General features: G+C 49.5%; 63 protein-coding genes and 1 pseudogene (1 of these 64 cut by a window edge). 12 read left to right on the forward strand and 52 right to left on the reverse strand.

What is annotated here, in order from left to right:
- Positions 1–195: 195 nt before the first annotated feature.
- Positions 196–853, forward strand: a pseudogene (locus ABLV17_RS24635) (SOS response-associated peptidase).
- A gap of 433 nt (positions 854–1,286) precedes the next feature.
- Here ABLV17_RS24635 and ABLV17_RS24640 read toward each other — a convergent pair.
- Positions 1,287–1,514 carry a hypothetical protein gene (locus tag ABLV17_RS24640; protein WP_072051401.1) on the reverse strand — a complete coding sequence of 76 codons (228 nt, stop codon included), beginning with the start codon at positions 1,512–1,514 and terminating at the stop codon, positions 1,287–1,289.
- A 364-nt stretch (positions 1,515–1,878) separates the two neighbouring features.
- Complete coding sequence (locus ABLV17_RS24645; protein ID WP_023279058.1) at positions 1,879–2,097, reverse strand: cold shock domain-containing protein; 219 nt, start codon at positions 2,095–2,097, stop codon at positions 1,879–1,881.
- A 279-nt stretch (positions 2,098–2,376) separates the two neighbouring features.
- Between ABLV17_RS24645 and cspF the strand changes: the two genes are divergently transcribed.
- From cspF to ABLV17_RS24660, 3 genes are all read left to right on the forward strand, one after another.
- Positions 2,377–2,589, forward strand: a complete 213-nt coding sequence (gene cspF / locus ABLV17_RS24650; RefSeq protein WP_071787615.1) for a cold shock-like protein CspF — start codon at positions 2,377–2,379, stop codon at positions 2,587–2,589.
- Between the two features lie 81 nt (positions 2,590–2,670).
- Complete coding sequence (locus tag ABLV17_RS24655; protein ID WP_213191361.1) at positions 2,671–2,835, forward strand: YnfU family zinc-binding protein; 165 nt, start codon at positions 2,671–2,673, stop codon at positions 2,833–2,835.
- A 156-nt stretch (positions 2,836–2,991) separates the two neighbouring features.
- Positions 2,992–11,574 carry a glucoamylase family protein gene (locus tag ABLV17_RS24660; RefSeq protein ID WP_320482703.1) on the forward strand — a complete coding sequence of 2,861 codons (8,583 nt, stop codon included), beginning with the start codon at positions 2,992–2,994 and terminating at the stop codon, positions 11,572–11,574.
- A gap of 19 nt (positions 11,575–11,593) precedes the next feature.
- Here the strand turns inward: ABLV17_RS24660 and ABLV17_RS24665 are convergent, their stop codons facing one another.
- Positions 11,594–11,827: a hypothetical protein gene (locus ABLV17_RS24665; protein WP_004132711.1), complete on the reverse strand. Its 234-nt coding sequence runs from the start codon at positions 11,825–11,827 to the stop codon at positions 11,594–11,596.
- Positions 11,828–12,236: 409 nt separating this feature from the next.
- Here ABLV17_RS24665 and ABLV17_RS24670 point away from each other — a divergent pair, with 409 nt between their 5' ends.
- On the forward strand, positions 12,237–12,509 hold the full coding sequence (locus ABLV17_RS24670; RefSeq protein WP_348854745.1) for a hypothetical protein: 273 nt from the start codon (positions 12,237–12,239) through the stop codon (positions 12,507–12,509).
- Between the two features lie 200 nt (positions 12,510–12,709).
- Positions 12,710–13,618, forward strand: coding sequence for a kdo(2)-lipid IV(A) palmitoleoyltransferase (gene lpxP, locus ABLV17_RS24675; RefSeq protein ID WP_047053427.1), 909 nt, complete (start codon positions 12,710–12,712; stop codon positions 13,616–13,618).
- A 431-nt stretch (positions 13,619–14,049) separates the two neighbouring features.
- Here the strand turns inward: lpxP and ABLV17_RS24680 are convergent, their stop codons facing one another.
- Positions 14,050–14,622 (reverse strand): recombinase family protein, encoded by a 573-nt coding sequence (locus ABLV17_RS24680; RefSeq protein WP_224108436.1) that lies wholly within the window; start codon positions 14,620–14,622, stop codon positions 14,050–14,052.
- Positions 14,623–14,713: 91 nt separating this feature from the next.
- Between ABLV17_RS24680 and ABLV17_RS24685 the strand changes: the two genes are divergently transcribed.
- Complete coding sequence (locus tag ABLV17_RS24685; protein ID WP_337071908.1) at positions 14,714–17,005, forward strand: hypothetical protein; 2,292 nt, start codon at positions 14,714–14,716, stop codon at positions 17,003–17,005.
- Positions 17,005–17,901 carry a hypothetical protein gene (locus ABLV17_RS24690; protein ID WP_320482700.1) on the forward strand — a complete coding sequence of 299 codons (897 nt, stop codon included), beginning with the start codon at positions 17,005–17,007 and terminating at the stop codon, positions 17,899–17,901. Before ABLV17_RS24685 ends, ABLV17_RS24690 begins: the two co-directional genes overlap by 1 nt.
- A 112-nt stretch (positions 17,902–18,013) precedes the next feature.
- On the opposite strand, the gene ABLV17_RS24695 is transcribed toward ABLV17_RS24690, so the two are convergent.
- The 38 genes from ABLV17_RS24695 to ABLV17_RS24880 all read right to left on the reverse strand — a co-directional run bounded on the left by ABLV17_RS24695 (position 18,014) and on the right by ABLV17_RS24880 (position 46,117).
- Positions 18,014–18,712 (reverse strand): LamG-like jellyroll fold domain-containing protein, encoded by a 699-nt coding sequence (locus ABLV17_RS24695; protein ID WP_320482701.1) that lies wholly within the window; start codon positions 18,710–18,712, stop codon positions 18,014–18,016.
- Positions 18,709–19,065 carry a hypothetical protein gene (locus tag ABLV17_RS24700; protein ID WP_348854746.1) on the reverse strand — a complete coding sequence of 119 codons (357 nt, stop codon included), beginning with the start codon at positions 19,063–19,065 and terminating at the stop codon, positions 18,709–18,711. Before ABLV17_RS24700 ends, ABLV17_RS24695 begins: the two co-directional genes overlap by 4 nt.
- Positions 19,066–19,103: 38 nt before the next feature.
- Complete coding sequence (locus ABLV17_RS24705; RefSeq protein WP_348854747.1) at positions 19,104–20,474, reverse strand: GDSL-type esterase/lipase family protein; 1,371 nt, start codon at positions 20,472–20,474, stop codon at positions 19,104–19,106.
- A 76-nt stretch (positions 20,475–20,550) separates the two neighbouring features.
- Positions 20,551–23,598 (reverse strand): host specificity factor TipJ family phage tail protein, encoded by a 3,048-nt coding sequence (locus ABLV17_RS24710; RefSeq protein ID WP_337071909.1) that lies wholly within the window; start codon positions 23,596–23,598, stop codon positions 20,551–20,553.
- Entirely contained in the window at positions 23,595–23,975 is a 381-nt protein-coding gene (locus ABLV17_RS24715; protein ID WP_113373153.1) for a nitrite transporter, read from the reverse strand. Before ABLV17_RS24715 ends, ABLV17_RS24710 begins: the two co-directional genes overlap by 4 nt.
- 9 nt (positions 23,976–23,984) lie before the next feature.
- Complete coding sequence (locus ABLV17_RS24720; RefSeq protein ID WP_113373152.1) at positions 23,985–24,467, reverse strand: DUF1833 family protein; 483 nt, start codon at positions 24,465–24,467, stop codon at positions 23,985–23,987.
- On the reverse strand, positions 24,454–24,927 hold the full coding sequence (locus ABLV17_RS24725) for a hypothetical protein (protein WP_113373151.1): 474 nt from the start codon (positions 24,925–24,927) through the stop codon (positions 24,454–24,456). The genes ABLV17_RS24720 and ABLV17_RS24725 overlap by 14 nt, the downstream gene beginning before the upstream one ends.
- Position 24,928: 1 nt before the next feature.
- On the reverse strand, positions 24,929–27,631 hold the full coding sequence (locus tag ABLV17_RS24730) for a phage tail length tape measure family protein (protein ID WP_348854748.1): 2,703 nt from the start codon (positions 27,629–27,631) through the stop codon (positions 24,929–24,931).
- Between the two features lie 71 nt (positions 27,632–27,702).
- Entirely contained in the window at positions 27,703–28,134 is a 432-nt protein-coding gene (locus ABLV17_RS24735) for a zinc ribbon domain-containing protein (protein ID WP_337071911.1), read from the reverse strand.
- Between the two features lie 60 nt (positions 28,135–28,194).
- Complete coding sequence (locus tag ABLV17_RS24740) at positions 28,195–28,866, reverse strand: hypothetical protein (protein ID WP_113373695.1); 672 nt, start codon at positions 28,864–28,866, stop codon at positions 28,195–28,197.
- A 66-nt stretch (positions 28,867–28,932) separates the two neighbouring features.
- The gene (locus ABLV17_RS24745) at positions 28,933–29,199 is read right to left on the reverse strand and encodes a hypothetical protein (RefSeq protein WP_337071912.1); all 267 of its coding nucleotides are present in this window, start codon (positions 29,197–29,199) and stop codon (positions 28,933–28,935) included.
- A gap of 68 nt (positions 29,200–29,267) precedes the next feature.
- On the reverse strand, positions 29,268–29,750 hold the full coding sequence (locus tag ABLV17_RS24750; RefSeq protein ID WP_113373694.1) for a hypothetical protein: 483 nt from the start codon (positions 29,748–29,750) through the stop codon (positions 29,268–29,270).
- Between the two features lie 54 nt (positions 29,751–29,804).
- Positions 29,805–30,977, reverse strand: a complete 1,173-nt coding sequence (locus tag ABLV17_RS24755; protein WP_113373693.1) for an Ig domain-containing protein — start codon at positions 30,975–30,977, stop codon at positions 29,805–29,807.
- 23 nt (positions 30,978–31,000) lie between these two features.
- A complete protein-coding gene (locus tag ABLV17_RS24760) occupies positions 31,001–31,393 on the reverse strand; it encodes a phage tail terminator-like protein (RefSeq protein WP_113373692.1) in 393 nt (130 codons plus the stop codon).
- A complete protein-coding gene (locus tag ABLV17_RS24765) occupies positions 31,390–31,941 on the reverse strand; it encodes a hypothetical protein (protein ID WP_113373691.1) in 552 nt (183 codons plus the stop codon). The genes ABLV17_RS24760 and ABLV17_RS24765 overlap by 4 nt, the downstream gene beginning before the upstream one ends.
- 1 nt (position 31,942) lies before the next feature.
- Complete coding sequence (locus ABLV17_RS24770) at positions 31,943–32,326, reverse strand: glutamate 5-kinase (RefSeq protein WP_113373690.1); 384 nt, start codon at positions 32,324–32,326, stop codon at positions 31,943–31,945.
- A 1-nt stretch (position 32,327) separates the two neighbouring features.
- A complete protein-coding gene (locus ABLV17_RS24775; RefSeq protein ID WP_113373689.1) occupies positions 32,328–32,738 on the reverse strand; it encodes a protein singed in 411 nt (136 codons plus the stop codon).
- Positions 32,739–32,741: 3 nt separating this feature from the next.
- Positions 32,742–32,954, reverse strand: coding sequence for a hypothetical protein (locus ABLV17_RS24780; protein ID WP_113373688.1), 213 nt, complete (start codon positions 32,952–32,954; stop codon positions 32,742–32,744).
- A 40-nt stretch (positions 32,955–32,994) separates the two neighbouring features.
- Positions 32,995–34,131 carry a P22 phage major capsid protein family protein gene (locus tag ABLV17_RS24785; protein WP_113373687.1) on the reverse strand — a complete coding sequence of 379 codons (1,137 nt, stop codon included), beginning with the start codon at positions 34,129–34,131 and terminating at the stop codon, positions 32,995–32,997.
- An 87-nt stretch (positions 34,132–34,218) separates the two neighbouring features.
- Entirely contained in the window at positions 34,219–34,983 is a 765-nt protein-coding gene (locus ABLV17_RS24790; RefSeq protein ID WP_113373686.1) for a DUF6651 domain-containing protein, read from the reverse strand.
- A 106-nt stretch (positions 34,984–35,089) separates the two neighbouring features.
- Positions 35,090–36,202 carry a phage minor head protein gene (locus ABLV17_RS24795; protein WP_113373685.1) on the reverse strand — a complete coding sequence of 371 codons (1,113 nt, stop codon included), beginning with the start codon at positions 36,200–36,202 and terminating at the stop codon, positions 35,090–35,092.
- Positions 36,186–37,610, reverse strand: coding sequence for a DUF4055 domain-containing protein (locus tag ABLV17_RS24800; protein ID WP_113373684.1), 1,425 nt, complete (start codon positions 37,608–37,610; stop codon positions 36,186–36,188). The genes ABLV17_RS24795 and ABLV17_RS24800 overlap by 17 nt, the downstream gene beginning before the upstream one ends.
- A 3-nt stretch (positions 37,611–37,613) precedes the next feature.
- Entirely contained in the window at positions 37,614–38,918 is a 1,305-nt protein-coding gene (locus ABLV17_RS24805; protein ID WP_113373683.1) for a terminase family protein, read from the reverse strand.
- Complete coding sequence (locus tag ABLV17_RS24810; RefSeq protein WP_113373682.1) at positions 38,896–39,888, reverse strand: terminase small subunit; 993 nt, start codon at positions 39,886–39,888, stop codon at positions 38,896–38,898. Before ABLV17_RS24810 ends, ABLV17_RS24805 begins: the two co-directional genes overlap by 23 nt.
- A gap of 200 nt (positions 39,889–40,088) precedes the next feature.
- The gene (locus ABLV17_RS24815) at positions 40,089–40,334 is read right to left on the reverse strand and encodes a DUF2560 family protein (RefSeq protein ID WP_113373681.1); all 246 of its coding nucleotides are present in this window, start codon (positions 40,332–40,334) and stop codon (positions 40,089–40,091) included.
- A gap of 445 nt (positions 40,335–40,779) precedes the next feature.
- Positions 40,780–40,977: a hypothetical protein gene (locus ABLV17_RS24820; protein ID WP_162750169.1), complete on the reverse strand. Its 198-nt coding sequence runs from the start codon at positions 40,975–40,977 to the stop codon at positions 40,780–40,782.
- Between the two features lie 156 nt (positions 40,978–41,133).
- Entirely contained in the window at positions 41,134–41,328 is a 195-nt protein-coding gene (locus ABLV17_RS24825) for a hypothetical protein (RefSeq protein ID WP_047053461.1), read from the reverse strand.
- Positions 41,279–41,554, reverse strand: a complete 276-nt coding sequence (locus ABLV17_RS24830) for a hypothetical protein (protein ID WP_047053462.1) — start codon at positions 41,552–41,554, stop codon at positions 41,279–41,281. Before ABLV17_RS24830 ends, ABLV17_RS24825 begins: the two co-directional genes overlap by 50 nt.
- Positions 41,551–41,898: a hypothetical protein gene (locus tag ABLV17_RS24835; RefSeq protein ID WP_047077968.1), complete on the reverse strand. Its 348-nt coding sequence runs from the start codon at positions 41,896–41,898 to the stop codon at positions 41,551–41,553. The genes ABLV17_RS24830 and ABLV17_RS24835 overlap by 4 nt, the downstream gene beginning before the upstream one ends.
- A complete protein-coding gene (locus ABLV17_RS24840) occupies positions 41,895–42,437 on the reverse strand; it encodes a glycosyl hydrolase 108 family protein (RefSeq protein ID WP_058675829.1) in 543 nt (180 codons plus the stop codon). The genes ABLV17_RS24835 and ABLV17_RS24840 overlap by 4 nt, the downstream gene beginning before the upstream one ends.
- A complete protein-coding gene (locus ABLV17_RS24845) occupies positions 42,434–42,733 on the reverse strand; it encodes a phage holin family protein (protein ID WP_058675830.1) in 300 nt (99 codons plus the stop codon). Before ABLV17_RS24845 ends, ABLV17_RS24840 begins: the two co-directional genes overlap by 4 nt.
- A 180-nt stretch (positions 42,734–42,913) precedes the next feature.
- Entirely contained in the window at positions 42,914–43,336 is a 423-nt protein-coding gene (locus ABLV17_RS24850) for a hypothetical protein (RefSeq protein WP_224108409.1), read from the reverse strand.
- Between the two features lie 157 nt (positions 43,337–43,493).
- The gene (locus ABLV17_RS24855) at positions 43,494–44,315 is read right to left on the reverse strand and encodes an antitermination protein (protein ID WP_047053470.1); all 822 of its coding nucleotides are present in this window, start codon (positions 44,313–44,315) and stop codon (positions 43,494–43,496) included.
- Entirely contained in the window at positions 44,312–44,452 is a 141-nt protein-coding gene (locus tag ABLV17_RS24860; RefSeq protein ID WP_049056600.1) for a YlcG family protein, read from the reverse strand. The genes ABLV17_RS24855 and ABLV17_RS24860 overlap by 4 nt, the downstream gene beginning before the upstream one ends.
- Positions 44,449–45,030 carry a recombination protein NinG gene (locus ABLV17_RS24865; RefSeq protein ID WP_049056601.1) on the reverse strand — a complete coding sequence of 194 codons (582 nt, stop codon included), beginning with the start codon at positions 45,028–45,030 and terminating at the stop codon, positions 44,449–44,451. The genes ABLV17_RS24860 and ABLV17_RS24865 overlap by 4 nt, the downstream gene beginning before the upstream one ends.
- A 2-nt stretch (positions 45,031–45,032) precedes the next feature.
- Positions 45,033–45,233: a hypothetical protein gene (locus ABLV17_RS24870; RefSeq protein WP_049056602.1), complete on the reverse strand. Its 201-nt coding sequence runs from the start codon at positions 45,231–45,233 to the stop codon at positions 45,033–45,035.
- Between the two features lie 4 nt (positions 45,234–45,237).
- Positions 45,238–45,834, reverse strand: coding sequence for a DUF1367 family protein (locus ABLV17_RS24875; protein WP_224108408.1), 597 nt, complete (start codon positions 45,832–45,834; stop codon positions 45,238–45,240).
- A gap of 34 nt (positions 45,835–45,868) precedes the next feature.
- Entirely contained in the window at positions 45,869–46,117 is a 249-nt protein-coding gene (locus tag ABLV17_RS24880; RefSeq protein ID WP_072060198.1) for a hypothetical protein, read from the reverse strand.
- 322 nt (positions 46,118–46,439) lie between these two features.
- On the opposite strand from ABLV17_RS24880, the gene ABLV17_RS24885 reads away from it, so the two are divergent.
- Entirely contained in the window at positions 46,440–47,177 is a 738-nt protein-coding gene (locus ABLV17_RS24885; protein ID WP_080968052.1) for a colicin Z C-terminal domain-related protein, read from the forward strand.
- A 41-nt stretch (positions 47,178–47,218) separates the two neighbouring features.
- On the opposite strand, the gene ABLV17_RS24890 is transcribed toward ABLV17_RS24885, so the two are convergent.
- From ABLV17_RS24890 to ABLV17_RS24935, 10 genes are all read right to left on the reverse strand, one after another.
- Positions 47,219–47,602 carry a hypothetical protein gene (locus tag ABLV17_RS24890; RefSeq protein WP_048228855.1) on the reverse strand — a complete coding sequence of 128 codons (384 nt, stop codon included), beginning with the start codon at positions 47,600–47,602 and terminating at the stop codon, positions 47,219–47,221.
- 217 nt (positions 47,603–47,819) lie between these two features.
- The gene (locus tag ABLV17_RS24895) at positions 47,820–47,942 is read right to left on the reverse strand and encodes a hypothetical protein (RefSeq protein ID WP_263432338.1); all 123 of its coding nucleotides are present in this window, start codon (positions 47,940–47,942) and stop codon (positions 47,820–47,822) included.
- Positions 47,943–48,136: 194 nt separating this feature from the next.
- Positions 48,137–48,394: a hypothetical protein gene (locus ABLV17_RS24900; RefSeq protein WP_048228856.1), complete on the reverse strand. Its 258-nt coding sequence runs from the start codon at positions 48,392–48,394 to the stop codon at positions 48,137–48,139.
- On the reverse strand, positions 48,387–48,590 hold the full coding sequence (locus tag ABLV17_RS24905) for a hypothetical protein (RefSeq protein ID WP_020804603.1): 204 nt from the start codon (positions 48,588–48,590) through the stop codon (positions 48,387–48,389). Before ABLV17_RS24905 ends, ABLV17_RS24900 begins: the two co-directional genes overlap by 8 nt.
- Positions 48,587–49,372, reverse strand: a complete 786-nt coding sequence (locus tag ABLV17_RS24910; protein WP_048228857.1) for a hypothetical protein — start codon at positions 49,370–49,372, stop codon at positions 48,587–48,589. The genes ABLV17_RS24905 and ABLV17_RS24910 overlap by 4 nt, the downstream gene beginning before the upstream one ends.
- Complete coding sequence (locus ABLV17_RS24915; protein WP_048228858.1) at positions 49,365–49,700, reverse strand: DUF977 family protein; 336 nt, start codon at positions 49,698–49,700, stop codon at positions 49,365–49,367. The genes ABLV17_RS24910 and ABLV17_RS24915 overlap by 8 nt, the downstream gene beginning before the upstream one ends.
- Complete coding sequence (locus tag ABLV17_RS24920) at positions 49,693–50,436, reverse strand: replication protein P (RefSeq protein WP_224108407.1); 744 nt, start codon at positions 50,434–50,436, stop codon at positions 49,693–49,695. Before ABLV17_RS24920 ends, ABLV17_RS24915 begins: the two co-directional genes overlap by 8 nt.
- Positions 50,433–51,353: a replication protein gene (locus tag ABLV17_RS24925; RefSeq protein WP_048228860.1), complete on the reverse strand. Its 921-nt coding sequence runs from the start codon at positions 51,351–51,353 to the stop codon at positions 50,433–50,435. The genes ABLV17_RS24920 and ABLV17_RS24925 overlap by 4 nt, the downstream gene beginning before the upstream one ends.
- A gap of 348 nt (positions 51,354–51,701) precedes the next feature.
- Entirely contained in the window at positions 51,702–52,238 is a 537-nt protein-coding gene (locus ABLV17_RS24930; protein ID WP_113373668.1) for a toxin YdaT domain-containing protein, read from the reverse strand.
- A 2-nt stretch (positions 52,239–52,240) separates the two neighbouring features.
- Positions 52,241–52,468, reverse strand: a complete 228-nt coding sequence (locus ABLV17_RS24935) for a YdaS family helix-turn-helix protein (protein ID WP_224108406.1) — start codon at positions 52,466–52,468, stop codon at positions 52,241–52,243.
- A gap of 104 nt (positions 52,469–52,572) precedes the next feature.
- Here ABLV17_RS24935 and ABLV17_RS24940 point away from each other — a divergent pair, with 104 nt between their 5' ends.
- The 3 genes from ABLV17_RS24940 to ABLV17_RS24950 form a co-directional block, all read left to right on the forward strand.
- Positions 52,573–52,968, forward strand: a complete 396-nt coding sequence (locus tag ABLV17_RS24940; RefSeq protein WP_224108405.1) for a helix-turn-helix transcriptional regulator — start codon at positions 52,573–52,575, stop codon at positions 52,966–52,968.
- A gap of 189 nt (positions 52,969–53,157) precedes the next feature.
- Positions 53,158–54,765 (forward strand): SIR2 family protein, encoded by a 1,608-nt coding sequence (locus tag ABLV17_RS24945; RefSeq protein ID WP_224108404.1) that lies wholly within the window; start codon positions 53,158–53,160, stop codon positions 54,763–54,765.
- Positions 54,766–55,716: 951 nt separating this feature from the next.
- Positions 55,717–55,879: the 5' portion of a YebW family protein gene (locus ABLV17_RS24950; protein WP_004179600.1), read on the forward strand. It continues 29 nt past the right edge of the window; the window shows 163 of its 192 coding nt (coding positions 1–163); its start codon is at positions 55,717–55,719; its stop codon lies beyond the right edge, outside the window.

Raw genomic sequence — 55,879 nt, forward strand, 5'->3', positions numbered from 1 at the left:
CAAAGCAAAAACCTTTATCAATTAAAAACAATGAGTTAAATTTTAAAATTGTTCGATATTCCTGTCTTTAATACACAATTTTGTACACATTGTTTTTAACGTTAGCTCCGACAGTCATCAGTTTGATTGCTGTCGGAGTTCTCTTCCTACTCCTCCACACATTCTATACTTTCAGTCTGCAAACGGGAGGTAACCATGTGCGGACGCTTTGCTCAATCACAAACCCGTGAAGAGTACCTGGCTTATTTGGCTGAAGAAGCTGAGCGGGATATCGCTTATGACCCCGAACCAATCGGCCGGTACAACGTGTCGCCAGGTACAAAAGTTTTGCTCCTGAGCGAACGCGACGAACAACTGCATATCGATCCTGTCTTCTGGGGTTATGCACCCGGGTGGTGGGATAAGGCTCCACTGATTAACGCGCGTGTTGAAACTGTGGCCACCTGCAGGATGTTTAAGGCGCTATGGCAACATGGCCGGGCGATCTGCTTTACTGATGGGGGCTTCGGATGGAAGAAAGAAGGTGACAAGAAGCAACCCACTCTACTTTATCCATCGCGCCGATGGCCAGCCGATATTCATGGCTGCAATCGGAAGCACACCATTTGAACGTGGAGACGAAACAGAAGGCTTTCTGATCGTCACCGCAGCAACAGAAAAAGGTCTAATAGATATCCACGACCACCAGCCTCTGGTACTGTCGCCAGAAGCAGCAAGATAATGGATGAGACAGGACATTGGAGGGAAAGAGTCAGAGGAGTTAGCTGCGAATGGCACCGTGCCCGCAGACAAATTTATCTGGCATGCAGTGACGCGCGCCGTAAGAAATGTGAAAAATCAGGGGAATAATTGATTGAGGCAATCAAATGCACATAGCCAGACGTACGCCTAATGCCAAAAGCGGAAATAAATAATAATTTTTCGATAATAACTTACTGGGTCAGAAAACGGAATATCCGGTGAAAAAGCCCTTGTTGCATTGTCTGGATGTATCAATATGATGCCGGGTTCCTCCCGGTAAATATTTAGGTATCCCCCCATGACTCGCGGCTTCAGTCGTGCATGATGAACATTCCAGCAGCAAAGTCATCAGGTTAGAAAGATATCTGCATTTTGTCAGTACACAAAGAGTGACTTCCTTATATGAGAACGATTATTAAAAATGAACATGTAAAAAAAAGGCCTGCTATTAGCAAGCCACAAAGATTTTAACTCATTTTTTGTTCGCTTCTGATAAATAGGGTAAATACGCAATTCAATTTGAAGCAGAGAAGATAACGAAAATGCTATAAATATTTCCGGAACGCATCGAGTATTTCCTGTGACATTAACTGTCTGTCAGAGGCCACGTAAATAACATCATGATCACCGGTTAATGAAGGAAAGCCTGCAGACATAATCTGTAGATGTATTTCTTCACCGTTTGGGTATTCCTGTCTGATTGAGGATGTACCCTCCGGAACGGTCATGACTTTACAGGATTCGGTATTAAAGAAAACGAGTACTTTTATCATATGCCACCATAATTCTGTTAGTCTTTCCCGTCACTCTCTTCTATCAGTGATGTTAAATGCCGATGCCATTAAAATACAATCAGGGACGTGATGCTTTCGAAGGCAGTCTCGTCTCTTACGCACTTTATTATTTAACAAGCAGTTAGCTTCTGCTTTCAGGCTTTCAGGCTTTCAGGCTTTCAGGCTTTCAGGCTTTCAGGCTTTCAGGCAGCAGTCCTGCACTTCATCACATCGGTCAGCACACTCATAATTGCGAAAAACATGTTGACCTGATATTAAAAAAACAACCGACTTTCTCTGATTTAATTTATGGACCTGTCTACTCAGGAATAATCCTTCATCGTTGTCGCGGGCCCACAAATCTTCATTTATCGCAAAGTATTACGTTTGTAGCAGCAGGCCCTTTTTCACCACTCTGCATGGCGAACTCAACTTTCTGCCCTTCAAATAAGGTATTGAAATTCTCACCATGGAGTGCGGAAAAATGGACGAAGACATCCTTGCTTCCGTCAAGAGGTGAAATGAAACCAAAACCTTTATCTTCGTTAAACCATTTTACCAAACCTTTAATTCTTGTGGACATACTGACTCCCGTTATACATGATAGTATTAATAGTAAACGTATAGTATTAAAGGTATGACTCAAAAGGAGGGGATATCAGCGATAGCGCCTGGTAATGAGAACTGACCAGAAAATGTTTAACGTTCGTTTGTACATTGAACTAACAGGATTCATTAAGACACGGGAGATACTAATACGCAAATTATTTTTTAGCCATCCAGAAGTCCTGCAGGAAAATTAAGTGTGGCAATATACTATTTTGAATGTATAGTCTTTACGTTTTTTTAATAAGGAATCGACTTGTCCCATAAAATGACAGGCATTGTCAAAAGCTTTGACATTCTCAGTGGTAAAGGCCTCATCATCCCTTCAGATGGGCGAAAAGATGTTCTGCTTCACATTTCAGCCGTTAACTCCCGCGAATCAGAATTACTCATCCCAGGAAGCCGCATAGAATTCTGTCGGATCAATGGTCCCAGAGGGCCTGTGGCTGCGAACATTTACCTCTCCTGAATTTCAGGGTCACAAAATAAACAGATCAAAACTTAACCATATGTGATACGGTGAAGTTCATTCATTGAAAGGTTAATGGTTATGTCTATTATCAATTACGCAATGAAATTCTTCAGCGGTGCATCTACTGCCACTGTTGTCTGCACTGTTTGTGGTTTCAAATCAGTTCAACCGATGGCAAAAATCCGGCGCAATCAGGCCATGCTTTGCCCACGGTGTAAAGCCCTGTTTATCTCACGGCGCTAGTATCAACTGATCCGCCGTGGACAGAACCATCTTCTATACTTAAGTTAAATCCCAGCAGCTGTTAAATCCCTGATGCCTTACGCCCATCCTGAGAGAACGTTTCTGAACTGATTTCGCAACTGCTCCTGCGCGCTAATGTCGCATCAGAGCAATGCTATGAAAATGAACCCCAGAGCGTGGTTTAACCGCTCCCGTATTCCGGTGAATGCTGCCGAAAACGTAACGTTTTCGGCGAACGATCCTGCAAGCGAAAGCACTCCGCGGTCAGAACTCTTTTCGACTGCCCAGATGGAACGCTATGGTCAGAAGCTGGCGCGGACCCATAAAGTATCACCGGATAAACATCCCTATTATCTTCTGAAACGGCTTGGCGACAATGAGGCCGTTATCACCCAAAACTGCTATGAGCTTAATGCAGGTAAAAAGACCAGTATCATGCCCGCCGGGGAGTGGTTGCTGGACAATTATTATCTGATTGAGGAACAAATCCGTACCGTCCGCCAGCACTTGCCGAAAAGTTTTGGTAAAGGTCTCCCGTCGCTGATGTCGCCGCTGAATTGCCCAAGAATTTATCATATCGCATCAGAGGCCATTGCTCACGGTGATGGCCGCTGGGATGCCACCAGTCTGACCAGCTATCTCGCTGCCTATCAACAGGTGACGCCGCTGACGCTGGGTGAAGTCTGGGCATTACCGGGAATGCTTCGACTGGCGCTGATTGAAAATCTTCGTCGTATCAGTATGGAAGTGATAAAAGCGCAACAGGACAGAAACCTGGCAGATACGTGGATAACCAGGATTTTCGAATGTGCAGAGAGTGCGCCTGGTGATTTAATTATGGTGGTTGCCGATTTGGCGCGCTCCCGTCCTCCGTTATCCAGCGCGTTTGTCGCAGAACTGGTGCGGCGTCTGCAGGGTCACGGCAACGCGCTGTCGTTACCTCTTACCTGGGTTGATCAGTGCCTTCGGGAACAGGGAGTCACTACTGACATTCTCATAAATAACTTCAATCAACAGCTTGCCGCCAGCCAGCTGTCTGTCAGTAACAGCATCGCAGGTCTGCGATTACTGGGTGAAACGGACTGGGCTGATTTCGCCGAAACGATAAGCGTCGTCGAACAGGTATTAAGCAATGATCCTGCCGGTATCTATCCCCGGATGCACTTCAATACCCGGGATCATTACCGGCACATAGTTGAGGTCCTGGCCAGAGACAGTGGGCTCAGCGAGCCTGAGGTTGCTGACAGGGTGCTGGCGCTTTCAGAGGGAAAAGCCCCCAATACACCGGAACATCATGTTGGTTATTATCTCGCCGGCGAAGGTCGACAGGCACTGGATATACATCTCCTGGCAGACACCTCAAGACTCATACGCTTGCGGCACAGTTTCAACAGAATAACCCTGCTGTCATGGCTTGGTAGCCTGGCGTTGTTGACAACCGCAGCGACCGCGGCAATATTGCACGAAACTGCCATGCAGGGCGCAGGTTGGTTGTTAATCGCGGTGATATTACCTCTGGTTATCGCTTTAACTCAGTTAATGAGTGATTTACTCAGTGACGCAACCACCCGTTTTCGCGTTCCTCGCCCCTTGCCGGGGATGGATTTTTCAACCGGCATTCCCGCTGACAGTGCCACCATGATCGTCATCCCCTGCATGCTGACCAGCCACGAAAGTTTCAGCCAGCTCCTCTCCTGTCTTGAAGTCTGTTGGTTGGGGAATGAAAACGAAAATCTCAGGTTCGCGCTGCTCACTGATTTTGCAGATTCTGAAAATGAACCCTCGCCGGAAAGTCACGCGCTGCTCAGACAGGCTATCGCTGATACGCAGGTGCTGAATCGCCGCTACCCCTCCGGCCGACCACGTTTTTATCTGTTACATCGTCAGCCTGAATGGAACCCCTCGGAAGGAGCGTGGATGGGCTATGAACGCAAGCGGGGAAAACTGGCGTTACTGAACAGCTGGTTGCGCCATCCCGGAACGCAATTCGTCAGCGTTGCAGACATGCCTGCCCACCTTTTACCGGGTCACATAAAATACGTCATTACCCTGGACAGTGATACGGTGTTACCGCGCGATACGGCTCACAAACTGGTCGCGGCGATGGCCCATCCGTTGAATACGCCAGAGTATGATCCGGTACGCCAGAGGGTGGTCAAAGGATTTGGTATTTTACAACCCGGTCTTGCTGAGGAGATACCACGTAACGGTCAGGGGCGTTACGCCGCCCTGCGCAGCAGCATACCGGGTAATAACCCCTATTCTATGATGTCTTCGGATATCTATCAGGATCTCTTTGGGGAAGGGTCGTTCGTGGGCAAAGGGATTTACGATGTTGACATTTTTATGCAGGCCACTGCCAATACCTGCCCGGAAAATCTGGTTCTCAGCCATGATCTCCTCGAAGGGTGCTATGCGCGCTCGGGTCTGCTGAGTGAGGTGTTACTCTACGAACAGTACCCTAATAATTATCTGTCGGACGTTGCACGCCGTTCACGCTGGATCCGGGGTGACTGGCAACTGCTTAACTGGCTGAAACCACACGTCAGAAAAGCCGATGGAACCCGTACCCGGAATCCACTGACCGCGCTTTCTTACTGGAAATTACTCGACAATCTGCGTCGCAGCCTGGTCGCCCCCTCTTTAGTGGTATTGCTCTACTTCACCCTGCTTTGGGTTCCCAATCCGGTTTACTGGCTGTGCATACTGTCACTGATTTGGCTGTTGCCAGCCCTCCTCTGCATCACCCATGACCTTCTCAATAAACCTCTGCGCCGTCGCCTGAAGCCGCATCTGTTACTTGTAATGGCGGGCGCGCTGAAGCGTCTGTCAGGTATCGGTCTTAATTTTGCGATACTGCCACACGAAGCCGGATATTCGCTGAAAGCGATCGCCGTGACGCTATGGCGACTGGGGATAAGCAGGCGTCACCTCAGCCAGTGGGTCAGCCACAGCCAGGACAGCAATCAGGCCAGATCCACTGTTGCACGTTTTTATCAGGCGATGTGGCTGAATGTTGCCGGTGGCGTGACGCTGATAATTCTGACCGGAAAATTGGCCCCCCAGCTGCTGGGGATTGTGTTACCGATCGGTTTGGTATGGTGTGTGGCGCCGTTGCTGATGAGCTGGCTGAGTCGTCAGCCCGTGCGTAAGGTTTTTTCGCCAGGTCAGGAACAAAAACAGCTGTTACGCCAGACAAGCCGTGAAATCTGGGCATTTTTTGAAACCTTTGCCACAGAAAAAGAGAACTGGCTTCCGCCTGATAATTATCAGGAAATACCACAACCGACGGTGGCACACCGAACTTCTCCTACCAATATTGGTCTTTCACTAATGGCTAACCTGACGGCATGGGACTTTGGCTACCTGCCCGGCGGAGAGGTGCTCCGGCGCGTGTCGCTCACACTCGACACGCTGGATAAAATGGAGCACTACCGGGGCCATCTGTACAACTGGTATGACACCCGTACGCTGGCCCCCCTCAGTCCACGCTATATCTCCAGCGTCGACAGCGGCAACATGGCCGGGCATTTGTTGACGCTGCGTGCAGGGCTGTCCGCCATGCGTCATCAGCCTGTTTTAAGCAGCCAACAGATACTGGCAGGACTGAACGATACGCTGGATATTCTGGAAAAACAGTGGGGTAAGAACCCACCTGACAGCCTGAGACTGCTGCGCAAGCATTGCCTGAATGCGGTGTCGCTCTCTCCGCAGGCGTTTATCAGCGAACTGAAAAACATGCGCACCCAGTGCAACCATCTGACCATGTTATGCCATCAGGGGTCACCTCTTCAGATGCGCTGGGCAGGACATCTGGAGCATCAACTGGTTCAGCTTTGCCATGAGTGGTCTCTGTTGCTTGGCTGGTTACCTGTATCCTGGAATGAGCAGACGCTGCCGACGCTGAGCGAGCTTGCCCGTCCGACATTAACCGGTACAGAAACGCCTCCGGCGTCAGTGGCGGAGCAGGCCCGAATGCGACTCAATATTATCACCGAGCTGGAACAGCGGCTGGATGAGCATGCCCGGATGGATTTCGCCTTTCTGTACAGTGAAGCAACCAGTCTGCTCAGCGTCGGTTATAACTGTGACACGAATACGCCTGACAAGAGCCACTACGATCTCCTGCCGTCTGAAATCCGCCTGACCAGTTTTCTTGCCATTGCGACTAATCAGCTACCTCTTAAAAGCTGGTACGCACTGGGTCGATTGTTTACCACGATTGATAATGAAACGGCCCTGATGTCATGGAGCGGATCCATGTTTGAATATCTGATGCCGAATCTGGTGATGCCCACCTGGCCCGGCAGCCTGCTCGATGAAATGAGTCAGTCGGCGGTTATGCGCCAGATTCACTGGGGGAAAGAACGCGGGGTACCATGGGGTGTTTCAGAGTCTGGCTATCATGCTTTTGATGTTCAGCATAATTATCAGTATCAGGCATTTGGCGTACCGGGGCTCGGTCTACGCAGGGGACTTGCCGATGACATGGTTGTCGCTCCTTACGCCACGCTGCTGGCGCTGATGGTTTCCCCGCAGAAAGCTTGTGAGAACCTGTTCAGGCTGCAAAAAAATGGTGCATGCGGAGAATACGGTTTTTATGAAGCGCTGGACTATACCCCCTCACGTCTTGCAACCGGTCAGCTCTATGCGGTGGTACAGTCCTGGATGGCGCATCACCAGGGTATGGCATTTCAGGCGCTGGCTCATGTGCTGCTTGATGCCCCCATGACTGAACGCTTTATGTCCAGTACGGTATTCCGGTCAGCGAGTCTGCTGTTACAGGAGCGCGTGCCGGATGCGGTCGATCTGTACAGTCCGCGCCGTCATTTTGAATCTCATGAGGGCATGGTCAAACCCGTTCGCTATGAACCCCGTATTTTCTATAGCGTGGATACCCCCGCCCCGGATATTCAACTCCTGTCCAACGGCCATTATCATCTGATGTTGACCGCGGGCGGCGGCGGTTACAGTCGCTGGAATGATATTGCACTAACGCGCTGGCGCAGTGATACCACCCGTGATAACTGGGGAGCTTTCTGCTACATCCGCGATACCCAGACGGGAGATGTGTGGAGCAATACCTGGCAACCAACAGGCTACACCAGCGGACAAGACGAGGAAGTGTTGTTCACCGATGCGGGGGCAGAATTCAGACGCAGCTTAGGGGGACTCAGCGTCAAAACTCAGGTGGTGATCTCTCCGGAGGATGATGTTGAATTGCGACGGCTCACACTGATTCATCGTGGTCGCAAGCCTCGCTCTCTGGAGCTGACGACCTATGCTGAAGTGGTACTGGCACCTGATGCCAGCGATCTGGCACACCCGGCATTCAGCAATTTGTTTATTCAGACTGAGCTGGCTCCTGAGCGTGACGCTATTCTTTGCCACCGGCGCCCGCGCTCACCGGATGAACCGGGCCCTTGCCTGTTTCACATGATGGTGGTGCACGGCGATAACCGACATAACGTGTCGTTTGAAACGGACAGGGCAAGGTTTATTGGACGTGGCAGAAACCCTGCGAATGCACAGGCAATAGAGACGGGAGGGATGCTAGGCAACACGTCGGGCTCGGTGCTGGATCCGATACTGGCAATTCGCAACGCCATTATTCTGCAGCCGGGGCAGCCGGTTACGATTGATATCATTTATGGCATCAGCGAGACCCGTCAGCAGAGCCTGGCGTTGCTGGAGAAATATCGCGATTACCCTATCGCCGATCGCGTCTTTGAACTGGCCTGGTCTCACAGTCTGGTGGTATTGCGCCAGATGAACGCCAGTGAAGATGATGCCACGTTGTTCAATAGTCTCGCCAGCGCTGTGCTTTACCCTGTCCAGGAGCTGCGCGCCGAAGGCCAGGCGATCGGCCGCAACCGGCGTGGCCAGTCCGGACTGTGGGGCTGGGGAATTTCAGGGGATCTGCCGATAGTGCTGCTGAGTATAACCAGCGAGGAAGGTATCACCTCAGTGACCACACTGATTCAGGCACACCGTTACTGGAGACAGAAAGGGCTGGATGTTGATTTAGTTATCCTGAATAACAGCCCCGGCGGCTACCAGCAGGGATTACAAAATCAGATTATGGAGTTAATTTATGCCGGGTCTGAAGCCAGTCTGCTGGATAAAAAGGGCGGGCTTTTTGTCCGCAACGGTGAGCATCTCTCCGCTGAGGATAAGTTGCTTTTGATGAGCGTGGCCTGTCTTTATCTTGATGACCGCGCAGGGGGGATTAATGAGCAGCTTAACCAGCGTATTCATACCCTGAAATCGCCGGCAAGGGCATTCATTCCGCGTGCTGTGCGCGAGCGTAATCAACATACGGACTGGAGCCCTGATACCAGTCAGTTATGCCATTTCAATGGGTACGGTGGATTTTCTCAGGATGGGCGGGAGTATCAGATCGTCCTTCGGGAAAATGCGCTTACACCGGCTCCCTGGTCGAACATACTGGCAAATTCTCGTTTTGGCAGTGTGATCTCAGAGGCAGGGCAGGCCTATACCTGGTATGAGAATGCCCATGAATACCGGTTGACGCCGTGGGAGAACGATCCGGTGAGCGATCGCAGCGGCGAGGCATTTTACCTGCGCGATGAAGAGAGCGGGGAGTGCTGGTCGCCGACGGCTTTACCTGTTCGCGGACACGGTGATTACCTGACCCGCCATGGTTTTGGCTACAGCGTTTTTGCCCATCGTGAGAGTGGTATAGACAGCGAGTTGACGGTCCTGGTTGCTGAAGAAGATCCGGTTAAACTGGTGCTCCTGACGCTCAGTAACTCTTCGGGACGGACACGTCAACTTTCCGTCACAGGCTATGTAGAGTGGACGCTCGGAGAAACACGAACGCGCTCAGCCCCTCACATTGTGACACATGTGGCCAGAACGCCCGGCGGCTGCGGGATACTTGCGAATAACTTTTATGGTGATAATGGTGGCGGCCGAACTACATTTTTTGCCGTCAGCGGTAATGACTGTTCTCTGACAGGGGACCGCCGGGAGTTTATTGGCCGTAATGGTTCCCTTCACGCCCCTTCGGCTATGAAACTGCAAAAGCTTTCTGGTAAGACGGGGGCCGGTCTGGATCCCTGCGGAGCGGTGCAATCGGCGGTTACATTAATTGACGGGGACCAGAGGACGTTTATTTTTATCCTCGGCGCAGAGGAGAATGATGTTTGTGCTCAGGAGACGCTGGCCCGCTACATGAACGAGGATACGGTCCGCCAGGAGCTGAACCGGATTCATAATCACTGGCACAATGTTCTCGATAAAATCGTAGTTAACACCCCCGACACGTCCGTAAATTTACTGGTTAATGGCTGGCTGTTGTATCAGACAGTCGCCTGCCGTCTTATGGCCCGGAGTGGCTACTATCAGTCTGGCGGTGCATTTGGTTTTCGCGATCAGCTGCAGGATACGCTGGCTCTGAGCCACGCTGCTCCGGACCGGATGCGTGAACAGATAATACTCTGTGCATCACGGCAGTTTATCGAGGGGGATGTGCAGCACTGGTGGCACCCGCCACACGGCAACGGTGTGCGTACCCGCTGTTCCGATGACTATCTTTGGCTGCCGCTTGCTGTTTGCCACTATGTTGAAACGACGGGGGATATGGATGCACTGGAAATACGCATTCCTTATCTGGAGGGACGCTCGCTTCAGCCTGGTGAAGAGTCTGTCTATGACACGCCGGTCATCAGCGGCACCGAAGAGACACTCTGGTTACACTGCGTCAAAGCTATTCACTATGGACTTCGCTTCGGGGAGCATGGCCTGCCGCTGATGGGGGCTGGTGACTGGAATGACGGGATGAACCGGGTGGGTATCGAAGGCAAAGGTGAAAGCGTCTGGCTGGGCTTCTTCCTGTACGACATTTTGCAGCGGTTTGCAGCGCTGGCGGAGCGCAGGCTGGATGAAAGCGTCGCCGCGATGTGCCATTCACAGGCTCTGCGCCTGCAAAGCAATCTCGAAGCCCACGCCTGGGATGGGGAATGGTACCGGCGCGGGTATTTTGACGATGGTACTCCCCTGGGATCGAAAACCTCACAGGACTGCCGGATTGATGCGATTGCGCAGAGCTGGTCTGTATTGTCCGGCGCCGCGAGCCCGGGACGGTGCGCAAAGGCCCTGCAGGCGCTGGATAAGCACCTTGTGGATAACAAAGGCGGGCTGATCAAACTGTTAACGCCTCCTTTCGACGGACACGGTCCAAATCCGGGCTACATACAGGGGTACCTGCCCGGTGTGCGGGAAAACGGAGGGCAGTATACTCATGGCGCCATCTGGGCCGTGATGGCATTTGCCCGGATGGGGAATGCCAAACGTGCCTGGCAACTCTGGTCAATGCTCAACCCTGTAAATCATACTCTCAATGCGGGCTCTGTCGGGATTTATAAAGCTGAACCTTATGTCATGAGTGCTGATGTCTACAGCGTAGCTCCCCATACTGGTCGTGCAGGCTGGAGCTGGTACACCGGTTCTGCAGGCTGGGCCTGGCGTTTACTTACCGAGGAATTACTGGGGATAAAACGCACCGGCACTGACTTTAGTGTTCATGCCCTATTACCGGATGCGTGGCCGTCTTTTTCTATTGCTTATCAGTATGGTGAAAGCCACTATCAGATTAGTGTCTCACGCGGCGATGCAGAATATTCCGTGACGCTGGATGGTGTTCTCCTCCCTGATGACAGAATACTGCTGAAGGATGATGGACAAAACCATACGGTTGAGATCATTCAGAACTGACACTGATCCCGGAGGTGCATTAACGTCTGCCGTTAATGCGCTGATTATCCCTGAGAACATCAATCGCAGTCTGCATGGCGATTTTGTCATCCCGCCTTTTTTGTTTGTCCTGCATGACCTGAAGGTATTCCAGCAAGGTGCGGGTATTAATCGGTCTGCCCTGTTTACCCACAGCCAGCACGGCTTCACCAAGAATAATTTTCACAGGCGGTAGTTGTGCCGGATACCAGTCAAGGGTGTCTTCTGATTTCATCATAAATTTCTCACGGAAGGATAGTGTATCATAAATCAGACGTTCAATTTTCAATATCTTACATCCTGATTCAGACACAACTTAACATAACTTATGCCAGTTATTTTTATATCAAAGCGTATAATAATTACTGTATTCCTCAGAGAATCATTTATGTCTTATACAAAAGGGCTCAGATATTTTAAAGAAAGACCGGTTCATGTTGCCTGCCCGGTATGCGCACACAGAGCTGATCAGAAAGCAGGTAAGCTAAGAAAAGATGCGGTTCTTGAGTGCCCTGCCTGCGGACTGTTGTTCAGACCTTCAGAATGCTGGTGTATCGGCGGCTGATCAGCTTCTGCCACTTAACGTCAGTGATGTCGGAAAATGACAACGTTCCTCCTGTACTGCAGTTGTCGAGGGTATGATAATGAAATCTAAAAAATCTGTTTTTATTGAAGGACGTATCCTGTCGAACAGCTGTCACGGGCAGGCTGGCCAACCTTTCTGTATTCACCGGGTCAGGTTTAGTAATGGTAAATATGCCATTATCCGGGTGGCATCCGGGATATGTTTCAAACCAGGCGAAATTATTCAACGAAACGATTGTGAGTGGTTTTATAAACTTACCAAAATTCGCCTTCTTTCTTTTGAGTACCTTGATGATGATGAATCCAGAAGACAATCTCTTGAATATCAATGAAAAACCCATGAAGTTATAACAGCATAACTTTGCTGATTTACAATGTATCCCTGACTATTCAAAAACTGTTGCCAGTAATTGAAATTGTTTCTTCTGAATTTATACGAATTCAAACTGTCTAAAAGAATGAGTATCGCTAAAGACGAATTTTCTCAGCATTTCCCTTTTGCGTTATAACTCCATTAGCATTAAGGAAATTTATGTCACAGACTTTTACTTATAATTTACTCCATCCCCGCTACTGGCTTACCTGGACTGGTTTGGGTCTGCTGTGGCTTCTCGTTCAGCTTCCTTACCCGGTTTTACATATTCTGGGCTCTGGTCTTGGAAAAATATCCAGACCCTTTCTGAAACGTCGGGAAGGAATTGCGATTAGAAATATCGAACTCTGCTTTCCAGGAATGACACCGTTTGCCCGAAACCAGATGGTCAAGAAAAACTTTGTTTCTCTCGGACTGGGACTGATGGAAACAGGAATGGCCTGGTTCTGGAGTGATGCGAGAGTCAAAAAATGGTTTGATGTCGAAGGGCTTGAAAACCTGACCGGTGCGACCAGAGGGGTAATGGTTGTCGGGATTCATTTTATGTCCCTTGAGTTGTGTGGAAGAGTAATGGGTTTATGCCATCCTATGATGGCTACGTATCGCCCACACAATAATCTATTAATGGAATGGGTACAGACAAAAGGTCGTATGCGTTCAAATAAGGCGATGATTAATAGGCGTAATTTATCTGGTTTTGTTCATGCATTGAAAGCTGGTGAAGCCGTGTGGTTTGCACCAGATCAGGATTATGGGCCTAAGGGAAGCGTTTTTGCACCTTTTTTCTCGGTAAAAAAAGCAGCCTCAACGAACGGAACATATGCTCTGTCAAAACTCGCAGGTGCACAACTGATCACACTTAGCATGATTCGACGTAGCGATAAAAAAGGTTATCGCATGTATATCAGCAATCCGTTGTCAGGCTATCCAGGGGAAGACAAGGTCGCCGCAGCGGGTTATATGAATAAGATCATCGAGCATGAAATTCTCCGAGCCCCTGAGCAATACCTGTGGATGCATCGCAGATTCAAAACGCGTCCTGAAGGAGAAGCCTCTTTATATAAATGAACCATTCTACTTGTCATGTACCATGAATCTATCTTGCTGGCTACTTTGTAATAGCAGCAGGCTTTACCACGTTGAAATCCTTAAGTTTATAAGGATGAGGCAATGTTTTCCGGGGAAATATCTTAGTAGTCTTCAAACTATCTCCGATTATCCCTGCAATTCTTTACCAAGAGGTTCCCGAGTAAGTACTTGGTGGTTCCCAACTAACTCTTACATATAGCCATTGGCCGTTTACTTAACCAAAAAACGATTGCCAGAAATTTGTAAAGCTCACAACCTTCTACAGTTCCTGCTGTCTAATGAATGACAACACACACCTCAAGGAACTATATGACATTTTTAATCATCTCAGGCGTATCTGTAACCTTATTTGCCATGACTATACTTGGCCTGATTATCGTGTGGGGCGGTATCTCCAACATCCCTGACGATTACTGATTCTCAAAATTCCCTACGCCAGCTACAGGGAAATATTTGTAAATCGTCTTTACCCCAACCCCAATCACATCTGCGGCCTGCTGTCGGGTAGCTCCGTTTGCGAGCATTCGACGACAATGCTCCACAGCGTCGCTAGTCATTATCCGGCGACGTCCGCCAACTCTTCCCTGCTCCCTCGCCGCAGCTAAACCTGCGCGTGTGCGCTCGACGATCAATTCTCGCTCCATTTCAGCCAACGCACTCATGACATGAAAGAAGAAACGGCCGGCAGGCGTCGACGTGTCGATCGAGTCAGTCAGGCTGCGGAAATTCACTCCGCGCGCCTGCAGCTCCGATACCAGTGTGATCAGGTCGCGCACGCTGCGCCCGAGCCGATCCAGTTTCCAGACCACCAGCACATCACCCGGTTTGAGTCTGCGTAACGCACGCTTTAAACCAGGTCGCCGGGCATTTTTCCCGCTGGCCATATCTTCAAAAACCAGCTCACATTCTGCTCGAATCAGTGCGTTTTTCTGTAAATCGAGATTCTGATCCCCGGTAGACACCCTGGCGTAACCAATCAGCATCATATAACCCTTTGAAATAGCTGATTGTAAAAAGCTCAGGGCTTTCGCTCAAACCCTCGTTTGAGCGAAGCCTCTTTTTGGAGCAAAAAACATGGCCTTTAATCCGCCGCTGGGGAGTACCTCTCCCGCTGTGTTGCTCGATAACGCCACGCGCCTGGATAGGCTGGTCAACGGACAGCCGACGACCGTTCCCGACCGCGCCGGTGATCCGCTTTATTCGTGGCGGGGTATCCATCAGAACCTTATTCCGCTGAGCAAGCAGTATATGACGCTGGCTGATGCTCAGGCGGATATTGCCAATATCCCCGAAGGCTCAACCACGTATTACCGCAGCCCGGATGATAGCGCACTGGCTATCGAGGTTATCAACAGCGGAGGAGCACTAGCACCTACCGGGCGTAGGATGCCTTCACAGGCATTCGTTGCAGGTATCGATCAATTCACCGCAGAGCTTTCTGCACAAATCGCTTCTCTTAAGCTAAAAACAGCAATTCTGTCACAATACAGCTCAGATGAGTGGCAATGGATTTTAACCGGGTTACAGGGGCCATCGGCAACAGCGCTTGCACTGGATAACGATTTCGGGCTATGGCTCGCAGGTCTTAAATCATCATTGCAGGATTATGTTGAGCAGCTAATCCCCAAACAACAGGCAAATCTTTATCAGGGATTACAACATGTCATTGTGGCTCAAAACGGCGTTGATGGTCTTCTGACTATTAATGACAATGGTGATATACGTATTGTCGGCACTGATGATGTTCTTCAGGACAGGCTTAACGCGCTATGTTCCACTAACTTTTCCCGCACCATTATTGGCTTCCAGCATGTCGTTTTTGCAGCCGATTTAAAAACCGCCATTTTTGCAATAGATGATGATGGCGGGGTCCATATTCCCGGTATTGATGGCCCGTTACAGGACAATCTTGGCGAATCACTGGCGACCATCAAAACCGTGGGCGGTGTACCAGCAGCAGCATGGCGCGGAGAGGTGGTCTGGTCAGAATGTCCCGTACTGACTACGCAAAAACTGACGCCTTCCGGTTTCGTTTTCAGTTATCTACCTGGCGGAGAGGCAGTATCTGGTTCCGGGGTGATGTATGTACCGTCAATACGTGAAATGCCGCTTGATGCACCTGAAATTCAGGGAGGCGGTTCAAGTGGACAGTCTCTGAACATGGAAGCGGATCATGTCGGACAGAATATTGTTAATCGTAATCCCATTTATCGCGGGCGGTTATTGGCCGGGATGAACGGACGGCCTGAAGGTAAAAATATACAGGCGGTGAATGAGGATGACGTATCCACATTGAACGATATGAATTATCCATCGTACCGGCAGGGTAATATTTTACCTATGTACGATGTCCTGATGAATAAGGGGGTAGGAAATACCATATTTATTCATGCGCCTTTTGCAGCAGGTGGTCGTTCATTTAAACAAATCAGCAAAGGGACAATCCCATATCAGAACGGGCAGAAATTTGTGCAGATGGGTAAAGATGCCGCTGATGGTGTTGGTAAGCCGTATACATTCCGGTTTCTGACGTTTGAGCACGGTGAAACAGACTCCGATAATGGCGACAATCTTTTACCTGGTGATTACCTTACCAAAGCAAACACCTATTTCTCCGGTCTCCAGTCTGATTTCAAGGCTATTTCCGGACAGACGACTGATTTCGCTGTCATCATCGGTCAGGTGGGAAGCCGCTTTTATACAAGGTCACAGCCAGTGGATGAAGCCGGTAATGCCCAGGGTGACCCGGTAATCGTTCAGCCTTACTCTATCCCCGCGGTGGATCAGCTGACTTATGTCCGTCAGAATCCGAATACGGCAATCATGTACGGGCCAAAATACCCGCTTAACTGGCTATATAGCGACGGGTCACTCAGCCACATCAATGCAAAAGGCAAGGTGTTACAGGGTGAATATACCGCGCAGGCAATCTACTGGCATCTGTACGATACCGAAAAGAAAGGAACATGGACGGGATGTAAAGTCAGGGATATTACATTATCAGGAAACCTTTTAGAGCTTGCCTGTGATGTTCCCTTTCCGCCACTGATCATCGATACAGATTTTATTGCCAACTGTCCGAACTACGGGATAAGCCTGGAGAAAAACTCAGCCACGGTACAGGCTGTTTCTGTTATCAATGGGAACACAATTCACGTTGAACTGAACCAGCCTCCCGCACCTGATGACGTCCTGTTAATCGGATTTACCAATACCACACCACATACCAATGGAAATCTGTATCCGCTTACCTGTTTCAGGGATTCTTCACAGACCGTGTCACGTTGGGTGACGCTCAATGGCGCACCTTTCCCTCTGTATAACTGGTTATGTCTGGATCGTCTTCCCCTCACTGGAGAAATATAATGGTTGCTGCAATTAATACAGGTAAAGTCTATTCCGGCGCGCGAGCCGCTCTGGACCTTTCTTCCTCAATCCTTGATCCCGCAGTCCTTTTTCAAAACTATAAAGCACGCATAACTGCTGATGGTGGTCATATTCCTGACGAGGCTGGCTGTCTTGAGCGTTTTCGCTTTTTATTGCTGAATGGCATGTATGAGCGAACAGCCGTTTCTGTCACTCCCGCTTTTGGTATCAAAACCGATGGAAGTGGAAATGTGCAGACAATCTATAACCTGACCGGGGGAAATGGCGATCTTCTTGCGGTTGCTAATGGCGTACCGCCTGAACAGATGTTATACAACCCGACATCACGCTCGGTTAACGTTCGTATCTCCTCTGCCGGTGGGAACAGGCTACTGAGCCGCGGGGAAATCACGGTACAAAAATCATCAAGCTACCTTATCGCTGGATGTATTAGCGATACCAACAGAACGGATGGCAATGGTTTAACGCTTGGTTATGCTGTAAATGGTCTGGCAATGGCTTATATGCGGACAATGATAATCAACAATGAAACGACTGCAGAATCCTGGCGTTTTGGTACCCGTGATTCGGGATGGCCTGCAGGAAATGGCGGTGCTGTACTGGTTAATTCAAATCACTATGAGGATTACGTACCCGCAGCCGGGTTATTTAAAGTTGCTGCCGGCAAAGTTGAAGGTTACGAGAGAGGTAAACTTTCCATGACTGCCAGTTCCGTCACGGGATCGCTTGCGGACCTGAGAGGACGTCAGTTCCAGCTTGTTATAGGTATCGTAGGAAGCGGAAGTGTCGGATGTGAAGGAACGTTCAGGGATGTACTTCAACTGCATACGGCTTCTGAAGCTGATGGGGTACTGACGTCTAGAATTGGAATGTAAAGAAATTCGCTTTCATTTTATATTTCTGGATGCACTCAAGATGAAACCAACCCGGTAACCGTATGCAAGAGTTACCGGGTGGATTTAGCTCATGAGAGTATGTAGATCTGTTCTAGTTCACTACCACGCCTCGCATAGCCATGATAGTTTTCATTTTACTACGAACATCTGTTTGCTCTGCATCGGTCAGCACGCGATTATAGACAGCGAATATCCCCATTATGCCGGGAAGCCCCATGTTCTGTTCCGGGCTCTGGCCACCATTCAGGATCAACGGAAGTGTCGATTTCTTTCTAACTGTGATAGCAGAAGAACGTTTTTCTCCACTTGCGCGGGTGATAGACGCTTCTGTATTTGATACCGATACGGTGAAGCGTGTCCATCCACCTACTGCGCCACCGTGGCTCACCTGAACAGTCGACTCAACACTATTCCCCGTAGCCACCTGTAAAATGAGCGTGCCAGCGGCTTCAATTCGCAGCTGCAGACCACCAAACGGGGCGATACCAGGAAATAAGTTGGAGAACAGACGGCCCGACACGGTGGGCTGATTCATATTGATACACAGCGCAAACGTCATTTCATCGGATTCAATGATCCCCGTATTTGCACCGTGCGCACTGTCTGCGACGGTACGCATCCCCAGCTCAGTAAACTCATTGCCGGTAACCAGATCATACCCGTTGCCGCTTGAATCATACTGGTCATGCATCCCGTAAGTCGCGATGCTGGCGCTGTCATTCAGAATCATTTCAGGCTCGGCCAGTTCCAGATCGTCGGCATTTACCACGCCATCACATACAAGAATCATACTTCCTCCTGTTTTAATAATCCCATCTGGCCCACGCTGGTAATGGCTCCATTCGCTACAATGGTCAATTTCATTTCGGACATCCCCTCCGGGATCACCACGTCATAACTGAACGTTCTGAATCCGTCCGTCGAATGGTTCCAGGGGCGAATTCCGGCAATATTGGCTCCGTTGGCTTCGAGAAAGCAGGCGGTTGCCGCGTTTTCATCTACATCAAATTTCACTCTGAAACTGAATTTCCGGCGCTCACCGGGCGTAACCGGGATAGTCTGTGACACGCGCGCGCTGGTATTCCCGGCGCCAGTCACCACCAGAACGTTACCAACGACATCAGGATCAGTGGTTAATGACACGGTTCCGCTTTCAACAACCCATCCTGACGGCAGACCATTCACAATATCGAGAAAGAGTGGGTTGATAATGGCATTTGGTCCTCCTGACGTGACGGGTTGGAGATGGCCATCTGCGGATAAACCGGCATCATGAAAGGTGCCAGCGCTTCCTCCAGTGCTTTACCCATATGAAAAGCACCGAGTGGCGCAGGGTGTGATGGGTCAGGAGAGCCATCCTGAAGTTTGCCGTTATAGCCCGCCTTCCAGCCGTCGGTTTCAGGATCAACAGTGACTGACCGCATATCAACGAACGGAAATCCCTGCTCAATTGCATACGCGCGGGTAAAAGCGTTTATCGCGTTTTCTCTGGCTTTCAGCGCCGGATCGCTGTTGTTCTGTGCCGCCATGCTACACACCACCGGGATAATGCCATTCTTTCGAAACTGGGTGAGGATGTACCGAATATTGCTGGTGACTGTTGCAATGGTGAATTTAAAGTTCCCGGCACTATCTTTCTGAATAACATCGTTACGACCACCCAGGAAGGTAATGAATCTGGGCTTTGCTTCAATGGCTGGCTGTAAGTGGACGCGGATCATATCGGCAGTGGTATAGCCGCCGGTAGCCCACTGGCCAACATACTGCAGCTGCCCGTTGCTGAACAATGATGCCCATACCTGCCATGACCTGGCGTTATAAGCATTACCATCCAGCCCATTCGCCGTTAATGAATCCCCGAACCCGCCGAACGTGTTTTGCAAAAGCCCCTGGTGGGTTTCCAGCGGGATTCCTCGATACTCAAGCGTGGCGTTGCCGTCGTCGCGAACAGCCAGAACCCTGAATCCTCCAATGACCAGATTAAATAAATAGCCTGCTCTGGCCCGACGAATTGATGAGGTTCCGACGAGAAGAGATCGCAAGATATTCAGGTAATCAGCAAAGGATTTGCCTGGTAACTCTTTCTCACCATTTTCATTGATTGAGAATAACCGACGGCCTTGCCGGGTCAGAATATCCAATGGCCTTTTTTTACGACTCACGGTGTTTATTCCGCGCGTTCGCATATCTGTCGCGCGCGCAAAGTTATGGACCATATCAATGAATTCCTGAGAGGCCTGTTTCCGTCCAGTCGGTTGCAGGATGCCGTTAACGTTCATTATTTCATAGGCAAGATAATCGTTATCCTGGCTGCGTATGAACGTTGTGCTTCCCTGCATAATGTTTGCAATATCAGCCTGCGCAGCCTCAATTGTCATGTACTGACGGCTCAGTGGGATCAGGTTCTGATGGATACCCCGCCACGAATAAAGCGGATCACCGGCGCGGTCGGGAACGGTCGTCGGCTGTCCGTTGACCAGCCTATCCAGGCGCGTGGCGTTATCGAGCAACACAGCGGGAGAGGTACTCCCCAGCGGCGGATTAAAGGCCATGTTTTTTGCTCCAAAAAGAGGCTTCGCTCAAACGAGGGTTTGAGCGAAAGAAAGTTAATTGGGGAAATTTTTGGTTTTAAGAGATGTTGCCGGGATAGATGGCGTCGTCGTACTGGTAGAAAACGTCGCTGTATTGTCTTGTCGTTACCTGGCAGGTTCCGTCGGCCTGCGGGGCTATCTCCTCAAAAATGGCATCATAGACACTTCGCGTTGAGCTGCAGAACACCAGCCGCGGTGGCTCAATGCTCGGATCGTTCAGAAGAATTTCATCAAAAGCAGCCTGCCACGGAACGGACAACTGATAATCCCCGACAAAAGTGGCCACCAGCAGCCCGGAGGCAGAACCATCCTGGTAACGCAGAATTGCGCGCGGGTTTTCAAAGGACCAGTCCAGCGGCTCAGAGACGGTAAATACCGTCTGACCGCCAGATGTGGCCATATCCATAACCAGGCTACTTACCGTTTTATTCCCCGGAATATCGTCAGTCAGCAAAATGCGATCGCCATACTGATAGACCAGCGCATCCAGTTCTGTCGTCGTGTTATGCCCCAGCCGCTGATACAGGTATTTCATCAGGCGGCGCATGCCGATTTGATAGGCACGGTTCGGGTCAAGCACCCCATCGAGGGTATAACTCTCAATTTTCCTCGGTGTGGGGTTATCCGGAGTCCGGCATTGCACCGTTTCTTCTGACCACGTCGTGCCATTGATATAGGTGACATCCACACCATCGTAATCATCGGCAGACGGCGCCGAAAAGGTGGTCTGTAACTCTTCGGTCATTTCATGCGGGCTGATAATGCCGGACCAGTTTTTAATCCCTTCCCTGCCTACAGATGCGAGTCCGTCACTCAGCAAGAAATATGATTTCCCCGCCGTGGTGATCTTCTGCAGCATTTCCAGCGCGGAGACACTGTCGCCTGTCGCGAAGTCGAAATACTCATTTTTCGGTGTCCAGTAGGTTGCCTCAAGGGTGTTAATGGCTTCGGTATCCATCGCCAGGCCAAGAGAATTACCGACATGAAACAGCGCGCTGGAGATTCGCCGTGGTGCGCCGGTATCATAAATACGCGTGGCCACAACGTTTACGCGCCTGTCAGACTGCGCCGCCAGTTTGCCCCCGGTCTCGACCGTCACACCCATTAGCGTAACGCCGGCGTAAGAGGCAGGACGGTTAAGCAAACGGCCACGTAACGACTGCCAGTACATCGAGTCACGCGCATTATTGCTGCCCTGCTCGTTCTGGCGGCGCATCCGGACTTCAACCAGCGCAGGAGTGTTTAGCGTGATTCTGTGCGTATAACCCAGGGCATTAACGTTTTTGTTTTCATACTGGAATGATGCGGTCTGCCAGCCGCCGCCACTTCCATATGTCCGGTACTGAATATCCACCCCGGTATGACGGACGCGTTTTTTCCCTTTGTTATCAAATCCACATAACCCACTAGGGAAAGAAACGTTGACCTCAAAGGCATCAACCACCTCATTATCAGGACAAGCCAGGAATGGCCCCATCCACGTATTGCTGTCGTTAATCCCTGTCGCCTGGTAATCGATCATTGTCCTGGGTGAAAAGCCAGGCCAGGTTGCATCAATGGCACCATTCACCATACGCTGAACCGTTGCGGTCGTACCGTCTGCTGAGGCGATACGATATTCATTACCGCGGTGCGCAAGTGATAATCGCTGAGTTCCTTCAGGAACGCCGGAGAATGCCGCGCCGGTTCCGCTGCCATAAGCAAGGGTGACATTGGCGGTGATCGCCGGGCTGCCGCCGCTGGATGCGGTTCCATCTGTAAACGTCGGGTTATCCCCGAATACAGAAGCCGGGAGTGATGAGGCGGTAATACTGCCACCCAGCCACGGACTGGACTTCTCAACGATGCGAACAACCCCGCCATCATCCTGCGCGACCAGGTTAGACCCGGCGATCGCTTCATTGATTGCCGCCAGCAGGCCAGACATATTGCCGTAGTTGGCGATAAGCGAAACGGTATAAGTTGTCGCCTGCCAGGTCAGATTAAACGTCTGGCTGTTAGTCGAAAAATCATAGGTTGTTGGTGCTGCACTTGCACGCAAAGAAGCAGCCGCCCCCCCCACACCTGGAACAGCATCCTGTTTGGGCGTGAACGTAGCGATAAAGAGATCATATTCCGCCCCGTTAATTTCCAGCGTAACGGGCATGCCGGCATAGGGATTAATCTCAGTCAGCGTGTCACTGAACAGAACGCTGTAACCCGATGAAGAAGAGATCAGGTAATTGGTCGGCGCGATAATAGTCACCAGCGCCCCCTCCACCCAGGACTCGGGCAGTGAATTATCATCATCACCATCACTCAGCCCGGTGAACGAAACCGACGATCCTGAAACGGTCATGCTGTCGGCGGTAATATCGGATGAGTCCGGCGCCGTCTGCGCCATATCAAGGCCACTGCCGCTGGACGTTCCGCCCACCTCGGTGGAGTTAAACCAGTTTTCGCTGCGACGATCGCCAGCAACATTAGCCCCTGGCGGATAAAGCGTATAAGAAAATGAACCGCCAAGAGCCGAAACAGGCGTTGAGCCAATCCTGATATCGCCGTTTGTAAAAGCAACATTCCCGCGGCTCACACAAATCATCATTTCAACCGTCATTCTGGTTGGATCATCAGGGTTAAAACGACTTACCGCCTGAACAACATAATCCGGATAAACCCGCGCACGTCCGAACAATTCCCGAATAGGATCGCCAAGTTTTGCCGTGTTCGCTTTTGCCGGGTTTAAATCGAGCCCTAACCCATTTGAGGATGAATTTCCGCCGCCTTTGTCCATTGTGGACATCATATATACCGAGTAGGCAGCAGACGCCACAGCGACAGATATCGCCGCCCAGGCAGCTATTTCAGCGCCAGTGCCGTAGGGAGTTGGATATATTCTGACATCACTATCCGGCGTTAATGGGTAATAAGGCCATTTCTCTGGCGGAACTGGAGAGCCATTAATTTCAACCGTTACTGGATGCTGTTGCTCAAGAGAGTAATGTTCTACGTTGGTTTTCATCCATTCATGCAGAGTCGTTCGCGCATGCTGATGGGTTTCCAGCGGTTCGCCGGGGAGCCGGGAGGGATAAATGCGGATCGTCATCGCCAGAATTCCACCTTGATAAATCGCCGTTTAAATTTCCAGATCGGCATAAAAGAAACGTTTGATCCGGGGTTGCATTCGGCCACCTGCAGCAACCCATTCAGCTCAACGACAATCCCCACATGGGTGACCATTGTTCCAGAATAACACGCCACGCCAGCGCCGACGCATGGCTCACAACGCTCAAGCTTTAACATCAGTTTTCGGGCTTCTTTATCAAGGCCGCCGCCGTCTTTGGTCACACCTGCAAAGTCAGGCCATTCAGGTAGGCCAAGGTCACGGCGTATCTCATTCACAATGCCAAAACAGTCGAGTTTGGGAAAAGAGCGTCCGCCCTTCAGCCAGGTGACCGAAAGGTATTTATCAGGATTGAACATGGAGAAACCTCAATTCATGTAGCGAAGAGCGGGAAAATCATTAAGTGTGTAGCGATAGCGTGGCCAGGCCGTATCGAGAACGTTCATATAGCCAGCGGTAATTTGTGCCTGCAGCGCCGTCCATGAGCCCGATTTGATAGCGAGCGTATACGGCACTGAAGCCGGAGCATTAAGATCTGTTGAGACATATTGCCTATAGGTCATAGAGCCATCTTGTCTCGCTGCCAGGGCATCGCGAATCGCCGTACTCACCTCCCCTTTTATGTTGCTGACAGCGAACTGCAAATCCTGTGTACCGTCACTGTTTCTGGCCGGGATGGCGATATCGATAGCTGCGGCTGAAAAGGTTAAAACAGCGCCATTTTCGGTCGTCGCTGTAATATCGTCGTAGCCCTTGCAGAAATAATGCACCGTCGAACCGATATTGATTTGTAGCGTTTCAATGATGACTTCCGATCCGCTACTGGCATAAAGCCGGTTAAGCACCGTCATGCTTTGGCCACTCCCTGTTTAATGCGATATCAAGCAGTGAACTACCTGCGATCCACTCGGGGTAGTTACCCCACGGCGAAGGCAATAGTGGACGTTCCCATAACTCCAGCGTCGCCGAATACCGCCAGTAGATAGGAGCCACCAGCACTGGCCCCTGATAGATATCCGTAAAACGACATTTGTAGAATTTTATGCCTGCGGGGGTTTGCAACTTCATCATAAACCAGGCCGCACCATCAGAGAGCGCATCACGGTACCACGATTCAAACGTGAGCCCCTGAACATTGCTCTCCATAAACCAGGATACAGTCGCTTGCGTAGGAGTCGAGGTATACGCCCTGCGTTGTCGCGCGCGGCCAGTAGTGAGTTGAGTTCGTTTCAAAGGGCTGACTGGCTGGAACCCATAGCCTTCCTGCAGCGGCATTGGGAGATAGTCATGTGGGTAGAGGATATCTGCCATGTTATTCCTTATACCCCCTCACGTAGCGACTCTTTAAAGCGCGGCCAAAATCGCCCTGTGGCATCATGACCTCCTTCGTAAGCTCCCCTTTCAACTGTCTGGTAAGCTGTCTGTTATTCTGGTTGAGCGTAGAATTAAGTTGCTCAGGCGTGACCCCCTGAAGGTTAAACTCTTGGGTAATCGGCGCATGAACAGTGGTTCGCCGGCTGTTGTCGCTGCTAACGTTCTGAACGCCAGTCCCAAACCCCGAACGCCCCAATGTCGCATCAAGCGGCTTGCCGTTCCGTAACGCCTCAAGCTGCGACACGCCGATTCGATTTGTGGACTCCTGATCGAAGACATATTCCCCTTTATGGACAATACCTGCCGGCTGATACTTTCCGCCTGAGCCAGTATATCCACCAGAAGCAAAGCCGACGGCGGCAGCACTGGAGATGCTGGACGTTATTGTAGCCATGAGACCTGCAACAGTAGCCATCGCTGCTAAGTTGTATGGGAATGGCTGGCTTGAAAGCGCCTGCGCCATTGCCATTGGCAATTGAACAGCCGCCTGAGCAAGCGCAAAAGCTTTTTGCGTAACAAATGCCGCTTTATACATTACGGATTGCTCGCCGAACATCGCCCCCATCGAATCGGTGATACTGGAGAAAGAATTTTGCGCTGATTGCATCTGTGCGGCATAAACTGCGGTGCTTAGTGCTTGCTGGTTCTGTTGTCCTTGCTGTTGGAGAGCCAGCAATTGCTGCTGCTTCTGCTGCTCATTCAGTAAAGTATTTTGTGTGATCGCCTGCTGCTGCTGGTTCAGCCAGGTAGCATAATCAGTCTGGGCTTGCTTCAGCTTTTCGATAACCTCCAGCTGCGGATCAATTTGCAGCCCTATCATGTTCATTCCCTGTCCTGACAGGTCGCTATTGGTTGCTCCAGAGGTCAGCGTACCACCGGCCTTGTTCACACCTGATATAACGGAATCAGGCAGGACCGATTTACTAATCAGGTCACTTGCCTGCTTCCCAGCAGTCTCCGGCGTCAGTTTCTTCAGCTCAACCATCTTTTGAAGAATTTCTAGACGTTTTTGCAGCGTCCCATTTTGGCGCAATTCCTTTGGTGCAATTTGCTCCTGCATTTTCCTGTAATCATCCAGCGTCTTAACTGAATTCTGCAAAGCCTCCTGCTGCTTATAAGCCTGCAATATTTCGTCAGAACGGGAAAGAATCGACTTCTGGTCGGCGGTTAGCTGAGTTTTAGACTTGAGGTCTGCGATCTGCTGCTCGAACTTAACCCGTGCCTGCGTAGCGCTATTAAGTTTATCGCTGGCATCCAATTGTGACTGCATCGCGGCAGTCTGCTGATGTATCTGCTCAAGAAGCCGAGTCGCTGCGTCCTCTGTAAATGTTTTACCTTTTATCTCTTTCTTAGGTTTTTCATTTCCCTGTTGTTTGGCCTGATCCAATTCCTTTTCACGAACGGCAATGAGCGCATTAGCTTGTTCAATCGCCTCTTTGTTCCCTGAGAAAGCTATTTTTCTTGATTGCGCCCTCGCTTCCTTTAGCCTTGCTTCGGCGCCAGCGACTCTGTCAGCCGCCAAATACTCCTTATTAATCCAATCAACAGACTCTGCAACAGCTTTATTACCCTCAATAGTCAGGACATTCATCGTTGATTGTAGGTCAATGGCCTGTCCAATAAATCTCATCGTGGGGTCTATTGCGCCACCAAGAGCAACAGCCTGCTTACCTTTGTCTGCAGCTGTGTAATAGTTTTTTACCTTTATTGCCGCTGCCGTCCAGGAGTCGCCAATTTTCAGTATCTCTCGACGATGCATGTCAATATCAGCATTCAGAGCCGTAAAATTAGCTGAATCCTTATATTGAGAAATTTTTTGTCGTGCTTCATCGTAGCTATATCCGACATCAATTAATTTATTTACTGCCTCGCTGGCACCGTCATTGGTCGTAATAAACATATTGCGAACTTCTTCAATAGCCAGCCCCGTCTTATCGGATATCGCAACCATGTTAAGCGCAAGGCGTTCGGCAGCATCACCGTTAGCACCAAGCGATGTTGTAGCAATTTTCGTTGCTGCTTCAATCTCCAGCCGATTTTGGTAAACAGCATAAGTAAGGAGGCCAACTGCCCCCGCAGCTACGGTATATGGATTTACCAACCCCATTACGTAGGTGGATACACCTTTAATCGCAGGAATAATTCCACCGAACATATCTTTTAACTGCCCGCCCTGCTGCATAAGCACCATAAAAGGGGACTGGCCTGTAGAGAGTCCGACTACGATGTCCGTCATCTGAGCGGGGATCATGCGCATTGCAAAAGCTGTCTGGGCGGCAGACTGCCCAGTTTTTTTCAAGTCGTCACTAAAGCCGGTTAATTTGTTACGAGTCTCTTCGATTCGCTTTGAATAAAGCTCAAATGTATCTGTATCTACCATCCCTTCGGATTTGAATTTCACCAAATCCTGTTGTTGTTTGTCCAGCTTATTCAGGGCGGCATTCACCGGGTCAATACGATCGAGAAGTTCAGATAGAGCCTGCTTTTCTTCGTCCGTAGCCTTTGTCACCTTGCCAGCGCTCGTAGATGCACGGTCTCCAGCTTGGGTCATTTTAACCAATGCAGTTGCGAGATTATCGGCCTGCTTTTCTGCCCCAGAGCTGTCGATAATGATTGCGAGGCGTGAGGTTTGTTCTGTCATTTAGCGATCTCCGGGCAATAAAAAACCCCGCCGAAGCGAGGTTAGAGCTTTAAAACTGTTAGGCTTTTAATTCATTGACGGTAAAACATTATTGCGCCGATAATCGCCGCAAAGACCGCCAGCACAATCCCCGCGATTAACTTTACATTAACGTCAGCCAGCCTATCACTGTCCCCAGCATCGTCAGTGTTAACTATTGTCTTCAAAGGGGTTACATCACTCCCGCAATGCTTACACTTCACCGCCTCAGGATTTATTAATTCTGCGCAGTAAGGGCATTTAACTGAAGTTTCGGACCCTTTTAGCTTATCTCCCACCAGAGCGATGATGATACCTGCGATGGCTACGAACCCTCCAAATATCATGTAATTTTGGCGCGATGACATTAATCCAAGATTGTTAACCCTGTAACCACCGCTTGTCGCTACTGTCACATCCATGAACAACGCGGATACAGCAAAGATCAACCCTATTGCAATCGCTATATAACCAATAATCTTCACTTGCCTACCCCATTAGTTAAAAAGCCTCCCCCAAATGGGCATGAATAATCACAACAAAGATTATCTAAAGTTACTAATTACTTTGTATCGGATGCTCTGGTTGGTAGCTTCAAGAACTTCAATTTTGGCACCTTTATAACCTATAACTTTAGATTCAGATAAGTCATATTCAACATCGTTGTTGAAAGCTGGTCTAGCCATATCAGATGACGACTCACGGTAGCCTATGTTGATTTTGTTACCAACACGCCCGTTATACAGCAGTGTCTGCTGAAAATTATTAGAAGAACTAATGTTCAGGTTAGTTTTTTCAATAGGCATGTTGTCTTCACATGTTGATACTGAGAAGACGGTAATCACACAGAGTGTTTTGGTGCCATCTTTAACCATTAATGCCTGCCACATGTCAGCCAACGCAGCTTTCTGAACATTTGCTGAATCGGCCATGCCTGTAGGCATATAGAACTCGGATTTGCCATCCTGACCGACTTTTTTTAGATTCCCTGGCGTTACAGTATAAGCCCATGAAACCCTGGCAGGAGCAGTAACTTTTATCCCTTCATATTTTGCTAAAATTCCTTGAGATAACAGAGAGTCTCCAACATACGATGTGTTTACGGAACCTACTGGCGGTTCACTTAAACTTTGCGTTGTTGGTGCATAGTTGTACTTAGGCGAAGTACACCCCGTCAGTAAAACAGCCCCCAATGCCACTGCCAATATTTTATTCATTCCATGCTTCCTATGATTACAATCGGAAAAATCCTAACACATGGATGCAGACAGACAATGATATGACTATTTCACTTTTGCCTGTCTTTTCTGCTCCGCTGCCCACTCGTCACGCCACGCATCGTCGAGCGCCAGGATAGCGGCGTCAAACTCGGTGCGGTCAATCAGGATGGTTCGCGATGCCAGATATAGCTCAATATCATTCAGGGATAAAGGGAGCGGTACTCCGGCCATGCCAGCATATTTTCTGCTGCGCGATATCATGGCATAGGCATTGAGGATCTCCCCTGTTACTGGATCAATTTCTGGCTCAGGAATCGGCGGAAGGTTCAATTGCTCCCGGCGCCATTTTGCCTTATCTCCCCTTTCGCCCCCGAACTCCTTTAGCCACGTCTGCGCCTCTAGGGCTTTTTTACGGTTTCCTGAGTCTGCTGCTCCTTACCCTGAGCTATGTTCGCAGCCTCTGCCAGAATCAGCCAATACAACGAGGGATTCTGCTTCAGTAACGCGACGCCAAGTTCAGGCGTATACGCAACCGCCGTCTCAATACCATCCACCAGCTCACCTACTCCCTCCCAGTCTTTCAAAAGAAAGCGCGCGCAGTTATCGATGAGCAGATCATCAATTGAGTCAATTTCACCCACGCTGGCGAGATCGAACGCGTCGGTACCGACCTGATAGCTCGCGTCCATTTTGTCGATATGGCGCCGCACCAGCGCATTGCGTGAGCGGTATTGTGGATTCTCGCTGCTGGCCACCAGCAGGCGAAGTTTAAACAGTGCTTCTTCTTCAGGTGTGAATTTCTTTTTACGGCCATCAGGCTTTTTAAAAGGGAAGAACCAACGCTCGCCACTCAGATCAAGTCGAGACGAAATAATCAGCATACAGACTCCATAAAAAGCCCGAACCGCGATGTTCTGCGAAACGGGTCAGGGAAATTAAGGTGCGGTGACAGTGATTTCAGAGGTTGCCGTAAAGGTGCGAGCCTTCCCGGTGATCGTGGCGTTCCCGGCAGCATTGCGGGTCACTTTCGCCGTTTTTTGCCCGGTAGAAACTACACTGGCAATCGCAGGATCCGATGACGTCCACTGGACGATATCTGTTGAATCAGCAGGCGTAAGCGTGGCGGTTAATGTCACCGTAGAGCCGACTGCGCCATTTGAAGTGGCTGGCGCAACACTGATTGCCGTCGCCGGTACTTTTGGCGCGCGGGTAATGGTTGGCGGCGTATTGGCGGCCGTGATATCAAGCTGAACCTGTACGATGTCAGTATTCCCGGCGTCCGGCCAGTCGCCAGAAATTTGCACTTCAGGAAAACTGAAGGTATAAGCGCCTTCGGCGTTCTCCAGCGTGAAGGTAAACGGCACTGTTTCGCCGGTGAAGGTTTTTTTGTAGATCTCCCAGGCCGCCTTGGACCATGACAGAGTGATCTGACCAGACGGTGTAAAGGTCGTCGGAATGTTTGCGCCAGCAAATGCTGAGCCGGTACCGATACAGCGCTGAGTCTGCATGTTGTTATCAAACTGGATATTAAACGTATCCACACAGAAGCCGGCACCACCCGCCACCCCGTTCAGACTCAGGCCTGTCACTTCCTTAAACGAATAGCGCAGCGCGCCAGCACCATCCACCGGGTTAGTGAAATAGCTGGTATCGTCGGCTTTGGTTTCCCAGTCAAGCCCGGCGAATGTAATGGTCGAAGTGATGTCGCCATCATTCGGGATTTCAATCTGGAAAGTGGCAACCTGGCAACCGCGGGCAATCTGTGCGATCCCTACATCATCAGCGTATGAAGAAACTGAAAAAGTAATGCGGTTGTTGCCCATCGTCAGCACATTATCGAGCCAATCCGCTCCGAAACAGCTCGCCAGAAAATCATCATGCTGATTCCAGCGAAATTTGGTGCCGACATCACCGCCGACATCAATCGTGCCACGGGAAACGCCCTGTGCCATACGGTCACCGCCGATTTCATCGTTATCGTTGGTGTTCTGCGTTGGCATCAGCCCGAACGACGAACGGCGTAACAGGTTCCAGACACCAGCAGAGGGTGTCTCTCCCGGTGTGGTTTCGCGAATAAACGCGGTAACTACTTTTGCGCCTGAACTCACAGGTGCCTCCTGTTGATTGTGCGCTACAGAGCGCGATAAGGGATTTGAAGATTGAGCTGAGACCAGCCATCGGTTTCACCTGCCGGGATGGCGGATACGGCGAAATAACTCAGTGCTCCGTCGTCCTGAAACTCGAAGAGTTGCGTTAATTTGTCGGCGGCCTGAGTCAGCTGCAGAGTGCCTGAACCAACAGGGACGAAAAGCTGGATGATGAGAACCCCTGTTCGGTGGACAGTCGGCCCCGCTCCAATTTCGTTAGCACCTGCTTGTCCGGGTATGTCAGTAAGACGCGCCCAGATTTTTCGACCGCTGAGATCGAATACAGGACCGTTTGGGTAGTCCACCGCATCCTGGGCAATAGCGGTCTGCGTCGTCATTCGTCTGATGACAACGTTTCTTATTTCTGTGAGGGTCATTTGTAGGCCTGAATCACACCATTAAATGAGACGGCATAGACGCCTGTCGGCGCTTGCGTAGAGTGGCCATTCTCCAGCGGTACGGAGTAAGGGAGGTTTGACTGAATGTAAATCACCGAGTAGGCCGGCGCCTGATTGATGATATTTTTCCCGTTGAGGAATGTCATTGTTCCGCGCGGGTCAGGCTCGGATGGTATTGACTGATCCGGTTCGCCGATGCTGACAAAATGCGACGCCCGAAAGGTTCCTGCTCGATACTCAGCCGGACGCCTGATATCCATGCCATCGTTAACACGGACTTTCTTTCTGAGACGGCCAGTCTTTGTCAGGTTGGCAGAATCGGCATAAAGAGCTTCGTTCCATTCACCTACCGCTTTGTTGTACTGAACCGCGGTGGCGTTTATGGCCCATAACTCCGGGTTACCTACAGGCGATCGCTGGACGATTTCATTCAGCAACTGAATGGCGATGGTTCTTTGCCGTAACCTGACGTCGTCCTCCACCAGCCCGGCGAATGCCGCCGGGTCAATGTTCCAGCCCTTAGCCATATCACGCCCTCCGCAGTTGAATGGAGTACGCAGCGCCAGCAGAGTCTGCAGAAGCGGTAATGACCTCATAGCGCTGGAGTACGCCAGTAATCGGGTCAGGTGCCGTGATGATGTGCTCAACCGCTGGCTTGTCGGTGACCTCATTAACGAGGGCGGTGAGTTTCACATCACCATGAAGGATGTTAACACCATCGATGCGGCGGAGTTTATAGCGCGCCAGCACTCCGCGCCCCGAGTAAGTCACCTGCGCTTCAGTGCCGGTTTCCATCACCGGGTCCCAGGCACCCCGAACGGTGTATGCCCCAGTGAAATCCTTAACGGCATCCTGCAGGTCGGTATTAAATGCCGCGGCAACTTCAACCTGCAATTCGTCACGAATCCCCACATCACCCCCTTACCAGCCGCACCTGAGACTGACTAACGCCATATGGCTTTAGCATTGCAAGCGCCAGCTGCAGATCAGAATCAAGCAATGCCGAGCTGTTGGTAGCGAGTTCTGCGAAAGTCTTCGAAACGCTGACATCGTCGGCATCTACCGTCTTGCTGAGGAGCACGCCAGAATCAGTTTTCTGCTGATACAACCCACCATTTGCCGCCGCCAGCGCCGCATAGGCGCCTGCCTGTTTTACATCGTCAGGAATGATGGTTTCGTGAGTTGCCTTATCGCACGGCATTCTCAGGTTAAGCCCATTCATCCAGGTATTAGCCATCAGCACAGATTTGGTTTTTTTGCTTTCAACCGCCCAGGTGGCACCGAGAATCGAATTGACATCTTCAACAGTGATGAAAGTGATCATGCATCACTCCATTTCTTTCCAGCCGTGCGCCTTCCAGTTCTCCACTTCATCAAGGTGAACGTTGGCGGTATTAGGAGCGCCGGGGAATGCCGGGAAATCGGTAACCATCGCCACCAACTGCGATGTGGTCGATACAGATACGTTGTTATCCGCCTGCGTAAACGCAGTTTGCTCAGCAGCTCGTTGTGCGCGCTGCTCTTTTGTTAATCCGGCCATAAGCCCTCCACAAAAATAAAGGGGCCGAAGCCCCTATTTATCAGCCCAGCAACAACGCTGAGTGCGCCGACTTAACTGCTGCTACGCCCCAGGACAAACCGACTTCGTAACGCACCTGGCGATACTGGCGGTACAGAGCAACCTGATAAGTGATGCCTGACACCGGGTCAGTAACGTTCATGACGTCATCCGCAGTATCACCGCCCTGCGGCATTGCCGGGGTACGCGCAGCCAGCAGGAACGCGTTACGGTCGAATGCCATGTTTGCGGTATATCCACCTACGGTAGTAATCGCGGAGTTATCCGCCAGCGCCTGACGCAAGCCCGGTGCCGCCAGGGTAATAGTGGTAGCAGTAGCTGCAGCAACGAGGTATTTGTTGCTGTCACCGTCAAACGTCACAATATCACCTGCCGTGAAAGAACCCGTGCCGGTATCAATCGCGATCAGGATGTCACCCTCAGATTTTGCACCATTTACCAGATAATCAGCGGCAGCCGATGCTGCACGTTTTTTGACGTGTGCAGATTCGTGGATGTTGAATCCCTCCAGACGGCCCACGATACCTTCACGCAGCAGCGCATCGGTACCAGACTCGTTCACCTTGAACAGAACTGACTGTTTACCACGGAGGTTAGCAATCGCAGAGGAACCAAGGACCATCTGCAAATCGGTAGTCGGGGAGCCGTTATCGGACAATACCTGGCGCGCATTTGCCGCATCTGACAGATCGCCCGCAATCCCGAATGGAGCAGTACCAGCCGTACCGACAGCGCGGGAGGAAGCGAAATACAAAGCCGCGAGATCTGCATCCATCTCATTAGCCAGCGCTCGAAAAGCCTGCTTAAACTGATCAGCAAGGATGGTGTTGTATGTCCCTGCAGGCCCCAGCGCCAGTTGTTCCTCACCGTTCCATTTGACCGGGGCCATTTTGGATTTGGTGATTTTGACATCAACGCTGCCGATCGTCTGGTCACCGTCATTAGGCGCAGTAGCCCCCGGGGTAATATCAACAGTGGTTGCCGGTGGCGCAACCGGCGCAGTAACAGTCTGGTCCTTCGCCGCCGCATCAGCTTTCGCATTGCGCGATACAGCCGGGATAAAACCGACCTGTTCGCGAGATACGGTATCCAGAGCCGTGAAGATAGTCGGGATCAACCCGGTAAGCGTATTAGCCATGTGTATGGATTCCTTGGAGATTAAAATATAGGGTTGGTTGAGCTATCCAGCTCCGGCACCAGCAGCCATCCGGCGGCTGGCAAAGAATTAATCGACGATGGTGATACCGTCTTTGAGAGTTGATTGCTGATCTGTCGGGCTCAAACTGGTAAACGCATCGCGTTTCATCGTTTTCTGCCCGAGTGAATGCTGAGACTGCCGTGAGCCGCCTCCCTGGTTGCCGCTGGCCTTCAGAATGTGGTCTTTCTGTGGGTACTGCTCCACCAGGAACTCCAGCGCCTCATCAAAGGCCGCCAGTTCGCCCGGTTTAGAGCGGGAATAAATTTTGTTGCCTGAACCGTCATAGGCAACGACTTTGCCATCCTCGACTTTGAAGGACTGACCGAACCGCGCCTGAAGCATATCTGCCGGGATTGCTACTTTATCTGCGATGAATTTCGACCCAGAGAAACGGCCGCCGATCATTTCCTGATAAAGCTGGCCTTCAAGGGTCGTCGCACGCTGGGTAGCTTCATCAAGCTGCGCCTGGAAGGATTTGGTGATATCCGCTTTAACCTGATCAACAGCACCTGCGTCGATCAGTTTTTTCTGGTCGATTTTAGTCATCATCTCCAGCGCTTCGAGCGCCTTCGCCGGATCACCGATTTTGGCAAACTTGGCCAGACCGGCTTCAGCTGCTTCTTTGGCTTCACGATGAGATTTCGCCTCGCCATTCAGAGAGGAGATTTTCCCAACGGCCTGCACAGCATCAAAACCAACTTCCTGGCCGTCATCGTGAACGTAGACGGGTAAACCGCTGGCATCAACTTCTGCATAACTTTTGCCGTTAACTTCGACTGTTTTCAGTTTCATGTGGTTACCTTTTTGGGGTCATCCGACCGTTTCACCGCTCACCATCCGGATCACGGCAATAAAAAAAGGCCGCCCGGAGGCAGCCTGATTGAAGACTTAAAAAGCTTTAAAGTCTGGCGTTGCTGAACGCCTGAGCATCCAGGTTACGCAGTTGTTCCAGAGTCAGCCATTCGCCCTTGTCGTTGTAGAAGTCATCGGGCGACATGCCGCCGTCACGAATCAGCCGGGCCCGAGTTACGCCAACGATCTGGGACTGGCGCGTGAACGACTGGCGCGAGAACCAGCCCTGATAATCGGTACCCGAAGGCACCTGCCCGTCCATGCTGGCACGTGAGCTATCGGATATTTGCCCTACAGCAATACCGAGCTCATCAGACGATTTCAGGATGTAGGTTTCGACGCTGCGACAGCAGAAATGGATTTTCCCGGGGCCCTGCAGATACGGCATCTTATGGCCGATCGGCTTGTTATCAAGTGTGTACTTGAGGCGGTCGCGAATCCGACAGTCTTTTGATGTACGGTTATCCAAAGTGGATAACCACTGCTTACCCTTCAAAATGTCATCGTTCGCGTCTGCAAAGCTTTTCCTGGCAGTCGAAGCAAGATGCCCTACAGCCGTTTTTGCAATACTGCCAGCATTGGAGCGGCTCATCTGCAACGCGCCATCCTGATAGCCACGGTTAGCATGACCCCGGACCTTTCTGGCGATTTGCTCATGGGTATCGCCCAGGAGAAAACCCTGCCGCACTGTATTGGATATTCTAGCCATCCTGTCAGCTTCAAGGTTATCTGCCCACTCCGAAAGCAGGCGCCCCTGAAACGGCCGTGCCATCGCAGTTGCATAAACGGCATCCGGTGAAATGCCCACCAGTGGATGAAGCGATAGAACATCATCGGGGATCGCAAACTGGAACAGGCTCATCTGAAAGCCTGCTTCGTGCTGGGCGAGTTGCTGCAGCTCATCAGATAGGCCCGCGTACATTGACTGCACAGCCTCACGATTGAGAACTCTGACATTAACGAGCAGCGCTTCCAGTCGCGACACGGTAAAGCTGTCAGTATCCAGGCTATCCATCGCCACAAGCAATCTGGCCGTCAGTTCCGCATCGCTGTCATTCAGGATTTTTATCATCCTGTTTGCAACGCTTGTGCTGTACCGCGCCATCCATATCGCATGCGCTATCGATTCATCCTGAAGCTTGTCATTCGCCGTTGCCATTTGCACCACCCGGGTTACTCAGTCCGCCGGCCAGCGTGACCTGCTGATTCCGTAACTCGTCAATTACCTCTTCGGGCTTCGCATCCGGATCAATAAATTTCAGAGCCTGCAATACGCGAACAGCATCGACCTGACGTATATCACCACCCTGACGGAGCGACTGAACAGCTGTTGCAGCTGCGGCATCAAACGTCTGGGCTGAAACATCCAGTTCGGTGCGTACATCGACATTGCCGCCTTCTTTCTCGCCCAGCCATTCCGCCATAATTTGCAGGATATTATCGAGCGCATCCTCAAGCGAGCTTGCCATGGTGTAGAGAGGTGAATTCTCCTGCATCCGCTCTTCGTGAGTCTGGTCTAAGGATTTAGTCGATGTGTTTTCCGCGCGCAGCAGTTTTGCGCCGGCCTGACGCATCTGGTTTTCCAGATCCTCAAGGGAAATCTTACCGGCTTCAATCGCAGCCCCGGTATGCTCGACATATTCCAGTCCCTGCCGCTGGCGGTCATCGAAACGAGTCGCAGAGGAAGAACCTATCGTCAACGTTTCGCCATCAGCCAGACCGTAAGCTACCAGCAACGGCACGCGAGCGACATGAAGTATGTTGTCCTGTTCACTCTGACTCTGCCAGTGCTTGATATTCAGTAAGGCGAGATTAAGCAGTGGCGGTGAACCACGCATAAAGCCTGTTCGCTTCGTATAGAGCGTCACCAGGGGAATGTCATCGCGACTGGTTTCCCACTCGTCGTGAATCTGCCACTGGCTTTCGCCGTTATCTCCTTTATTTCGGCGATATATTTCAACCTTGCCCGGCATGATATGGCGTATTTGCTCAACTTTTGTTTGCCCGTAATCATCGCCATCAATAATGATGACCTCTCTGATACGCAGATCGGTCAGCACCACTTTCCCTTTAACCACTTTCGATTTCCAGCCAATGACCTGGCGAGGATTTAACATCGTGGCATACGGGCGGGATCCCGCGGCTTTTTCGTCGGCTTTAGTTTTTACTGCCTCCCGGTCAATTTTCGGGAAATCCACCAGCGCATGTACCAGACCATACTGGAATCCGATGCTGAAAAATTGCTGAGCCCAGACATCGAGCCGGTTTCCTTCCATATCAATATCTGGCGACAGCTCCCGTATTTGTTCAGGAGAGTTCTCACTCAATACCGTCGGCTCAGCAAATACTCGCCCGATGTTTTGTTTAATGGCCTCTTCATAGGCAGGTAGTAACGTTGCCGAAGCTAAACGCTCCTTATAGCTCTCAGGATCTTCATTCGGCCATTTCGGGAGATACTTCTTGCCCTGCCGGCGCATTTCCAGCGTGCCGCCCATCAGCGCATCATTAATATCCCATGCCTCGACCATGTCGTTATAGTCGAGATTGGGCGTTGAAATATCAGGCATGGTTTACATCCGCAGTTGGGTGACTTTTCCAGTCGGTTTAATGATCGGGAATTGCTTCACAATGAAATACCCACCGGCATCGTTGGGGTGATCGTTATCCGCCGTTTTATCCGGCTCACCGTTTTCACCCCAAACCTGTTGCTCAAGCGACTCGGTGTACACCGGGCACCGCTTTACATTCACTTTGTAGCGACGTTCACCGTTACCATTGCAGAACATGGCATTCATCGCGTTGATGCGGTCTTTCACTGGCGGGTTTGATGCATTAACAACAACATTGAAGCCGGCCTGCTTAAGCTGGGCGATATCCGTAGCGCTGGCATTGCTGGATTTGCGGGAATCGCCGGAAGCGTCCGGGTAAATATAGATTTCCCGCACCTTGCGATAATCTTTGCCGTCGTACAGCCAGAACCGTTCTTTGATGATGCGGATCATGTCAGGGGTGTCGTAAGCCTTCACAATTTCATTCACCGCAAATGGAAGCCCCAGACGTAATACATGAACAATACCGGCCATCTTCCCGACGTTGAAATCCATACCAATATACAGCGGCTCACCGGGTTGCTCTTCCTCCCGACAGTTATTCAGCTTACGGTCAAACTGATGGTAAATCGTCCCACTGGTAAGGTTGGTGAACTGGCCACGCAGATAAGCCTTGATCAGCTCTGGCGGGTATGACTCCATCAGCGACGGGATATAGTCCGGCGGCAGATTCTTTTCGTTATCGAACGTCGAGGCCTGCACCAGGCCGTACAGCGTTGAGAGCGAAGGCTTATCGCGTACAGCCTTTGCGAACTGCTGATAAACGAATTTAAACCCTTCCGGCGTCGTAGTGACGTCGATCCCGTTACGAAGACCGGCCACGTTGTAACGCATACGAGCAATTATTTTTCGCCAGGCTAACTGCGCCTTTTTGGCGGGCATTACGTCCAGCTCATCAATCAGCGCGTTACCGATTTTAAAACCAACGATGGTTTGCGGTTTCTCCATCGAGCGGCAAATTGTCGTTCCTCGGTACTGGCGCCCGGCGTAGAAGTGAACCTCTTTGTTCCCCTCGTTGATTTTGACATTCAGCCCCCAGTCATTGGCTACTTCCTCAACGGTGGGATAAAAGATGTCACGGATCTGCGGATACGTAGGGGCAAAGTAACCCTGGTTGATTTTAGGGTGTTCCCACATTCCTTTGCAGATGCCGCCGCAACCGACCCATGTTTTGCCAGAACCAAAGCCGGCGACATAGGCCTTAAACTTGTACTGCATCGCAAGGAATTTGGCCTGAGGAACGTTAAGCGTCGGTGCTATCGCCATCCTCTTCCCTCACTCGCGCATCGACTACGTTGATATTGATCGCAACTGGCGTTGGTTCGTCATCTTCCGGGTCAGCGGCCAGTTCTTTGCGAAGTTTGTCGATCTCCAGCTGCCGGCGCTCAATTTCTATCTGCTGCAGGCGCTGGGCGAATTCACTATCAGCCAGGCCGAGACGCTTCATCACCGCCTCGAACATTCGCTCGCGGCTGATAGCGGATATCTCCACACCGTTCTTTCCGAGCTTCACGCCGGAATAGGCAAGCGCTGCATCAGGCGCCAGCTTGCGCGTATCAGCGAAGAAAGGCTGGCCGATACCATCCCCATTGCAGCGAGGACATTCCGGGTTAGGTGCGCTAGTGTGGTCGTAGCCGTATCCCCCATCATCCAAAGGTTCCCGACGTTTACGCTCAAGTGCTTCGAGGCGCTTCTCTTCGTACTCTACGGCATCGCGCCACTGATACTGATGACCGAAGCCCCAGCAGTAACGGCAGCTACCGCGGCGATACTGAGAAAGCTGGTTGGCGTCGAAAGTTGCCAGCCGCCACATCTGCTCAAGCACTTCATCAGCACTTCCCAGCGTGCGCGCAATGGATGCTTTCTGCTGCTGCGCAATGGCCTGCGTAACGTTAGGATTCGTTAGAAGCTGACGGCCATAGTTTGGGTCGCTATAACCCGCTCGCTCTGCGGCGGCAGTGGCGTTATTGTCCTTGAGGTATTCGGCAATGAAGCGCTTTACCTTTGGACTCAGTTTGCTATCCACCAGCTCTTCTGCGCACTTTTCCTTTTGCGCAGTGCGCAATTTCTTCTGCGCAGGTTTTTGCGCAGTTTGCGCAGTGGGTTTCTTGATATATCGGCGGGCAGTAGCGTAATTCAGTCCCTGCGCTTCACACCAATCCTTCGGTGATACGCCGGTTGCGGCATGATCGGACAGGAACCGTTGCTGAAGCTCGCCCCAGTCCGGCTTTGCCATGGATTACTCCAATAAAAAAAGCCACCAGCGAACGCCTGTGGCCTGTGTGGGTTGTGGTGTACATATTGGCTCGGGTGTGCCTCTCTCTGTAGGGTAGCCATCGTGATAGTTGCGTTCTATCTCCTGCTTCTTTGACGATTAACAAGTACACCACAAATCGTCATTATCACATGCACTCATAGAATACCTGCTGTAACGACTTAACTGGACTGCTCCGTGACTGTATCAAACAGTGCCAGCTCTTCGGTTGCTTCCTGAATCGCCTTTCGGGTTTTCGAGACAATCTCACTTTCCGTGTAAACACGATCGAAAGAGTCTGCAAAGAGCTCTGCTTTGAGATAGCTATCGCCAACCCAATCAATGGCCAGCTTAGCCGCGGCAGTGTCGTAGTTAACTTTCTTGATGATATCTAGGCGGATTTGTTCGGATGCGGTGATCTCTGACATGTCTTACCTCTGTGCGATGTGGGGCATTATCGAGGTCACTCTGAGAATGGCCTCTGTGATGCATTCGCATTTATCCTTGCCACGTATACAAGCAGAGCGGTTACCTACAGGATACTTGTTGCGCACAATAAAAAAGGCCGCATAAAGATGCGACCTTTGGTTAATACCAGTTAGAAAACTAAAATCTCTAAGGAGCCACCCGGGTGAGACTTTTCTGCTTAATAACTGACCTCTGCCATTTCGGTGTTAGCTGGCAGTAGTTACGAGATGATAGCTTCATTTTGGCTATCGATATCATTTAATTACTGAAAAAGCCCTTTATATTAATTATTCACTACTATCCAGAACATTGAACCAGAACAAAAGATGTATATGCTGTTCTTTTGATACCAATGATCAATTCGCTCCAACCAAGTGGGTTGCTAACAAATTACTCGAGGGTTCCTTAGACAGTGACCCATATATTTAAATGCTCAATGTAGCGCTGGATAGGAACATAGATAACCACTCCGTTAGAAAGATCAACAGACTTGATAACACCCCCCTGTGGCGCAAAATATTCCCCATCAGAATGAGGCTGGATTGAGTGTTCGTCTCCGTAACGATAATCGTGGGGAAGTTTAGGAAGTGAATTTTTCGTCATGGGCAGCTTCTTAGATTGAAGGAATTTAAAAATCAATAGTGCATTAGCGCCCATGAATTAGATACAAACTTTTCATTGTTTACCGCTCTATTGTCTCGCTTTCAGATTTTTACTAATGTGGCAGTATATATATCAATAAGTTAGACCTTCCCTGTATTACTTAGCACCCTTCTCTGTAATTTGCGAGCAATTGGCCAGCACTGATTTGTTGTGCGCCAGAATGTCGCGCTTGGTCTGCTTATCCAGCACATTGATATCGTGGTCGGTCAGGTAGATGATTCGTACCCAGTTGCAGGCCGTATCAACCACCACCGGGGCGGGTAAACTTTTCGCGCAGCTCCCGATCAACATCGTCATCAGGCATATGGCTAACTGTCTGCTGTACATTGCAGGCCTCTCTTGTGGCTTCCTCTTTCCGTTCAGACGCGGCGACGCTAGCAGCGGCTTTCTCTTCAGTACGCGTTTGTGCTGATTTGGCTTCTGCCTTGCTGGTACCGCGAGCATGGCCAATACCGAATGCACCAGCGATAGCACCCAGGATAAGGACCACCAGCTCAGCAATAATTTCAAAACTCATTGCTTCGGCTCCTTCTGTTTGTCGGCCTTATCTTTCAATGCCGGCTGCCGTACATATTGTGAGAGCACCGCCAGCACTACCAGCGCAGGGCTAATTAGTGCAACGATATTTGGCGGAAGGATGTTTTTGATATCCGGCGGCAGCATTGCCCAAGCATGAAGCGCGGCATCCGGGAATGACTGCGCCCATACACCGACCAGCGCGCCAGCAGTCCCCAGACGAACAGACCAAGTTCTAAGTAACAGGCGAGCATGTCCCACAAACTCAATCCGGGTATACTTTCTTAACAGCAACAACGTTAAAACAACCACCAGCGCAAGCAGAAAGAAGATAATTAGCTTCATAGGTTTACTCTCTCCTTCACCCACCCGAAGAGAAATTCTTCATTGGCTTCCCGCGCTTCCGCAAGTTCGAGATACCGTGCGCCCTGACTGCAGTTCAACCCTTTCTGTATCACCGTGACCCCTGCGCTACCCCGTACGGCTAGGTAACTGCGCAGCGCGGCGATCGTGATGTTCCCAATGACGCCATCCGGTTTCAGGTCGGGATATAGTTTGCCGCGTTGGTTCAGTGCCGTCAGCCAACGCTGAAGGAACGTTGTGGAAACACGCGGCCCCATGTTGACGCCGGTATCGCATAACTCTTCTGCGATTGATGGTGACAATTCGGCGATCTTGTCAAATTTGGGCTCCAGCCAATACTGCTGCATATAGATTTCTTTCGCAGTTTCCCGAGGGAGCTCTTTCATATCGCCTTTGTAACCGTATGCACGCGCTGTGTTCTGCGTGATACCCCAGCGAGTAGGGCCGCCTTTATCAGAGGGGTGATCGACATAACCACCCTCTTTGCCGAGGATACCCTCGATAATCTTGTCTGCTGTCATTGTGCTCTCACTCCGGTGATTCGCTCCCAGAAATACGTGAGCGCTACAGAACCCATAGTCCCACTGATACCGGCAGTGGCCAGAATCATGTAAATACTTAGGCCGCCTTCTATGCTGACAAGCCCACCGATGACACCGGTGAATCCTGAAACCACGATTTGCGCGAGAGCGTTAATCCAGCTCCAGGTAGCTTTGTTTTGCTTAACGTCAATCAGGTATCGGACAAGACCGCCCCAGCATGACAGAGCAAGGACAATCAGCCATGAGACTCCGGCAATGCTTTCTTTATCTTGCATACGTTTAGCCATATCACCTCCGAAAAAACGGGGTGCTGTGTGTGTTTGAAAGGGTCAGGACCGTTGGGCTGATTTATCAACCAAGCTCGTCGCAGATGATTCCCGTGAGCCTGATATAAAAAAAGCCGCCAAAAGGCAGCTTTAATGAAGTTGTTATACTGATGTGGCTCGATAGTAGATTTAACCTTTATCGCTTAAGGTGCACGTCCCTTTCTCCAGAGGGTTGTGCACGTCCGACCCTACCAAGTCGTTCGTAATACTGTAAGTTAGCAACTTTGCCTTTTTATTGAGAATCATAGAGATTGCGGGTCCTGATATTTTTTTCTGGCCATCCATATTGCCAAACACATATATATCCTCAATCTGTCCATCCTTATTAGGCGATGAACCATTGAAATACAGCTCAATGCCATAATGCTCTCCCTCCTTATCTTTCCAGCTAGCATAACGATGCCAGCCATCTTGTTTCTTCACATCTTGCCAAGTAACAATAGTGTTGTTTTTAGAATGTTCTGGAGAGCATTTGAAAACCATCATCGTTGGCTGGTTAGTGGCATGCGCGGAAGCCACTAAAAACAATGCTGGGAAAATAATCTTTCTCATAATATCGCCTGATGCAAAGCAGGGAATTATACACATGCGAATGGCAATGGTAATTTATGTCCATAAAAAAACCCGCTCGCTGGCGGGTTGATCAACGGTGAACAGACAATGCCCATCGTTAGAACAAATTAACACGAATTCGGGAAAAGTAAATATCTCAGCGCGTTATTTGTTTGAGCTGTCCCTCCGCCCATGCCTCTTCTATATCGAATTTAGTGATCAGTTCGTCAAAAAATGGTTTAACCGTCTTCTTCCATGTATCCAGGGTGATGGCATCCGTTACCTGGCAAATGGCACTGTGCACAGCAGTGGAGAGGATTCGCTCATACCCACGACCACCACAGCGCTTGCAGTTGCCCATGACAGGCACTCCCTGCTTCTCCGTCTCATCCTGGTTCACTACCTTCCCCCGACCGTGGCAGTCGTTACAGGCAGCGCTAACAGTCCCTTTTCCCTTGCACTTTTGGCAAAGCACCCGGACCTGCTCCCGGACCGACTTCACCTCCTCCCAGTATGATGGATAGATCCCCTTTGTAACTTTGACCCACTTCGGCGGTTTGCCGTCCGGATACGATACTTTGTTGGTGAAGACCTCTACGTCGATGAATCCGGAACCGCAGCAGCAGTCACATTTTTTTTTGCTGGAAGCGCTTCGCGAATAGTCCTCAAAGGCGAACGTTGCGAGGATCTGAATAACCTGAGGTTTTACGTTCGTCGCGAGCTTGCGCAGCGCGGCAACTTTATCGCATTTTGTCAGCGCATATTCAGCTAATAGACCGATAGCTCGTTCTCGATCATTGTTGCTAATGCCCATCTTGCCCAGAAAAGCGCTATACCCCATAGCAGCACGTTCCTGTGTCATGCCCATTGCAGCCATAATGTCAGTGCCGGTTAATGAGTCTGATGTCGTCGCTCGTGGAGAATCGCTAATCATAGTGGACTTCGCGAAGTGGTATTTCACTGTATTTTCGAGGTTCATGCTATTTCTCCCAGATACTGATAAATGCGGACAAAGTTTTTCAAAATTCGATAATCGGTCATTACTGTTCCGCGGTGCCGGCAGAGGCGGAGCTTTTGCCAGCGTTCGCGGATACGTTCGATACCGTCACGGCTCATGCGGCCTCCCGTTGTTTTATTAGCGCACGGCGTAGCGCGCTGTAATGGCGTCTGATGCCTTCCAGTTCTTCGATGGTGTATCGGTGAGGGGTGTTGTTGTTTTCCAGCGCCTCGACGCGCTCAGCGCCGATTTTCTCTACCAGGCCAATGCGGTACTGCTGCTGGTTTCCTGACATCTGCACGTTGCAGTGATGGCACTGCTTGTGAATGTTGTCCTCGTTGTAACGCAGGTGCGATGCTTTACCGCGGGAACGGTAATGACCTGCCTCCCACTGAACCGTGTCAAAAGTGCCGCAGCTGATGCATGGCAAGTCGTAGTCTCGTTCGCGGATATAGTCGTTAACGACACGCTGGGTCATATCTTCCCAGTGCCTGAGGGGCTTCACCGAGGCTTTGCGTTTACGCCATTCGGCGCGCTCTTTCTTCGCTTTCGCATGCGCCTGTTTTTCGCGCTTCTTCTCCAATTCCTGCATGGCAAATTCAGCGCCATGCTCAGGAGAGCACCAGCGGTGGTTCTCGAAAGCTGGAGTGAATTTCGCCCGGCAGATTTTGCAGCGTCGTTGGGGTCTCTTTGCCATATTCAACCCCACATCCGGTTGCGCCAGCGGGAATCAGGGCGCGGTGGATTCTTGTCTTCCACCAGCTGAGCGCTGACGGTCCAGGTCGTAAAGTCCTGGTTTAAACTACGTTCGACCTTTACCCCGCGTTTGCGGTAATTATCTATCAGTTCATCGGCCTGCTCGGTCGTGCAGTCGTGATGGTGAAACCATGAATATTTCATCGATTCACCCCGCAAAGCTGAGCAATTGAGACGCTGCATTTTCAGCAGCTTCACGACTGGCGAATTTATGGGACAGAATCCACCGCCAGAGCACATCCAGTGAGGACTGGTAAAGCTGGTGGAATTCGGTTTCGTCCATACTCGCGAAAGAAATGCTGCGTGGGTGCTTTTTCAGAGTGCCATCTGGCAGCTGAAGCGCATCGTAATGGCCGGCTTCCACGATTACCCATGAGCGATAGGCGTCAAAGGATTTGCAGATACTGATGCTTCCGGCTCGTTTTTCTGCGACGCGGTCAAGATATTGCTCGGCGATATCCTGGAATACCGATTCATTGCCACCATGGGATGCAAGGAATTTGGAATAACCGAGAATTAGCCTGCGCTCGTTCGAAGAGATTGCGCCGCCAGTAGGCTCCCAGTATTCAAAGCCCAGATTGAGTAAGGCGAAATATCGGCGGTGAAACGCCGGGTTGCGGACAAGCTTATATTCGGCCTCCAGGACGGCACCGAGCTTGCATTTTGTTTGAAGAAAATCGCTGGTCTCCGGCGTTGCGGGGATCAGGATACCTTGAGAATGTTTTATTAAGTGCAATTGCGCCATGGTTTTTCTCCGTGGCGCAGTAGGTAACGGTTGTTCAGGCCGTTGATTTCATATTATCAGAAGGTGGAATAACACGATAGCCGAGTCGTTCAGCAAACCTCATAAATCCATTTAAGGTAAATATTTCTTCTTCTGGCAATAATGGGCGCATGGAGATAATACCATCGGACCTATAAACGAGATGCCTTCCCGTTGAAGGAAAGCTACATATAACGACCCCATCAGTCCGCCTTACTACATCGTACCAAGCCTGATCATTAGGAGTTTCAAAACAAATCGTCACGTTCCCTCCCTGAGTGACCTGCAGACGTACTCACATAACGCCAGTTCCGCAACTGTAGATGACTTTATCCACTTATTCATTTTCAGTTCGGTGTACATTAACACCCCCAAAAGTACTGTATATACAAACAGTACACTCAAAAATAATATTGTTCAACCTTAAGGTCAAATGTCTGAATGATGCGCATAACAGGCTAATGACTGTTCCAACCTAAAAAAAACTCCAGACTTGTTGACAATGATTATCAACAACAATACAGTAGAAATACTGGTTATTTATACAGTATTTTATTTACAACTTTAAACGTCAAAGAGGAATTATCATGGCTGATGAAACCATGGTTGTAAAAGGCACTGCATCACCCAGTTTTGGACAAGACTTATCTATTCCAGGTGGTTCGAATGCCCCACACGTACCTGTGACTGGTCACATTAAAGGAGGAGTCAATTTCCCAGTCGCTATTACCCCAGACGGGTGGCCAGTAGATATCTCTGAAAGGAAGAAAAGTGAAATCAGACCAGACGTTGATTCATTACCAGTTGACACCAAAGTCGTAGTGGAAAATGGTACACCTGCCAATGGATATCGATTAGTAACGAACTATATCCCCATCGGGCAGGTTGAAGAACGTATTACTGTTTTAGCGAAAAAGTATCATAATCAACAGCCGCGCTTAATTCTTACCGATGGTTTATCCATCAGTTTCGATAGTTTTCATCAATTATTTGCTTTCGCTAATCGTTCTAAAGCTCGTGGAACACCCGGTGGTCAGAATCATGGCGCCTCCACACAAGCATGGGCACCTCCGCTCACTTGGGGTCCATGGGTTGATTTAGCTTCGCATGTTGGTGTTGACGTATATACAATCAATTTTGATACTGTGTCTGAAGCTCCATCAACTTTTTCTATACAAATTGAGTATGCCGGCACAAATGGTATGGTTACGATTAATACTTTAGGCCCTGGTTCATATCAAGTAACAGATAATAATGGTGCAGGAACTGATCGTATTCGTTTTAAGAGCCATACGATCGGGCAAAATATTAGCATTCAATATTAACTAGTAAATACAGGGCGCCTTTTACAAGGTGCCCATTTATGTTATTCATAAACCCCATAAATACTATGAGCCGTATCTTTATTAGGTACGGAAAGATTAAATCCGTCTTCTGTTTTTATCTGTGATGCAATTTTAGCATTCAGGAGAGCCTGACTATTGAAAGTGACGACTAGATTTTTTCCTATATTATCAGAGATAAGCTTGTCGAATTTTTGAGAGCAGACTTCACTCTTTTTGACTTTTATAAAAACGCTGGGAGAGGATGCATCTTTAAATGAAACATCATCAATACAATCTTTTTTCAATGTGAAGGTTTCATCCCCTGCACTGAAACTGAGTTCTCTGTTTTTAGCATGAACGCTACATGAGGCGATGAATACCGCTGCCAGCAATACAGGTAATATGTTTCCAATCTTTTTCTTCATCACTATCTCCATATGCTATCGAGTTATAAAAATTCGCTCACTTACTTCCGTTTTTATATTAATATACAGCAAAAAAGAGCATTTGCTAACTTTGAAAGAGCCCTGAACCTAAGAAATACTCATCTTCATAGCAGGGAAACTGATGCTCTCTTATTACGCTATACAAATGATCACAGCAAAGCCAATAGTCTGTGCTGCCTCAATTCACATAACCCCCTTAGTAACTGACTAGCCTCTTCGGTTTTTTCTTCAAGCCAAATTCAGACATTGTTGCATAGTGTGCTTGTAATTTTGCGATGATAGCATTCAATTCTTCATCAGTCAGAACGTTGTCAGTCATCAATTCTTCTCCGTTCAATACCTGTATCGATTATGGACTTTCGCAGTATGCGACTCTCTGAACGGCATTGTAATATTTCAATTAGTATTAAACTACGCCTTGTACTAGCTGGGATTTAGAAGGGAAAGGTTGAGTATCATGACGACCATTCCTTGATAGTTTATAACATCCTCCCCCCCATACGGTGGTTTGTTTCACACCGACTCTAGCCTATCTAAGGCTCTGGCTATCTCTTCGAAAAAGCCATCTCGGGTATGGCTGGTCATTGCTGGTAAAAATACGGCCATCAGCCTGTTTGTGTTGCAGTTCTCATCGTCTGCGAACAGAGCGATTTTTTTATCCAAGCGCACCTTCGCTTCCTGCAACTGCTCGTTTTTCTTGTTAGTGCGCTGGATATAGTCGGCAATGATTTCTATAGCCTTGTTTGTGTATTTTTCGACGTGTTCAGTCATGTGAACCACCTATCGCCTCAATCGTTTCCAACAACAACCGGCGGCGCGTATTTTCTGCAAAGTGACGGCGCCCGGTTTCTTTGTGGTAAAACTCGTTTTTGCCGACGACCCACATCCGCTCTGTCTGGTGCAGTTTTTTTACCTTCGGACCGTCTTTGGTGATCACGGTGCCGGTATGGGTTTTTACGATTGTCATACAGCCTCCCCAAGCACCCAGCGCAGAGCCGCCGCGTATTCACCGCTGGCACCTTCGAGGGCTTTTGTGATTTCTTTGCGTGATTTGAGACGTGACTTAGTTTCGCCAAGCACAGCGCGCTGACGCCGGGCTTTTTCATGGCCGGTTGTGCCAGCAGTTGCCGCTTCGATTTGAGCGACCTTCTCCCGCTGCTCTTCTGGTTTAAGCGATACCAGCTGACGCGCCTGAGTAACGGTGACAGTTCCAGACTCCACTGCATCGCGAACAGCCTGAGTAGCATCCAGCAGTGACAGCGTTGCGCGTACGGTCTGGACGCTACAGCCAAACATCTGAGAGAGGTCTTGTTCATCGTGTCCACGTTCCAGCGCATCAGCCATTTTTTTTGCGCGGCCCAGCGGCGTATCTGCCTGGCGGATTTCGTTAGCGCTTACCATCGCCTGCGCCATGCGGATAGCAGAGCCACGTTTAGTGACTGCCGGAACCTGTAACGGTTCTTTGCCCTCATTCGACAGACGCTTGTTGGCTTCCAGTGTATGGCGCACACGCTGGCGACCATCAACCACACAGGACAACCCGCTCTCAGGGTCTTTCCAGACAATGATTGGTTCCAGTACTCCCTGGTCCATGATGTTCAGCACCATTGCCTCGCTGATAGGAAGGTGAATACGCTCATCGTAAAGTGGGTGGGCCTTATCGGTGACCAGGTGCAGGTTTTCAGGCTCGAAGTTGAGCACGTTTGTTTTGCCGCTGGCACCGTATACATCGATAGAATTCTTAGCCATGAATAGCCTCCTGAACATCTAAAACTCGCTGAAAAACAGGACTGCCAAGCAGGCTGTAATTCATCCCAACAACTGCTTTCGGCACCAGACCAAATCGTTTCATGTCAAAATCGATGATGGCGCGCTGATCGCGGAATAAACCGGATCGGCCATGCCGAACAACTTCGCCAGTGGCTTCCGCATCACGGAAATACTTCAGAACGGTATCGCGGCTTAACCCCAGTTTTTTCATTGCTTCGCTGGTCGTCAGTCGCCCCTTATGTTTCGTGAGACGAATCACTGCGCGGACATACTCCCGGCGCTCAGCAGTTGAAAATGCTCTAGCCATGATTCCGCCCTCTTCCCAAACCGAACTTCGCGCGAATCTCAGCAATTTTGTTTAACCCCTGCTCGTTGCTTAACGGACGTCCGCCGAGTTTTGGGATCTGCTTAACCGGTTCTGGAAGCGTTTCTCCGGCGTTCAAGCGACGAACCATACGCAACAGTTCATCCGATGCTTTACGACGCAGTTCTGAATCGCTGAGGCCATTTGCGCGCATATCGGTGTACAGTCCCGTGACCATCCAGTAGCAGGCTTTGTGCTTCAGCGTGGCCGGGATGACTTTGTGCTCAGGCCAAGGATATGACTCTGCGTCGGGGTACTGTCCGCGAGTTCGGCAATACTGGTAGACCATATCAACCAGTTCATTCGCATCTGGCAGTCCAGCAGAAACAGCCTGTACTGAACGGCACCAGGCGACGAATTGTCCCGGCGACGGCATGAACGGTTTTTCCTGTTTGCGGGCAACACGCATTCCGGCGTTAATCTGCTCCATGGTGGTGATCCCGTTCTCTTTGAACGCAAGAAGCCATTGCCGGCGCATCTCGTTGAGGTCTTCTGCAGACTTGCTGGCCAGTGCCGGGAATACGGCGAGCAGCTGGCGAAACAGCTCGTTGAATATCTCAGCCGTTTTTGTCGCCTGATGTGCAAAGCTATGCGCATCCTGCATTTCAGACATGCCGGCTGCGATACGCTGGAAGTTCTTCCGGTCAAAGTTATGCATGCTTTCTGCGAGAGATTTCATTCAAGTACCCCCTTGATCCAGTCGGTATTGTCCAGCGCAGCTGCACAGGATTTCGCGTGTTGTGGGTTTGGGTTGCGCTGACGTTTAGTCGTGAGCTTATCCCACTGTTTTCGCAGGCTGGTGGGGCTCAGAATGTTGTTCTGCCAGAAGCTGTCTTCGTTGGCCCACTTGAACAATTCGCAGATTTCGTAATGGCTGCGCTTGTCCTGCATGCGCATCAGACGGATGGTGTTTGCCCATTCAACCCAGTTCGGTTCTGAGAGTGAGGCATTCACGGTGAGGGCTTTATCGAAAATCCATCGCGCGGCTTTGAGGTCGTCAGCTGTTCCCCAGGATTTTCCCGCAGGGGTATAAATCCCATCGGACGCTTCTGGATGACGAGAGAGAAACTTCAAAGTTTCCTCGTTTCGGGATTCTTTAGAATTCCGAGACGAAGAAGATCTTTTACTATTGTTCTTGTTCTTGTATTGGGTGTCTCCCGTTTCCGGGAAGAGTTTTCCCGTTTTCGGTAACACTTTTCCCGATTCCGGGAAGAGTTTTCCCGTTTTCGGCTTGTCTAAAATCCACTCAGATAGCTCAGTATTTATACCGACAATTTTCATCACTCCCTGCTTATGAGCGAAGATAATTTTCCGCTCCGCGAGAGATTTGATTGTGTCGGAAATATGCGACTCTCCGAGGTCTGTAAGCTCAGCAATCACCGTGTTTGTTACTCGGTCCTGCTTCTTGTTCCATCCATAGGTAAGCCAGATAACAGCCTCAAGACACTGCCACTCACGACCAGACATCCGCAGACGTGGCTTGAGCTTCTGTATCTCGTTTGCGATCTTGGTATACCCGTTAGCCAGGTCGGCCATTTGACCTCCCGAACGCTCGGTTTTAATCGGAAAATTGATAACTTCAGCGGTATTTGACATACTCACTCCGTGAACTAAGAGCCCTTTTTTCACATCCCGAAGACTGGCTGTGTTGGCGCACAACAGTCTTCACCCACTCAGAACAACCCAACCTGGCTATTCCCCTTACGGATTGATTTCTTTGCTTCTCGCTTTTCTGCAGCGCTGGTTTGCTTCTCAGCCCACAGCCTGGCGTGGCGCATAACATCATCAAAAATGCCTCCCTTACGACTGGCCTGTGACATGCGCTTGTACATATCGACAGCCTGAAATGCCCCCCTGAGCCACTGACTGGGTAAATCCCTGCCGGATAAGCTCTTCGCGGACGTTTTTCTCAATGAATTCGATATGGTTCACGTAAACCTCCAGCTACAACGTGCCGAGCATTGAGGTGACGATTGCCATTAGCGGCCCCGTTAGCTCTGGGTCAACCCGGAACATCTCGACAATGCCCTCACTCAGCTCTTTCAGCTTCTGATGGCGTGGTGCCCCCATAGCAACGGCAACCTTCGCTTCGCTGGTTTCTTTCTCCAGACGAGCCAGTCGGGACATAAAACTCTCTTCGGGCAATAGGCGGTGGCGGTATTCCAGCGGAAGAACGGCCATGATCGCCGGTGTAAGAAGGCGAACATACTCGCGATAGCGCTCAGACTCGGCCGGGTTGTCCAGGTAGCGAAAAAGCTTCTGGCGGGCACGGCTGATATCATCAGGAAACGCGATCTCCTCGCCGCCCTGCTGTCGCCACTCATCGATGATGTGTGCCGACACAACATCCTGCCCTTCAGCTGCAGCCCAGGCGCGAACGGCGGAGCGAATAGCGTCGTGATCTGACTCTCTCAGCTGATTTCGCTTTATCAAAGTGCCGGTCTTGAATCCGGTATTTTGTTGAAAGGAGAGTATTTGCATGGTCAGCCTTCCTCTTTCGGTAGGCCGTCTGTTGGATTTGGATAAAGATCAGGGCGAAGTTCGTGAGGTGTAATGCCTGTAGCCTGAAAAATAGAGGAAATGCGTCCCTGAGGCACAAGCCCCCGACAACGTTTTTTCCAATGACTAATTGTCATTGATGAGACGTCCAATTTTTCAGCAAGCTTTGTTGCGTTACCGGCATTTTTTATGGCTTTCTCTAATGCATTCATAAGTGACTCCTTATAGTTTACGAATCAAATTAAACATTATGTTTATTTCAATGTCAACTTTATGAATGTTGTGAGCGTAAACATTTAGTTTAAAATCGTGATATATGAGAAAAAATACGCACCAAGCAGATAACCCGCAGGTTCAGCGGCTTAACGAAATCATTGAGAAGAAGCGCATATCAAAAGCTGATATCGCGAGGATCTGTGGTGTGAGCGCGCAGTCTGTTAACAACTGGTTTGTGCGGGGCGCAATAGGAAAAAGCTCTGCGATAAAGCTCGCGGATGCGCTTGGCGTCAGCCTTGAATGGGTTTTAGGCCAAGATGTGGGCTCTAAAGACGGATTGAGACCTGACGAGCGAAGGTTGCTTGAACTTTACAACCAACTGCCAAACGAAGAAGAACAACAGAACATGCAGCGGATCATATCTCTTCGGCTGAATGAGCTCGATGAGCTGTACGCCAAGTACATGGGGCGGCGGATTAAGGGTGATGCTGAGTAACCGCCTCAGAGGTATAGACAGCATTCGTACTCAATAGTGGGCTGATGAGGTATTTTGGTTGTTCGGCAGCATGATACAAACATATAGGCAAGACGGTTATTTTTACTTTTCAACCCTATAAATACGGTATGTTTGTCTTAACTGATATAAAACACACAATATGCTTCGTTTAACTAGAAGGATTTTGATATGCCAAACCAACTTTTTGAATTCAAAAGCTACCCTATCGTATTCATTGGTTCAGGTATATCTAAAAGATATCTAAAAAATTACCCTACTTGGGAAGATTTACTAAATGAGTATTGGCAAAAAATAAATCCTGAAATAGATTTCTATAATTATCTTCTGACAATAAAAGAGAAATTTCGAGCCAGCATTGGCGATGATTCTGATTTAGATCATAAAATATACACCGAAGCAGCAACTAAAATAGAGAATGACTTTAACAAGCTTTTTACTGGCAACGCAATTAAACTTGAAGGGCTAGACGCAAAACGTGTGTTTAGTGAAAACATTTCACCTTTCAAATACTCAATATGTCAACGGTTCTCTTCTCCTACGCTTAAGGATGATGTAGACCTAGATGAATTAAACTCTTTCAAAGCACTATTAAAAAAAGCAAAAATGATCATTACTACTAATTATGATGCCTTTATAGAGCATCTGCTTAATGATCAAGGCGTCACCCCTAAACTATATATTGGAAATAATGGTTTCTTCGAAGACACCATCGGATGGTGTGAGTTATACAAGATACATGGAGATATCAAGGAACCGAAATCAATTGTAATTAGCGCTGAGGACTATGAGAAATATGATGATAGTGCAATTCTCATAAGTGCAAAAATACTATCGAATATGATTAAAAATCCAATTCTCTTTATAGGGTATTCGTTAACAGATAGAAATGTGAAAAAACTATTGTCAGACTTCTCATCACAATTACCAAAAGAAGATGGAAGGAAATCAGCTGAAAGAATAATTCTTATTCAACACAAATCAAATGAAGAGCAAGTAATCATAAAGCAAATCACTGATCAGCAACTTCAGGTTACTTACACCTCTGTTGAAACAGACAATTACAAACAGATTTATGATGAGATAAGCACTGTTGATGAAGGATTGTCTCCTTATGATGTTTTACGATATCAGAGAGCAATTAAGACACTTATTGTTAATGAAGGCGAAAAAGGCAATCTCGACACATTACTAGTATCTCCATCAGACTTAGATAAACTTGAAGAAAGCGTTAAACAGGGAAAAAACCTGGTTGTAGCTTTAGGTGATAAAAAATACGTTTTCACTCAAATAAAAGAACTTAATTATCTAGAGGACTATTTGTTTGAGAAAAATGAAATATCCAACAAGTTAGCAATTGAGTTTATCATTGATGCAAAAAATACAATAAGATTACCGTTTTCAAAGATTATATCCAGTTGCAACTTCCGTGATTTAAATTTGCAGCAAAAAGCATTAACTCGACTTAATCAAAGAATCGAGCGTCATGGTAACTTGGATAATATAATTAACTCTATAACATTAGATAAAGCAAATGCAGAACGAATCTTTACCACAATTACAGAGATAAAAAACGCAGGATTTAGCAAGCGAAAAGAACCAGTTGTCGTTATAAAAAATATTAGACACATAGATGTGCGTGAATTATCTGTCTATGTAAAAGAAGATATATTTTTACAATTTATATCATGTGATAATGAAAACTTAAAGACTGTTTATAGGAAATTGTTCTTAGCCTACGATTTGCTTATAAATGGTGATATTAAGAAACCTCTCTGAATAAAATCCCCGAATAGTAGTTTTGTTCGGGGCCTTTCGCCTTCCGCATGGTGGCGGAATGGTTTCTCTATGGTGAGAGAAACCGTGTGCACACCTCTAGCTTTGCAGATTACCTATTCAATATATTGGACATTATAAAAGTCTTGTAATTGTAAAACCCATATTATTCATAGAATTATGCTTCATGTATTTTAATGCAAATGTTGTAAACCTCAACATCGTTGCGATCATTCTTCCTCTTTAAGCCGTGCTTTTTACTAGCAATCATGTAACAACCGTTCATGACTACAAGCAGAACATGGATTCACCACAGGCGTAGCCAATATAAGTATACCATCCCCTCTGATTCCCTTTCCTATACATCCTTTGGCGCTCCCTTGGAATGACGTTGTCTAAGGTGCGCAGTTGAGTACATCCAATCCTGTCAGCGATGAAAGCTCGAACTCTATCCAACTCATCTCGCTCCACAACCATTCTGGCTGATGATTTTTAAACCAATAACAGCATTAAAAACAGTCAACCCACCTCTTAAATCAATTGCGTGTAAACTTTTTGTTTACTTAAAACAACTCATTTAGTTGACTACTGAGTAAACATTGTGTTTAATTATTCCATCGAAAAAAACCACCCAGGCATGGAGCCCACGAAGTAGCTGCCGGCGGCATACGAAACACCGGATGAGGTGGAGAGATCAACGCGCAGTAGGTTTAAACGTTCCGCTGGCCGGCGACAAGGCAGAGGTTGAAATGAGCAAGCGCGGCATCAGAGCCCTGGTCATTTCGGCAGTAATTGGACTCTTCATCTGGATAGCGCTTATCAGCGCACTGAGGGAGTTATTTCTATGATTGATTTCGCACGCAAACCCGCTCGTCAGCAGGCTGTTCGTTTAAGTCCGCTGTCAGCTTTCATCCGCCGGGTGTGCTACATGCTCGCGCAAAAAGGAGACCCTTCATGAGCACGATGTTTGCCCTGGTTCTCACCGTCAGCATGCTGACGGGCGGTAATCAGGATGTCCTGCTCGGGGTTTACGACACTGAGAATGACTGCAAGGCAGCTGCAGAAGAGCAACACGTGAAAGCTGAATGTTATCCGCTGAAAGGTGTACTGGACGAGC

The sequence above is a fragment of the Klebsiella sp. CN_Kp091 genome, assembly GCF_040065095.1.
GTDB lineage: Bacteria > Pseudomonadota > Gammaproteobacteria > Enterobacterales > Enterobacteriaceae > Klebsiella > Klebsiella aerogenes.

What these genes read in the sequence shown, in the direction of transcription:
- ABLV17_RS24640 (WP_072051401.1), bottom strand. Translation starts at nt 1,514, where the DNA reads ATGATAAAAGTACTCGTTTTCTTTAATACCGAATCCTGTAAAGTCATG.
- ABLV17_RS24645 (WP_023279058.1), bottom strand. Translation starts at nt 2,097, where the DNA reads ATGTCCACAAGAATTAAAGGTTTGGTAAAATGGTTTAACGAAGATAAA.
- ABLV17_RS24655 (WP_213191361.1), top strand. Translation starts at nt 2,671, where the DNA reads ATGTCTATTATCAATTACGCAATGAAATTCTTCAGCGGTGCATCTACT.
- ABLV17_RS24660 (WP_320482703.1), top strand. Translation starts at nt 2,992, where the DNA reads ATGAAAATGAACCCCAGAGCGTGGTTTAACCGCTCCCGTATTCCGGTG.
- ABLV17_RS24665 (WP_004132711.1), bottom strand. Translation starts at nt 11,827, where the DNA reads ATGAAATCAGAAGACACCCTTGACTGGTATCCGGCACAACTACCGCCT.
- ABLV17_RS24670 (WP_348854745.1), top strand. Translation starts at nt 12,237, where the DNA reads ATGAAATCTAAAAAATCTGTTTTTATTGAAGGACGTATCCTGTCGAAC.
- lpxP (WP_047053427.1), top strand. Translation starts at nt 12,710, where the DNA reads ATGTCACAGACTTTTACTTATAATTTACTCCATCCCCGCTACTGGCTT.
- ABLV17_RS24680 (WP_224108436.1), bottom strand. Translation starts at nt 14,622, where the DNA reads ATGCTGATTGGTTACGCCAGGGTGTCTACCGGGGATCAGAATCTCGAT.
- ABLV17_RS24685 (WP_337071908.1), top strand. Translation starts at nt 14,714, where the DNA reads ATGGCCTTTAATCCGCCGCTGGGGAGTACCTCTCCCGCTGTGTTGCTC.
- ABLV17_RS24690 (WP_320482700.1), top strand. Translation starts at nt 17,005, where the DNA reads ATGGTTGCTGCAATTAATACAGGTAAAGTCTATTCCGGCGCGCGAGCC.
- ABLV17_RS24695 (WP_320482701.1), bottom strand. Translation starts at nt 18,712, where the DNA reads ATGATTCTTGTATGTGATGGCGTGGTAAATGCCGACGATCTGGAACTG.
- ABLV17_RS24705 (WP_348854747.1), bottom strand. Translation starts at nt 20,474, where the DNA reads ATGGCCTTTAATCCGCCGCTGGGGAGTACCTCTCCCGCTGTGTTGCTC.
- ABLV17_RS24710 (WP_337071909.1), bottom strand. Translation starts at nt 23,598, where the DNA reads ATGACGATCCGCATTTATCCCTCCCGGCTCCCCGGCGAACCGCTGGAA.
- ABLV17_RS24715 (WP_113373153.1), bottom strand. Translation starts at nt 23,975, where the DNA reads ATGTTCAATCCTGATAAATACCTTTCGGTCACCTGGCTGAAGGGCGGA.
- ABLV17_RS24720 (WP_113373152.1), bottom strand. Translation starts at nt 24,467, where the DNA reads ATGACGGTGCTTAACCGGCTTTATGCCAGTAGCGGATCGGAAGTCATC.
- ABLV17_RS24725 (WP_113373151.1), bottom strand. Translation starts at nt 24,927, where the DNA reads ATGGCAGATATCCTCTACCCACATGACTATCTCCCAATGCCGCTGCAG.
- ABLV17_RS24730 (WP_348854748.1), bottom strand. Translation starts at nt 27,631, where the DNA reads ATGACAGAACAAACCTCACGCCTCGCAATCATTATCGACAGCTCTGGG.
- ABLV17_RS24740 (WP_113373695.1), bottom strand. Translation starts at nt 28,866, where the DNA reads ATGAATAAAATATTGGCAGTGGCATTGGGGGCTGTTTTACTGACGGGG.
- ABLV17_RS24750 (WP_113373694.1), bottom strand. Translation starts at nt 29,750, where the DNA reads ATGCTGATTATTTCGTCTCGACTTGATCTGAGTGGCGAGCGTTGGTTC.
- ABLV17_RS24760 (WP_113373692.1), bottom strand. Translation starts at nt 31,393, where the DNA reads ATGACCCTCACAGAAATAAGAAACGTTGTCATCAGACGAATGACGACG.
- ABLV17_RS24765 (WP_113373691.1), bottom strand. Translation starts at nt 31,941, where the DNA reads ATGGCTAAGGGCTGGAACATTGACCCGGCGGCATTCGCCGGGCTGGTG.
- ABLV17_RS24775 (WP_113373689.1), bottom strand. Translation starts at nt 32,738, where the DNA reads ATGATCACTTTCATCACTGTTGAAGATGTCAATTCGATTCTCGGTGCC.
- ABLV17_RS24780 (WP_113373688.1), bottom strand. Translation starts at nt 32,954, where the DNA reads ATGGCCGGATTAACAAAAGAGCAGCGCGCACAACGAGCTGCTGAGCAA.
- ABLV17_RS24785 (WP_113373687.1), bottom strand. Translation starts at nt 34,131, where the DNA reads ATGGCTAATACGCTTACCGGGTTGATCCCGACTATCTTCACGGCTCTG.
- ABLV17_RS24790 (WP_113373686.1), bottom strand. Translation starts at nt 34,983, where the DNA reads ATGAAACTGAAAACAGTCGAAGTTAACGGCAAAAGTTATGCAGAAGTT.
- ABLV17_RS24795 (WP_113373685.1), bottom strand. Translation starts at nt 36,202, where the DNA reads ATGGCAACGGCGAATGACAAGCTTCAGGATGAATCGATAGCGCATGCG.
- ABLV17_RS24800 (WP_113373684.1), bottom strand. Translation starts at nt 37,610, where the DNA reads ATGCCTGATATTTCAACGCCCAATCTCGACTATAACGACATGGTCGAG.
- ABLV17_RS24805 (WP_113373683.1), bottom strand. Translation starts at nt 38,918, where the DNA reads ATGGCGATAGCACCGACGCTTAACGTTCCTCAGGCCAAATTCCTTGCG.
- ABLV17_RS24810 (WP_113373682.1), bottom strand. Translation starts at nt 39,888, where the DNA reads ATGGCAAAGCCGGACTGGGGCGAGCTTCAGCAACGGTTCCTGTCCGAT.
- ABLV17_RS24815 (WP_113373681.1), bottom strand. Translation starts at nt 40,334, where the DNA reads ATGTCAGAGATCACCGCATCCGAACAAATCCGCCTAGATATCATCAAG.
- ABLV17_RS24820 (WP_162750169.1), bottom strand. Translation starts at nt 40,977, where the DNA reads ATGACGAAAAATTCACTTCCTAAACTTCCCCACGATTATCGTTACGGA.
- ABLV17_RS24825 (WP_047053461.1), bottom strand. Translation starts at nt 41,328, where the DNA reads ATGTTGATCGGGAGCTGCGCGAAAAGTTTACCCGCCCCGGTGGTGGTT.
- ABLV17_RS24830 (WP_047053462.1), bottom strand. Translation starts at nt 41,554, where the DNA reads ATGAGTTTTGAAATTATTGCTGAGCTGGTGGTCCTTATCCTGGGTGCT.
- ABLV17_RS24835 (WP_047077968.1), bottom strand. Translation starts at nt 41,898, where the DNA reads ATGAAGCTAATTATCTTCTTTCTGCTTGCGCTGGTGGTTGTTTTAACG.
- ABLV17_RS24840 (WP_058675829.1), bottom strand. Translation starts at nt 42,437, where the DNA reads ATGACAGCAGACAAGATTATCGAGGGTATCCTCGGCAAAGAGGGTGGT.
- ABLV17_RS24845 (WP_058675830.1), bottom strand. Translation starts at nt 42,733, where the DNA reads ATGCAAGATAAAGAAAGCATTGCCGGAGTCTCATGGCTGATTGTCCTT.
- ABLV17_RS24850 (WP_224108409.1), bottom strand. Translation starts at nt 43,336, where the DNA reads ATGAGAAAGATTATTTTCCCAGCATTGTTTTTAGTGGCTTCCGCGCAT.
- ABLV17_RS24855 (WP_047053470.1), bottom strand. Translation starts at nt 44,315, where the DNA reads ATGAACCTCGAAAATACAGTGAAATACCACTTCGCGAAGTCCACTATG.
- ABLV17_RS24860 (WP_049056600.1), bottom strand. Translation starts at nt 44,452, where the DNA reads ATGAGCCGTGACGGTATCGAACGTATCCGCGAACGCTGGCAAAAGCTC.
- ABLV17_RS24865 (WP_049056601.1), bottom strand. Translation starts at nt 45,030, where the DNA reads ATGGCAAAGAGACCCCAACGACGCTGCAAAATCTGCCGGGCGAAATTC.
- ABLV17_RS24870 (WP_049056602.1), bottom strand. Translation starts at nt 45,233, where the DNA reads ATGAAATATTCATGGTTTCACCATCACGACTGCACGACCGAGCAGGCC.
- ABLV17_RS24875 (WP_224108408.1), bottom strand. Translation starts at nt 45,834, where the DNA reads ATGGCGCAATTGCACTTAATAAAACATTCTCAAGGTATCCTGATCCCC.
- ABLV17_RS24885 (WP_080968052.1), top strand. Translation starts at nt 46,440, where the DNA reads ATGGCTGATGAAACCATGGTTGTAAAAGGCACTGCATCACCCAGTTTT.
- ABLV17_RS24890 (WP_048228855.1), bottom strand. Translation starts at nt 47,602, where the DNA reads ATGAAGAAAAAGATTGGAAACATATTACCTGTATTGCTGGCAGCGGTA.
- ABLV17_RS24895 (WP_263432338.1), bottom strand. Translation starts at nt 47,942, where the DNA reads ATGACTGACAACGTTCTGACTGATGAAGAATTGAATGCTATCATCGCA.
- ABLV17_RS24900 (WP_048228856.1), bottom strand. Translation starts at nt 48,394, where the DNA reads ATGACTGAACACGTCGAAAAATACACAAACAAGGCTATAGAAATCATT.
- ABLV17_RS24905 (WP_020804603.1), bottom strand. Translation starts at nt 48,590, where the DNA reads ATGACAATCGTAAAAACCCATACCGGCACCGTGATCACCAAAGACGGT.
- ABLV17_RS24910 (WP_048228857.1), bottom strand. Translation starts at nt 49,372, where the DNA reads ATGGCTAAGAATTCTATCGATGTATACGGTGCCAGCGGCAAAACAAAC.
- ABLV17_RS24915 (WP_048228858.1), bottom strand. Translation starts at nt 49,700, where the DNA reads ATGGCTAGAGCATTTTCAACTGCTGAGCGCCGGGAGTATGTCCGCGCA.
- ABLV17_RS24920 (WP_224108407.1), bottom strand. Translation starts at nt 50,436, where the DNA reads ATGAAATCTCTCGCAGAAAGCATGCATAACTTTGACCGGAAGAACTTC.
- ABLV17_RS24925 (WP_048228860.1), bottom strand. Translation starts at nt 51,353, where the DNA reads ATGTCAAATACCGCTGAAGTTATCAATTTTCCGATTAAAACCGAGCGT.
- ABLV17_RS24930 (WP_113373668.1), bottom strand. Translation starts at nt 52,238, where the DNA reads ATGCAAATACTCTCCTTTCAACAAAATACCGGATTCAAGACCGGCACT.
- ABLV17_RS24935 (WP_224108406.1), bottom strand. Translation starts at nt 52,468, where the DNA reads ATGAATGCATTAGAGAAAGCCATAAAAAATGCCGGTAACGCAACAAAG.
- ABLV17_RS24940 (WP_224108405.1), top strand. Translation starts at nt 52,573, where the DNA reads ATGAGAAAAAATACGCACCAAGCAGATAACCCGCAGGTTCAGCGGCTT.
- ABLV17_RS24945 (WP_224108404.1), top strand. Translation starts at nt 53,158, where the DNA reads ATGCCAAACCAACTTTTTGAATTCAAAAGCTACCCTATCGTATTCATT.